The organism is Empedobacter stercoris, from assembly GCF_020281205.1.
In the GTDB taxonomy this organism is placed as follows: domain Bacteria; phylum Bacteroidota; class Bacteroidia; order Flavobacteriales; family Weeksellaceae; genus Empedobacter; species Empedobacter stercoris.
On sequence record NZ_JACXZC010000005.1, the window covers coordinates 1 to 57,671 of the forward strand.

Genomic DNA, 57,671 nt, shown 5'->3' on the forward strand with positions numbered 1-57,671 from the left:
ATGATGAAATTTTATTGGAAATTAATTCAAATAAAAAAAACCGCCTCAAATTTTAATATTGAGACGGCTTCTTTTTTATGAAACCTATTTCTTGTCGTATAATTTATTGTATAACTCTTGATATTTAGCTAAAACATTTTTTCGTTTTAATTTTAATGTTGGTGTTAACAATCCATCATCAATTATCCATTCTTCTGGTGTTAATTCGAACTTTTTGATTTGTTCCCAATGCCCTAAACCTTTGTTATTTTTATCGATTTCACGGCTAAGAATATCTAAAATTGCAGGTTCTTTTATTATTGCAGAATTAGAATCAGGTACAGCAATTCCTTTGATATTCAAATAATCTTTTAATACTTGGAAGTTAGGTTGAATAATTGCACAAGGCATTTTCTCTCCTTCTCCAACAACCATTACCTGTTCGATAAAACGAGATTGTTTTAATTTATTTTCAATGATTTGAGGAGCGATATATTTTCCTCCAGAAGTTTTAAACATCTCTTTTTTACGATCTGTAATTTTTAGTAAACCTCTTTCTAAAACACCTATATCACCAGTTTTAAAATAACCATCTGGGGTAAAAGCCTCAGCTGTTTTTTCGGGATCTTTGTAATAACCTTGCGTCACATTTGGTCCTTTTACTAAGATTTCACCATCTTCAGCAATTTTCACTTCAACACCTTTTAATGGCGCTCCAACAGTTCCAATTCCAAAACCTTCTTTTTTCATGCAGTTCACCGAAATTACAGGAGAGGTTTCCGTTAAGCCATAACCTTCTAAAATTGGAATTCCAGCACCCCAAAAAATATGATTTAGACGAGATGCTAAAGGCGCAGAACCAGAGACCATGCATACTAAATTACCTCCAACTCCTTCTTTCCATTTGCTAAACACTAAACTTTTGGCAATAGAATGTTTTAGGCCAAATAATCCTCCTTTTGGATTGTACGGATCATAATCTTCTACAAGACTTAAAGCCCACATAAAAATCTTTGTCTTAAGCCCTCCAGCAGATGCTCCAGTATTATAAATCTTATCGTAAACTTTCTCTACTAAACGAGGAACTACAGTCATGACATGAGGTTTTACCTCTTTCATATTCTCACCTAATTTATCAATGCTTTCAGCATACCAAATTCCTATACTCAAATGTTGGTACAAATAAATTAACATTCGTTCAAAAACATGATTAATCGGAAGAAAACTTAAAGCAATTGCTTGATTTGGAAATACTGGGATACGATCAACAGACATTAACACATTTGAAACAATATTTTCGTGTGTTAAGACCACTCCTTTTGGACGTCCTGTTGTTCCTGAAGTATAAATTAAGGTAGCAACTTCAGAAGGTTTAATGATTTCCTTGATACTATCGACTTCGTGTTGAGTAGAATTATCTTCGCCCAAATCTAAAATTTCTCTAAAATTGGGAACTCCATTAATTTCATCAAAACTATAAATCCCAACTAACGTTGAAACCTTCTCTTTTACCGCAGACACAGTATCGTATAAATTTTTGTCGGAAACAATGACGAACTTACATTCGGCATTATTTAATATATAATCAAAATCATCTTCTGAAAGTGTAGGATAAAGCGGAACAGAAATAGCACCAACTTGTTGTATACCGATGTCACAAATATTCCATTCGGTACGGTTAGTAGTAGTTACAATTGCTATTTTATCTTGTGGTTTTATTCCTAATTGTAATAATCCTCGACTAAATGCATTGGCTTTAGCAAGATATTCCTGCGTTGAGGTTTTCACCCAAGCTCCGTTTACTTTGGACACTAATGCATCTTCTCGAGGATTATTTTCTAATTGATTTTGCGGAAAATCAAATAATCGTTTTATTTCCATGGTTTTGAATAATTTTCTTAGTTGCAAAATATGAATAAAAAAAATAGTATGCAAGCATAAAAAAATATTTTAGTGTATTTCGTACACTAATAAAAACTATGGTTTTTTATTAAAAAAAGACTTATTCTTCTTCATCTAAAAAAGACATTTCTTGATCATAAAAATCTAAAGCGTCTTCAATAAGATTTGCAACTTCTGTGTTAAATTCTTCATTATCTTCTTCTTCAGAAATATCTTCAAACCACTCGATATCGTCTGTTTCAACATCTAATAAAAAGCGTGGATATTCTGTATGTAGAATAAAGATTTTCTCTGGCATTGTTGAATTATCTGCCAATAAAAATTTTGGTAATTCCATGTTATATATTATTTAATTTATCTTCTAAAATTAGTACAGAATTAGGATTTTCCCTAATCATTTTTTTGGTTTGACGATTATATCGAATCATTAAAAATATTGCTGATGCTGTTAGGCCTGTCCCCAAACCTATCCACATCCCGAAAGCTCTCATTTCGAATACAATTGCTAACACTACACCTATCGGAATTGCAATTAACCAATATGAAATAAAGGTCAATATTGAAGGGATTTTAACATCCGTCATTCCTCGCAAAGCTCCTAACAATACCAATTGTACTCCATCTGACATCTGGAAAAGAGAGGCTATAATTAATAACGAAGCAGCCATGTTTATGACTTCTGGATTATCTAAATAAATGGTTGGCAGTTGATAACGAAAAATAATAAATAAAATTCCACAGAATATCATAAAAGTTAACACCATCAAAATACAAGACCAGCCAGCTTCTCGTAAGGTTTTATAATCCTTTAATCCCAATTGATTTCCAATTCTAACAGTTGCCGCCACTCCAATTCCAGTACACATCATAAATGTCGTCGAAGCAAGGTTTATTGCAATTTGATGCGCAGCCAAATTTACTTTTGCCAGTTCTTGATCAGCAATAGAATTTGTAAACGTATATCCACAAACAAAAGCTGCCAAAGAGAACGCACTCATTTCAAAAAATGAAGTCAAGGCAGTTGGAATACCAATTCCTGCAATTTTTCGAAAAATAACTTTCTTAAAATTACTTGTTTTGAACTGAACTTCTTGTAGTACTGCTTTTGTTTTCTTAAAATTAAGTAATACAACAACCAAGAAAATCATCATCACCAAACGAGCAACAAATGTTCCCCAAGCTGCACCAGCAACTTCTAAACGAGGAAATCCCCAATTCCCATAAATCCATCCATAGTTTAACGCAATATTGATAACATTACTCAAAACAGTTGCAATAGTTACAGGGACAGTCAAAGATAAGCCTTCAGATAATTGACGAAACGTTTGGAAAACCATCAAAGGAATCATAGAAAACGTCATGATCGTTAAATATGGAATACATTTTTCGACTACATCTTCTGGTTGTCCCATGTGATACATTAATGGTTTTAAGAACGTAATCAATAAGAATAAGCCAATCGATAAAGTAACATTTAAAACAAAACTATGCGAAAAATAACTTGCTGCCATTTTTTTATCTCCTTTCGAATCTTCTGCGGCTATCAAAGGTGACAAAGCAAAACTAAATCCAAAGGCAAATACTAATACAGCAAAAAACAATGAATTTCCTAAGGATGCTGCAGCTAAAGCTGTTTTCCCTAAAACTTCATCCTCAATATTATCGTATTTTCCACCTAAACCTCCCACCATAATATTATCTATAATGTTGACAGAAATCTGCCCCATTTGAGTAATCATTACTGGAAATGCTAATTTTATATTACGTCTTAAATGTTCTTTTAACTCCAATGTATTATTTATTTTCGTTTGCAAAGATACATTAAAGGATTTGCTTCTACATTTAGAAATTGTGAAGGAATTTTTATTTTCCTAAAATTAATTTATACTTATATTGCAGATGTAACCACATTAGAAAATTTTAAAAATGACTTTACACGAATTTAAAAATAGTTTAGACCTACCCTTAATTACATCACCAATGTTCTTAGTTTCAAGAACAGAATTAGTTGTAGAAGCTTGTAAAAATGGTGTTTGTGGAACATTTCCTTCTCTCAATGGAAGGACTGCCGAAGATTTCGAGCAAATGTTAATTGATATCACTACTCAATTAAAACAATTTGAAGATGAAACGGGAAAAAAAACAGCTCCATTTGGCGTTAATTTAATCGTTAATAAAACGAATCCAAGATTAGAAACTGACTTATCTTTGTGTGCAAAATATAGAGTACCACTTATTATTACTTCGCTTGGTGCTGTAAAACAAGTTGTAGACGCTGTACATAGCTATGGTGGTTTGGTTTTTCATGATGTAATCAAAAAACGTCATGCAGAAAAAGCTGCTGAAGCGGGGGTTGATGGAATAATTGCAGTTGCTTCGGGTGCTGGCGGTCATGCAGGTACAGCTAATCCTTTTGCTTTGATTGATGATATTCGAACATTTTACGATGGTTGCTTGATTTTAGCAGGTGCTATGAACGATGGAAATGATATCTTAGCAGCTGAAAATATGGGAGCTGACTTTGCGTATATTGGAACTCGATTTATCGCTACAAAAGAAGCTTATGCTGAAGAAGATTATAAAAAAATGTTAGTCGATTCTACTTTTGAAGACGTGCTATATACGGATGGAATTTCTGGCGTAAATGCTAATTTTTTGAAACCAAGTATTATTCATTCTGGAATTGATTTAGACGAAAAGAAAGAAGAAGATTTTTCTAAACTAATCGGCGGTGACGGACACAAAGCATGGAAAGACATTTGGTCAGCTGGTCATGGTGTTTCAGGAATTCACGATGTTATTTCGACAGCAGAATTAATCACTCGAATGAAAAAAGAATATAAAACTGCATTGGAACAAAATATGCAGAAATTAAATAATTTGAAATTTTAAACTTTATAATGAAAACGACTCAAGAACTCATCGAATTGATTTCACTCAAAAAATTAGAAACAAATCTATTCGAAGGGAAAAGTTCTTTTATGGGAAGTCCAAACGTTTTTGGAGGTCAAGTCGTAAGCCAAGCGTTACATGCCGCTTATCAAACTGTACCTTCAGATCGTTTTTGTCATTCCCTTCACTCTTATTTTATTTTACCAGGAGATTTAGAAAAACTAATCTATTTTGAAGTTGCAAATCTTCGCGATGGAGGAAGCTTTAGTACACGTGTTGTCACAGCAAAACAAGACAATGTTCCGATTTTTGTCATGGCATGTTCTTTTCAATTAAAACAAGAAGGTTACGAACATCAAGATGAGATGCCTGTTGTCACACCACCTGAAGAATTGATGAGTTGGAATGATGTTGCAGAACAATTTGGATCAATTTTACCCAAATCAATTATGCGATTTGTTCTAGCTGAGCGACCATTAGATTTCAAACCAGTTGAATTAATGAATCCTTTCGAAAAGAAAGACTATCCGAATAAAAGTAATGTTTGGTTAACATTTAATGATGTGCCTGATAATTTACCTTTGCCGATTGTACACCAATTAATGGCATATAGTTCGGATTATAATTTACTTTCGACTGCCATAAAACCACATGCATCCAAAGCTCATTTCGGGAATACACAAATGGCAAGCTTAGATCATTCGATTTGGTTTCATCGCGAACCAAATTTACAAGATTGGATTTTAGTCAATGTAACTTCTCCGAGTGCTGTAGACACAAGAGGTTTTACGAGAGGAAATCTTTTCAATCGATCTGGAGAATTGATTTGTAGTGTTGCACAAGAAGGCTTGATGCGACCAATTATAAAAGATAAATAACAATAACATTATGATAATTAAAGCTTTTGCAGGAAGTAATAGTTCAACATCTATTAACAAACAATTGGTAACCTATGCTTCATCTTTGTTGAATGAACATGAAATTGAAATTTTAGATTTAGATGATTACAATATTCCAACTTTTGATATTGACATCGAAAAAAACGAAGGCTTCTCTGATGAAGTCAAAAGATTCTATTCAAAATTAGTCGATTCAGATATTCTTATCATTTCATTAGCAGAACACAACGCATGTTTTTCAGCTGTTTTTAAAAGTTATATGGATTGGTGTTCTCGTATCAATTACAAATTTCTCGAAGGTAAAAAACTATTTGTTATGAGCACTTCTCCAGGTGGATATGGAGGAAAAAATGCTTTGGAGGCAGGATCTAAATTGTTAACAAAACTTGGAGGAACCATCTTAATTGATTTTTCTTTACCAAAATTTGACGAAAATTTTTCGGACGGAAAAATCTCAAACGAAGAATTAAATAACGAGTTAATGAAAAAGGTAAATGAATTTAAAAATAAAATTTAAGTTATTTATCATTTCCTAACATAGGTCAATAAAAATTGCTTGGTGTTGCGATAAATTTGCTTCTTCAAAATAAAATAACGAAATAGAAATATGAAAATTTTAGCATTTGCCGGAAGTAACAGCAAAACATCAATCAATAAACAATTATTAAATTATACATTAAATCAAATCGAAAATGCAGAAATTGATTTAATCGATATTAATGATTTTGAAATGCCAATTTATTCCACTGATCGACAAGTAGAAAATGGATTTCCACAAGAAGCGCAAGATTTTTACAAAAAAGTACAAGATGCAGATGGCTTGGTCATTTCTTTAGCAGAGCATAATGGTAATTTTTCTGTTGCTTTAAAAAACATTTTAGATTGGGTTTCTCGTATTGATATGCCTTATTTAAAAGGAAAAAAATTATTGTTATTAAGTACTTCTCCAGGTGGATACGGTGGCGGTAACGTGATGGAAGTTGCAACAAAATATTTCGGAATGTTTGCAAGCGGAGATATTGTAGCAAGTACTACATTTCCTTCTTTTCACGATAATTTCCAAAACAATGAAATTGTAAATGAGGAATTAAAAAATAAAGTATTAGATCAAGTTAATATTTTTGTTGAAGCTTTAGCAGCTGTTGAAGCTTAATTGAAAAGTATGTACATAAAAAAGCTCATCAAAATTTGATGAGCTTTTTTTCGCGTATAGTTTTTTATAAATAAATCTTAGTTATTACCCTTCGCGTAATCAGCTAAAAATTGAGCTAAACCAGAATCTGTTAAAGGGTGTTTTAATAATCCTAAAATAGACGATAAAGGCCCAGTCATTACATCAGCACCAATTTTAGCACAGTTTACAATATGCATTGTATGACGAACTGAAGCTGCTAAAATTTGAGTTTCGTATAAGTAGTTATCATAAACCAAACGAATTTCTTCGATCAAGTTTAAACCATCTGTCGAAATATCATCTAAACGTCCGATAAAAGGAGAAACGTAAGTTGCACCAGCTTTTGCAGCCAATAAAGCTTGTCCTACTGAAAAAACTAACGTTACATTAGTTCTGATTCCTTTTGTAGAAAAGTATTTACATGCTTTAACACCATCTTTTGTCATTGGAATTTTAACCACAATTTGAGGATTTAAAGCAGCTAAAGCTTCACCCTCTTTTACCATTCCTTCAAAATCAGTAGAAATTACCTCTGCAGATACATCTCCATCTACCAATTCGCAAATTGCTTTGTAGTGATTGATAATATTTTCTTGACCAGTAATTCCTTCTTTCGCCATTAAAGATGGATTCGTTGTCACACCATCTAAAATCCCTAAATCTTGCGCTTCTTTAATATCAGCTAAGTTTGCTGTATCGATAAAAAATTTCATTGCTTGTTTGTATTTCGTTTAAGCAAAATTAAGGATTAAATGCTAATTATCCATTCAATCCTTTAAGATAAGATCAAAAATATTCTAAACAGCTGTGTATCCTCCATCTACAAGATAATAAGCTCCTGTCATAAAAGATGCTTTGTCCGAACTTAAGAATAAAACCAATTCGGCAACTTCTTCTGGTTGACCTAAACGACCCATTGGATGTTTTGTAACCAATACTTCTAAATGATCTGCACTCAAATTATTTGACAACAAAGGGGTCATAATATAACCAGGACCAACAGCGTTACAACGAATATTTTTTGGCCCATATTCTGCTCCAATATTTTTCGTCAATCCAACTACTCCATGTTTAGCAGAAGTATAAGCAGAACTCATTGGTGCTGCTACCTCTCCATGAATAGAAGCCATGTTCACAATAGCACCTCCTCCATTTTTTTCCATTGCTTGTAGTTGATATTTACACCCATAAAAAACACCATTAAAATTAATGTCAATTACTTTTTTCCAACCATCCAACGGATAATCTTCTGTTAATGCAGCAGGACCTCCAATTCCTGCATTATTACAAGCAATATCCAATTTTCCATACACCTCAACCGCTTTATTCACTAAGGCTTCGTTGTCTTCTGCCAAAGCAGTATCAGCTTTGAAAAAAAACGCTTCTCCTCCATTTTTTTTAATGATTTCGACAACTTCTTTTCCGCCTTCTTCATTAATATCAGAAACGACAACTTTTGCGCCTTCCTTTGCATACAATTCAGCAACAGCTTTTCCAATCCCAGAACCTGCACCAGTTACAATGGCAACTTTATCTTTTAATATTGACATAATTTTATGATTTTTTATTGATTAAATTTAAACAATTATTATTGAATTAATACAATATTATATAAATAGAATACTATTTTAATTAATTAAAAATTATCATAAAATAGTATTATCACCTAAGTTTGAATGCTTTTTTTTATATTTGATACAAATAACTTTTTACATGAAAAACTTAATAGCAACATTACTTTTATGCAGTATCTCAACTGTAAATGCACAAGAAGTAAATGATTATAAATATATTCATATTCCAGAAAAATTTTCGGGTTTTGAACAAGATCAGTATCAATTAAATAACCGATTGAGATATTTATTAACTCAAAAAAAATATGAAGTTTTACCTTCTGACAAGTCAACTTGGCCTCAAGAAGTCACTCAAACTCCATGCTCTGTATTAAATACTGATATTCTTAAAGTAAAGAGTTTTTTAAATAATAAATTAGAAGTCGTTTTTACGGATTGTTCTCAAAATAATATTGAAACTTTTGAAGGAACTTCAAAAATAAAAGAGTTTGATAAAGGATATCAAGAAGCATTAAAACTTGCTTTGATGAAACTAAAAACTCAAAATGCGAAAACTTCTATTCCAATGACTAAATTGGAACAATCGAAAAAAGAAGTAAACAAAGTCGCTACTCCCGAACCTAAAAGTGCGGACGTAACCATTTCAAATCTTTTAACAGATGGTTCAAAAAATTATCAAAAAATTGACTTACAAAATGGTGGTTTTATACTGATGTCAGAAAACGGAAATCAAGTTATTGCTAAATTTGAAACTACTTCAAAAACGGGTGTTTACAGAGTAGTTGTTACAAATGGTAATTCTAATTATTCGTCTGTTGGTTACAGCAATGAAAATTCTATTGCGTACGAAGTTTTAGAAAATAATGTTTGGAAAGAAGTTAAATTAACGGCTAAATAATCAGCGATGAAAAAAATACTTTCGGGGTTCTTCTTTCTTGCCTTAATTTCTGCGCAGGCACAAAGTGTTACGGATTATAAATATGTTATCGTTCCTGATAAATTTACTGATTTTGCAAAAGAAGATTATCAACTAAACACAGCATTAAAAATCGCTTTAAAAAAGAAAGAATTTGAAATTGTAAATGAAAAATCAATTCCATTAGATATTCAAATTAATCCATGTTTAGCTGCAAAAGCAAATATTGAAAACACTTCTGTTGCTTTTCGAAATAAACTAAAAGTTACTTTTTCTGATTGCAATAATACTGTTTTTGATTCTTATGAAGGTATATCGAAAGAAAAAGAATTTGCAAAAGGTTATCAAGAAGCGTTTAGCGTTGCTATGAGTCATGTTAAAAAACAGAATGCAAAAGCTTTACCTTTAACAAAAATTGAAAAAAGAACATCAATTACTACAGAAACTATCAAACCAAAGGAAGATGTAATTGCTGCTAAAAAAGATATAGCTGAAGCAGATATTTATAAACTTGATGGTAAAAATTATATCAAAACAGTTACTAAAAACAATGAATTTGTTTTAATTGATAAACATAATTCGAAAGTTATAGCTCAGTTTTATCCTGCTTCACAACAAAATGTTTATCATGTAACTGTTATTTCTGCAAATGGTAATTACGAAACTATTGGCTATACAAATGATCAGAATATTATCATCGAATATAAAACAGCTGACAAATCATGGTCAACAACAACTTATACAAAGTAGTTTTACACTAACTTTGTCCCTTAAAATTAAACGCAATGCAAGCACCTATTGCTAAAAAAATAGAACAAAAATTAGAAAAACACGGCGATATTCGCATCGATAATTATTATTGGTTAAATGACCGCGAAAATCAAGAAGTGATTGATTATTTAAATCAAGAAAACGAATATACTAAAGCTGTTTTAGCGCCAACAGAAGAATTACAAACTAACTTATTTGAGGAAATGAAAGCGAGAATCAAAGAAGATGACTCGTCTGTTCCTTATAAATTGAATGGTTATTGGTATTTGACTGAATTTCAGAAAGGCAAAGAATACCCTATTCACAAACGTCGTAAAGACACTTTAGATAACGCTGATGAAATACTTTTTGATGTCAATACAATGGCAGAAGGTCATTCGTATTATCAATTAGGAGGAATTTCGATGGCTCCAAATAATCAATTGGTTTCATTTGGAGTTGACAATGTTTCGCGCAGAATTTATACGATACAAATCAAGAATTTAGCAACTGGAGAAATACTTTCAGATAAAATTGAGAATACTACTGGTGGTTCTGTTTGGGCGGCAGATAATCTAACATTATTCTACACGCGAAAAGACGAAACGTTACGTGCTTATCAAATTTGGAAACATAAATTAGGGACAAAACAAGAAGAAGATACTTTGGTTTTTGAGGAAACAGATGACACCTTCAATGCGTATGTTTACAAATCAAAATCACGAGATTATATTGTCATTGGATCTTCGAGTACTGTTTCAGATGAATACAGATATATTCCTTCTAATCAACCAGATGCTGAATTTAAAATCTTTCAAGAAAGAAAACGAGATTTAGAATATTCGATCGAACATTTTGGAGATTCATTTTATATTCAAACCAATAAAGATGACGCATTTAACTTCAAATTAATGAAAACTTCTGTCGAAAAAACAGAACAAGAAAATTGGGTTGATGTAATTCCTCATCGTGATGAAACATTGATTGAAGGATTCGAAATTTTCAAAAATTATTTGGTTATCGAAGAACGTACAAATGGTTTGTTGCAAATGAATATCAAAGCATGGGACAAATCGACAGATTATTATTTACCATTCAACGAAGAAACCTATACAGCAAATGTTGGTACAAACCCAGATTTTGAAACAGACATTTTACGTTATGGATATACATCTCTAACAACGCCTTCCTCTGTGATTGATTTCAATATGAATGATAAAACATTCGAAGTAAAAAAAGAGCAAACAGTCTTGGGTGATTTTGATAAAGAAAACTATATTTCAGAACGTATTTGGGCTGAAGCACGCGATGGAGAAATGGTTCCAATTTCATTAGTTCGTAGAAAAGACACTCCTCTATCAGCCGAAACACCACTTTTACTTTACGCCTATGGATCGTATGGTTACACAATCGAACCTTATTTTAGTTCGATTCGTTTAAGTCTTTTAGATCGAGGATTTATCTATGCAATTGCACACATTCGTGGGGGACAATATCTTGGTCGTGAATGGTATGAAGATGGTAAAATGTTAGAAAAGAAAAATACGTTCTTTGATTATATTGATGCTGCTAAACATTTGATCCAACAAAATTACACGTCATCAAAACACTTATATGCAATGGGTGGTTCTGCTGGAGGATTGTTGATGGGGGCTGTGATTAATTACGAGCCATCTTTATTTAACGGTGTTATCGCACAAGTTCCTTTTGTAGATGTTGTGACGACTATGTTAGACGATACTATTCCATTAACTACAGGAGAATATGACGAATGGGGTAATCCAAATGAGAAAGAATATTATGACTACATTAAATCTTATTCGCCATACGATAATGTCGAAGCAAAAGATTATCCAAATTTATATGTTTCGACTGGTTTACACGATTCGCAAGTACAATATTGGGAACCTGCAAAATGGGTGGCTAAATTACGAGAATTAAAAACAGACCATAATATTTTACTTTTGGATACCAATATGGATACTGGTCATGGTGGAGCTTCTGGTCGATTTGAATCTTTAAAAGAAGATGCAAAAGAAGATGCTTTTTTATTTATGTTGGAAGGAATTAAAAATTAATTTTAAAAAATATTTTCTAAAACACCTCTAAAATAAATTCCTTTTTAGATGTGTTTTTTTGAAATGCAATTTATATTACGTCTATTTTCTCACCTAAAAATTTAGGTTGAATCCCTAAAAAACTATCCACAAAAACTTTTGTTCGTGCAAAATATTCACGGATATTTGTTTTCAATCCTGCTTGTTTATTCACATCTTTTGCATTATAACCATAAGCATTTATCCCGTTCTGTCTTGCAATGTAAACTGCTCGTTGATTATGAAACTCTTGCGAAACCACAATAAATTCATTTTGACTAAATATTTCTTTCGCACGAATCATCGAATCCAATGTTCTAAACCCAGCATAATCTAAATAAATTACGTGTTCTGGAATTCCATTTTTTATCAACGCTTGTTTCATCGCTTCAGGTTCATTATAATCTTTCTGACCGTGATCACCACTTAAAATAAAATGGGTTACTTTTCCTGATTGATATAATTTAGTCGCTGCTTCGATACGATAAGTAAAGTAATAATTTTGATAACCATTCATCAAATTTGGAGCAGTCCCTAATACAACTGCAACTTTTATTTTGGGTAATTTATCCGTATGATTTGTTACAAATTCTTCTGTAGATTTTTCGATTCTATAATTCGAAAAAGCCGTAAATAACAGACAAAAAACACAGAAAATTGCTCCGTAAATAAACATTTTTTTGAATATTTTTTTCATCTTCATAAGATTTGTTCAGTAAACTCTTAGCTAAAATACACGATTAACTTGATTTTACCCAATAAAAAAAGTAGCTATAAATAGCTACTTTTTGATATGATATGTACTTCAATTATTCTTTAATACGTTCAACGTAAGAACCGTCTTCTGTATTGATTTTCACTTTATCACCTTCATTGATAAATAAAGGAACACGGATTTCAGCACCAGTTTCCGTCGTTGCAGGTTTTGTAGCATTTGTTGCTGTATCGCCTTTAAGACCTGGCTCTGTATAGGTAATTTCCATAATTACTGTATTTGGTAACTCTGCTGCTAAAGCAGTTTCATCAGAAGCACGGAATAAGATTTTCACTTCGTCTCCAGCTTTCATAAATTGTGCATTTTCGATCAATTCTTTGTTTAAATAAACTTGAGAGAAATCATCATTATTCATAAAGTGGAAACCATTATCGTCTTCGTATAAATATTGATAGTTACGTGTTTCTACACGAACTTCGTCAATTTTATGACCTGCAGAAAATGTATTATCTAACACTTTTCCTGTTGTTAATGATTTTAATTTTGTACGAACGAAAGCAGGACCTTTTCCTGGTTTAACGTGTAAAAATTCGATAATTTTGTATGTATCATTATTAAAAACGATGCATAAACCTTTTCTAATATCAGCAGTTGTTGCCATTTATTCTATTTTATTATTTTTAATTAAACTCCCGAACTATATCCTTTCATAATTCCACGATCACTTGAATTAATAAAACTCAAGATCTCTTCACGATAATGTGAATCTGGGAATTTTTCTAAGATTTGTTCTACAGCTTGAGATACATTATTTTTTTGTTGATATAAAATTCTGTAGATTCCTTGAATTTCAAAAATTTCTTCTGAAGAGAAACCTTTTCTCCTTAATCCAATTGCATTAACACCAGCATAAGCGACAGGATTTTTTGCAGCTTTTACATATGGTGGCACATCTTTACGAATTTGTGTTGCTCCAGCCACAAAAGCGTGTTCTCCAATTTTTGTAAACTGATGTACAGCACTATACCCTCCTATAAAAGCGTAATCTCCAACTTCTATATGTCCTGCTAAACCAACGGCGTTAACAATCACAACATTGTTTCCAACAACACAATCATGTGCAATGTGAGCTGTTGCCATAATCAAGCAATTATCACCAATTTTGGTATATCCTAAAGCGTTTGTTCCTTTGTTTACTGTAACACATTCACGAATTGTGGTATTGTCACCGATATAAGTGAAAGTTTTTTCACCTCCATATTTTAAATCTTGGGGCTCACCAGAAATTACTGTACCTGGATAAATTTTACAATTTTTCCCAATACGAGCTCCTGACATAATTGTTACATTAGGACCAATCCATGTTCCTTCACCAATTTCCACATCTTCATAAACAGACGAAAAGGGGCTTATAGTAACATTTTCACCTATTATTGCAGTTGGATGAACATATGCCATCGGATAATTCATAACTTCCATTTCTTTAAATTATTCTTTTGTAATAACTGCCATCATTTCTGCTTCCACAGCGATTTGATTGTTTACATATCCAATTCCTTGCATATGAACGATTCCTCTTCTAATTGGTTCTACCAACTCTAACTTAAACACAATTGTATCTCCTGGGATAATTTTACGTTTAAACTTTGCTCCTTCAATTTTCATGAAGTAAGTAGAATATTCCTGGGGATTTTCTAGTTCACCTAAAATTAATAAACCTCCTAATTGTGCCATTGCTTCAATTTGTAATACACCTGGCATTACTGGTTCTTTTGGAAAATGGCCTACAAAAAATGGTTCGTTCATCGTTACATTTTTCACACCGATTAAACCAGTTGCTGTTTTAGAAATTACCTTGTCAATCAGTAAAAATGGTGGACGATGAGGCAATAGTTTCATGATATCATTGATATCATAAACTGGGTCAGCTGTTAAATCAAATTCAGGAACTTTGTTACGTTGTGCTAATTTGATTTGTTTGCTTAATTTTTTTGCAAAATTTGTATTGGTGTGATGTCCAGGTTTTGTGGCAATAATTTTAGCCTTTAACTTCTTTCCTACTAAAGCTAAATCTCCCACAACATCTAATAATTTGTGACGAGCAGCTTCGTTTGGATAGTGTAAAGTCAAGTGATCTAAAATTCCATTTGGACGTATAGAAACATTATCTCTATTAAAAGCTTTACATAGTTTTTCTTTCGTTTCTGGCGTAATTTCTTTGTCAACATAAACAATCGCATTGTCTAAATCTCCACCTTTTACTAAACCAGCTTCTAACAATTGTTCTAACTCATGTAAAAAACAGAACGTTCTTGCTTGAGAGATATCTTGTTTGAAATTTTTTATAGACGATAATGTCGCATTTTGAGTTCCTAAAACCTTAGTTCCAAAATCAACCATTGCCGTAACTTGATATTCATCTGCTGGAATTGCAGTGATTTCTGATCCTGTTTCTGGATCTACGTAAGTTACAATTTCTTTAATTCTATAATATTCTCTGTCTTTGTCTTGTTCAACAATTCCTGCAGATTCTATTGCTTCTACAAAAAAACGTGAAGAACCGTCCATAATTGGAGGTTCTGCATTGTCGATTTCAATGTAACAGTTATCAATATCCATACCTACCAAAGCCGCCAAAACGTGCTCAGTTGTATGTACTTTAACTCCCTTCTTTTCTAAAGTTGTTCCTCTCGCTGTACTCACAACATATTGTGCATCTGCTTCTACTTGAGGTTGACCTTCTAAATCTGTTCTAACAAATACAAATCCTGTATCCGGTTCAGCTGGTTTAAATGTTAAGGTAACAAATTTACCTGTATGTAAGCCAACACCTTTTAGAACGGCTTCATTCGCTAAAGTTTTTTGTTTATCAGACATTAACTTTTACTTTTGTTTGTTCTCTTTTTCTAATTTATCGATTCGTTTCACAATTTCTGGAAACTTTCTAAAATGTACGTATGCTTTTCTAAAGCTTGTCGCTTCTATTGCTGGTGAACCATACAATTGCGTTTTGCTTTCTACATCTCCGTTAATACCACTCTGAGCTTGCACTTGTACAAAATCTCCGATAGTCAAATGACCTGCGATACCAACTTGACCTCCAACCATACAATTGCGTCCAATTTTGGTAGAACCTGCCACTCCACTTTGCGAAGCTATAACAGTATTCTCTCCTATTTGAACATTATGAGCAATTTGAATTTGATTATCTAATTTTACTCCTTTACGAATAATTGTAGATCCCATTGTTGCTCTATCTATCGTTGATCCTGCTCCAATTTCGACATTATCTTCAATCAAAACATTTCCTATTTGAGGAATTTTTTCAAAAGATCCATCTGGATTTGGTGCAAAACCGAAGCCATCAGCTCCAATTACAACGTTAGAATGAATGATGCAATTCTGACCAATTTCACATTCCTCATACACTTGTACACCTGAATGTAAAACGGTATTATCTCCAATCGTTACGTAATCTCCAATCGTTACATTTGGATATATTTTCACATTATTCCCAATCGAAACGTTAGCTCCAATGTAAGAAAAACTTCCAACATATACATTATCTCCTAATTGGGCAGTAGAATTTACTTTTGTATATTCTTCTATTCCAACTTTATTATTTTTTATGGTATTGTAATAGTGTAATAATTGTGTAAACGCTTGATAAGCATCTTCCACAATAATTAAGGTAGAAGATATTGAATCTGTCGCTACAAAATCTTTACTCACAATTACAATAGAAGCATGAGTTGAATAGATAAAATGTTCGTATTTCGGATTTGCTAAAAACGAAATCGAACCTTCTTTTCCCTCCTCTATCTTTGATAGTGTGGAAACCTCTACATTTGCATTACCTTTTACGGTTCCTTGCAATAATTGTGCAATCTCTGCAGCTTTAAACTTCATAGTCTGCAAAACTAATAATTATTCTTAAATTTATAAAATGATTATATAAGATATTTAACTTTTTTGTCAAATTCTTTAAATCAATCCTTATACACTATGGTAGTGATATTTTGTAATTTCTTGTCCCAAAAATTGCGTTAACAAACTTTTTCCGGAACAAGATAATTCTTTAACATCACCATTCTTATATAAAACCTTAATTGGACTTTTTGATTTTTCGTACGGAACTATTTTAATTGTTGTCTGCTCCACAAAATAGCTTGCATCCTCAATTTCTAAAGCTTCTTTTACTCTATTCTTTTCAAGCAAAATTTCTTCATCAGTCAATTTATTATCCATTAAATAGGATTTTGGTAACGTTCTCTGAATGATATTTTTTGATAATTTACTTAAAATAAAATCATCGTGATATTGCCATTCTTTAATTGCTGATAACACATCCGAATCATCTAAATGCGTAAATATTTCTAAACCTTCTTTTGATAAACTTCCATCTTCATTATCTTCTAAAAAATACTTAAAAGCTGAAGTTGCAAACAAATTTTCACCTTTTCGTGTCATCTCTTTTGCTCTTCTTAATACATTAATCAAAAAATTTTCGGCTGTAAAAGATTTTTTGTGCATGTATACTTGCATATACATAAACATACGCGCCATCAAAAATTTTTCGACAGAAGGAATTCCTTTGGCTTCAATCACCAACTCATTATCCGAAACATTCATCATAGAGATAATTCGTTCTGGATTAATATTTCCTTCTACAACACCAGAATAAAAACTATCTCGTTTCAAATAATCCATACGATCGCAATCCAATTGACTCGAAACCAATTGCGTTAAAAACTTTTTTGGATATTGTCCTTTAAAAATTTGAATAGCTAACGTTAATTTTTGATCAAAAATTTGATTTAATTCTTCCATCAAACGAAGCGAAATTTCTTCGTGATGAGAACCATTAATAATCGAATGTTCAAGAGAATGTGAAAAAGGACCATGTCCCAAATCATGCAAAAGGATGGCTATCAACGCCGCATTCTCTTCTTCGGAAGTTATTTCAACGTTTTTTCTTTTAAGGATATTTAGGGCTTTTTGCATCAAATGCATACAACCTAAAGCGTGATGAAAACGAGAATGTCTTGCACCAGGATACACCATTTCAGTCAGTCCTGTTTGCGAAATTCTACGAAGTCGTTGAAAATATGGATGTTGAATAATCTGATAAATAAGCTCGTTTGGAATCGTTATAAATCCATGAACTGGATCATTTACTATTTTCAACTTATTATTGTTTAATGGATTCAAACGTACAATTTTGTTAACAAAGATATAAATTTTTACCCATTCTAAAGAGTACTTTGATCAGAAAGAAACGTTTTTATAAAATATTTTTCTTTAAAATCATTTTTGGAATTATTTATGCTAAAAAAACAACGCAAATTTTAGCAAAACTCCTGTTTTGTTTAACATACAATTTAGATGTTAACATTTCTGTTATCGCTATATTTGGAAGAATTCTGATAGTAGAAAAATCATAATAAAAAATATAAATTATTACAAATGGCTATAAAAATTTTATGGATTGACGATGAAATCGATTTATTGAAACCGCACCAACTTTTTTTAGAGAAAAAGGGATACGATACGACAATGATAAACAACGCAACGGATGCGTTAGAAGTGATTGAAAAAGAAAATTTTGTAGCGGTTTTAATCGATGAAAACATGCCAGGGTTAAGCGGCTTAGAAGCTTTGCCAAAAATCAAAGAAATCCGCCCAAATCTTCCCGTTATTATGGTCACAAAAAGTGAGGAAGAACATATTATGGAAGATGCAATTGGTGCACATATTTCAGATTATTTGATTAAACCTGTTAACCCAAATCAGATCTTATTAAGTTTGAAAAAGATTTTGGATGCTTCTAAAATTATTTCCGAAAAAACAGTTATCAATTACCAACAAGAATTCAGAAATATTACGATGGATATGATGAATGCGCGTGATTTTGAAGATTGGCAAGAGATTTATAAAAAATTGGTTTATTGGGAACTTGAATTAGAAAATATTGAAGATACTGCTTTAACGCAAATCATCGAAAATCAAAAAAGTGAAGCCAATGCAGCTTTCTTTAAATTCATTGAACGTAATTACGAAGATTGGTTACATGATGACGAAGATCGCCCTGTTTTATCGCACACAGTTTTTAATCAATTAGTTCGCCCACAATTAGGGAAAGACAAAAATGTATTATTGATAATGGTGGACAATTTACGCTATGATCAATGGAAAGTGATTGAACCTATTTTTAATCGTTATTATAATTCTGAAAACGAAAATCTATATTACAGTATTTTGCCGTCAGCAACACAATATGCAAGAAATGCATTCTTTTCGGGACTGATGCCACTTGAAATTGAGAAAAAATATCCTCAGTACTGGTTAAATGACACCGATGAAGGAAACAAAAATATGCACGAAAAAGAATTGTTAGGAGAACAATTAAAACGTCTTGGATTGGGAGATCTTACATACAATTATTTCAAAATTTTAAATTCTGATTTTGAGAAAAAAATTGCAGATGATTTTAACAATTACAAAAACAATAATCTGAATGTTATCGTCTATAACTTCATTGATATTTTATCGCATGCGAAAACTGATAATCGTATTGTAGGCGAAATGATTCGAGACGACAAAACCTATCGTTCAATTACAAAACATTGGTTTGAAAATTCGTATTTAATGGAAATTGTAAAAAAAGCGGCTCAAAACAAGATGAAAATTATTGTAACAACCGATCATGGAACAATTTACGTTAAAGAGCCAACAAAAGTCATTGGAGATAAAGAAGCAAGTACCAACCTACGTTACAAATTAGGGAAACAATTGCAATATGATCCAAAAGATGTTTTGGCAGTTGATCAACCAGAAAAATTCCTTTTACCTAAGGTTAATGTTACGTCAAAGTATATCTTTGCAAAAGAAAATTTATTTTTAACGTATCCAAAAAATTACAATCATTTCGTTAATTATTACAAGAATACTTACCAACATGGTGGAATTTCGTTAGAAGAAATAATTATACCAATGGTTGTTTTAACACCAAAAAATTAAATGGAATTTATCATTCATAATTTAGACGAATTACCCGAAGTTGCACATCAAATAATAGATCAGCTTCACTATAAATTAATCACTTTCGAAGGAGAAATGGGTGCTGGAAAAACAACTTTTATCAAAGAATTTGTAAAAGCTTTAGGCACAAATGATGAAGTATCAAGTCCAACTTTTTCGATCGTAAATGAATATGACACCAAAAAAGGAAAGGTCTTTCATTTTGATTTTTACCGTTTGAATCATGAAGATGAAGCATTAGATTTTGGTATTGAAGAATATTTATATTCTAATCATTATTGTTTGATGGAATGGCCAAATAAAATTGCTAACTTTATACCTGATGAGCACCACACAATTACACTAAAAAATGTAGATGGAATTCGTCATTTAAACTTTAGCTAATACATTATGGACGGAAAAAATATTTTCACGCCGTTTTCTCAAGAAGAACTTATTCCTCAACCCGAGCGTTTAGAGATTCCTCATAAGAAAGAGCGCTTCGATATTGGAATTCCAAAAGAAACAAATAATCAAGAAAAACGAATTTGTCTTTCTCCTGATGCAGTCGAAATTTTAGTCAATAACGGACATCAAGTAACGATTGAAACTGGAGCAGGAGAAGGGGCAAATTACTCAGATAAAGAATATTCGGAAGCTGGTGCGCAGATTTCTTACAATACGCAATCCGTTTTCGAAAAACCAATTATTCTAAAAGTAGGCCCACTTACATTAGAAGAAATTGATTGGGTAAAACCCCATGCATTAATCATTTCTTCTGTACCTACCAACACGTTGAAACGTGAATATTTTCAGAAACTTATCGCAAAACGTGTAGATGCTGTAGGTTTTGAGTTTATTCGTGATGAACAAAATCATTTACCAGTCGTTCGTTTATTAAGTGAAATTGCAGGAACTACGGCTATTTTGGTAGCGAGTGAATTGATGTCTTCAACAAATGTTGGGAATGGTATTTTAATGGGAGGCGTTACTGGAGTACGACCAACAGAAGTTGTTATTCTTGGAGCAGGAACTGTTGCTGAAAATGCAACAAGAACTGCTTTAGGTTTGGGCGCTTCGGTTCGAGTTTTTGACAATTCATTGACGAGATTAAGACGTTTACAACAAAATATTGGTCAACGCGTTTCCACTTCAACATTAGATCCTAAAGAATTAGGAAAAGCTTTAAGACGATGCGATTTAGCAATTGGAGCACTTCGTGGAGAAACTCGTACACCATGTGTCGTTACTGAAATGATGGTTCAAAATATGAAAGCTGGCGCTGTTATTATTGATGTTAGTATAGATCAAGGTGGATGCTTTGAAACTTCAGAGTTGACAACACATGATCATCCAATCATTGTAAAGAATGATATCATTCATTATGCCGTTTCTAATATCACTTCTCGCGTTGCACGTACGTCTACTAAAGCGTTGAGTAATTATTTTTTATCCTATTTATTTCAAATATCAGAAGAATCTGGTTTTGCAAATGTGGTACAAACGGATAAAACTATAAGAAATGGCGTATATTTGTACAAAGGAAGAATTGTAAAAAAGAACTTATGTGACTGGTTTGATTTACCATTTCACGACATTAATTTATTGATCATATGACGTTTACGCAAAGATTTATGAAGTATATGATGGGAGTAGGAATTGGGATGGTTTTCGTCGCAATGGCGTTTGGTCCACGCGCATTCTCATGTAATTACTTTCCAAATGCAAGAGTTTTGGATGAAGCTTATTCTAAAAGATTATCGATTTCACCAGAAGCACAAGCATTTATGAAAACTGAAAATTTAGATTCTACATTTTTGAAAAAAGAATTATTCAAAAGAAGTAAAGTTGATTTTGATAACTCTAAAAAAGATCAAGTTCCATGTAGAGAATATTTAGCAAATTACAAAAGCAAAGACAATTCTAAAGATTATGACTTCGTTCTTGAGATTTGTAAAGAAAATTCGAAATTAGTTTCTATTGAGAAAAAATAGATAAAAAAATCCCTTCAGATGAAGGGATTTTTTTATTAGATTATTTAATTTACAAATTTAAATATTGTTAAAACGATTACAAATATTAAAATTGCTACAATTATTACGTCTTTAAACTATACTTTTTTTGTGCCGAATTCCACATTACGATTCAGGCTACTTTTTCTTTTATTGGGTTGCATGGGTTGATATTGTTACTACAAATTTAAACAATTTATTTAAATATCATACCATTAAATCTTTGTAAAATAGTTTACTTAAATAAGATAGCTTATATCCCAATTTCTATTTGTAAACGGGCATACCAATTGTTTTTCTTTTCTAAATTATAAAACTTCTGTTGCTCATAGGACACTTCTGCTTGTAATTTGAAGGCATGTTCCCAGATATACTTCGTCAACCCTAAACTATATTGATTTGTGTTTGGAGTAAATTCAAAAATTTTATCATTTACTTTTTGCGTAGAATAGCGTCCAATTACTTCCCAATGTTTTGGAAAAGTGTATGAACCTTGAAAATCCATTCCATGACCATTGTAGATGTAATTAAAATCGGTTGCATCTTGCGGGTTATAGAATACAGTTTGATCAGAATTTCTATTCAAGTAAGCATACATAAAACTCCAACCACGATATTTGAACATTGCATCAAAAAATAAAGATTGAATATTTGCTGTTCCAAATAACTCATCTCCTTGCTGACCTTTGGTTTTATGCGCATTATTATTGTAACTGTACGCACCAGAAAGCATCAACTTTGGTGTTTGCTCATGAAATAAATCTCCTTCGTAACTACTTCCGTCATTTGTAAAAGCCCCGAACGGAAACAATTCTACTTTTCCTGTATAGGCTAAACCTGTATCATCAAACTTTGTCCAATTTCTCCCTTCTCCAGTAGAAACAGCTCCACGCAATGTATACGAAAAATGTTCTTTTGATTTTTTTGAATGTTGTACTTGAAATCCAAAATCACGGTCGATGTTAAAGTCCGCATTGTTAATAGAACGATCTGTTAATTGTAATGCACCCGAAGAATTATTTCGCTGTCTATTTCCCGGCAATTTGGTTTGACCAAATCCAAAACTCCAATGTTTATTTGGGTTATAAAAAATCATGGCATCTCGAATGATGTTAGTATTTTTTCCCTCCTCTGCCTTTCCTACATCGCCAGAAGCAAAAGAAAGTTGCAACGAATATTCGAACTTTGGATTACCAATATAACCGTCTAATCGAAGCCTTAAACGACGAATTTGCGCATCAATTTTATCTTCTTCATCTTGATTATCAATATAAGACACTCTATTTTGCATTCTGAATCGAATATTTACCTGATACAAACTATCGGGAGAAGTAATTCCCAAACCGTCTCCATAACTGTAATAAGGCGACATCAAGTTTTTATATTCTTCTGTTTGAATAGAATCTTTATTCTGTCCAAAAAGACTTACAGTTATTAATAATAACGGTAAAACTAAATAATGCTTCATAATTTGAGTGACTTAATTTTGATGCAAAAATGCATGGAATAAAATTAAATAATTGTAAAGAGTAAATTAAATTAACGTTAACAATGACTTGAAGTTATGAATACGATGATCATCATCAATTTCGATCATATCAATTTGATTTGGAAAAATATTGTCTTGCATTTCGAAGAATTTTTTTAACTTTTCAAAATCTAACACTTCATCATGAACGGATAAAAAAACTTTAGTATTTTCGAAACGATTCATATCTACTAAAAATTGGATAAGATTTTCTGGAAAATCAAGCTCTTTTATGACTGATACATCAACCAAAGGATTAAGTAAAATCAATTCACTCGATTTACCATTTTCTTTTAATTTCTGTTGCAATTGCCACGCAAAATTACCTCCAGTAGAACTCCCAATAATAGTTAAATCTTCCACGACTCCTTTTAAGTGATCGTAAGCCTCAAGCAAAATGGCCGATATAGTATCCTCTACTCTCCATTCTACACAAATTGCTGAAGGATATTTCTTTAAAATCGATTTGAATTTCGAAGAATTAGCCGAGCTATATAGTCCGTGGACATAAACAATTTGTTGGTTTTTCGTATTCATATTCAGTATAATTACAGGTTCAAACTAAACTTTTTCAGGAAGTTAATATACATTGAATTGTAAATTTAACAAAAAAAGATGTAACCTATAAGGCTACATCTTTTTGTTATCATGATTTTACGATTTAATCTTGTTTCAAAAACTTAAGATTATCTGATTTTAATTAATATTGAACCTGATTTTGTTTGTTCATCATTTAGTTTGATTACATACCAATAATTATCTGTAGGCACAGGTTTTCCTCGTATTCTTTCATCCCAAATAAACTGATCAGCTTGTGTAATTGTTTTCACATTTTTTTCAAATCGGTCATAAATTTCTATAACAGCATTTGGATAGGCAGTTAAGAATTTACTCAAATCCCATTCGTCATTTATTCCATCATTATTTGGTGTAATGTTTTGCTATAATTTAATTCACATTAATTTCGTACGTAATCTCGATACCTCCGTTTGCTAACATATCGTGTACGCTACAATATTTTTTCACTGCTAATTCAGCAGCTTTATTTGCTTTTTCCAAATCGATGTTTCCTTTTAAGAAAAATTTGATGTGAATGTTTGTGAAAATATTTGGAATTTCTTCGCGGCGTTGTCCTTCTACCTCAACTTTAAGATCTTCGATTTCTTGACGTTGTTTTTTTAAAATTTCTCCCAAATCAAAAACACTACAACTACCTAAAGCTATTAAAACTAGCTCCATCGGACGAACTCCTTTTCCCTCTCCTCCTATCGATTCTGGCCCATCTATATTCACCTTCACAGAAGAACTTGCAGCAGTTGCTTCGTAATGAGAAGCTTTGTTTACTCTATTTAATTCAATTTTCATCTCAACTATTTTATGGTCTAAAAATAGGCATTCTTAAAGTATTTATAAGAAAAAATAGGCGAATTTTTAGTTGGAATTGTATTTAACCAACATTTGTAAACATTGCATAAGCAAAAGTCAAAACTGATAATATAGTACCAATCATAAAAATGGTATACGTTATACTCAACAAGCGATATTTTCGCTCCAAAACTTTTCCTAAATAGTATAAATCTCGAGTTAAAGATGTATAAACATAATCTCTGTCTTTCATCAATTCTTCCATCGCCTCTTCGTAGGCATCAAGCGACATTTGATAAAAATTTCCAAAGAAAAGCAAATTAACTTTTCTATTTTTTACATCTTCTTCGTTAAAACTTTCGTAAGTAACTTTTGGTTTTGTGGCTAAAATTGCAAAAATAATCGAAATAACACTTGACAAAAGCATAACAATAGAAGGTAAAATCAAGTATTCATTTTTTGGACTTCCTAATTTCGGAACCAACGTAGAAAGCGCAATCGAAATTACAATTGCATTTACAGACAATAAAATATTGGCTTTACTATCTGCAATATCACTTAAACGCGTATGATTGTTTAACGTTACACGGAAAAGCGTATCTACACCTCGATCGGGTTGTTGAATTTTATCGTTTTTCTTTTTCTTTAATTCGTATTTGTTCGGTACATCGCCAATCAACTCAATTTCTTTGATTTTACTTTGTGTATAAATCAAATTTTCTTCTTTTCCTTTTTGCCAAAGTTTTTTTGCCGAATCGGTATAAAAATGATGCACATTCAAAAAGAAATTTCGGTTTTCTATATGCCATTCATAATCTGTAAAGTCTTTTTTACAAATTTTCGAAATCTCATCTCGTAATAATTCGGCTATTTTTGGATATTCAGTTTGACCCAAATGATAATTATCTGCATCTTTTACAATTGCTTCGCCAATCGTCTTCGGAACTTTATATAAAGTTGTAATCAAAATATAATCTTGAACTTCTTTAATATATTTTTCATCAAAATCAAGTTCACTTAAATACTCTTTTACAATATTTGCACTCTCAATTTCATGACCTTGCACGATTTTTGTGTAACCGGTATCGTGAAACCAACCTGCAATTATTAATTTTTCTTGTAGATCTGTAGGAATTTGTTCTTCAGCACTCAAGGTTTTTATGGCTTCTACAACTTTTACGGTATGCATAAAATTATGGTACGTAAAATCTAAAGAAAGTTTATCTTTGAACAGATTGAAAACATAGTTTTCTATATTTAATAACAATTGGTTCATCACAAGTTTTTAACGCTTAAATGTATGAAATTATTACCAACACTGAACAACAAAAAATTGAATTATCCTTTTTTGGCTTTAGTAGGTTCGTGTCTTTATATGACATCTTGCGCTACGCAACATCCTCAATACGGGAAAAATATTAAGACCGAGAAGACACAAAAAGTTGAAGGCAACAAAATCCAATCAATCTATTTAATTGGTGATGCTGGCGATTTGGATCAGCCAATAAATAAACAGAATTTGAAAATGCTAAAAAATGAATTAGCAAAAGCAGATTCTACTTCTTATCTTTTCTTTTTGGGTGATAATATTTACGAAAATGGAATTGTAGTTGATTCTACAAAGAAAAATTATACGACAAGCCGAGATAAACTTCAACTTCAGATTGATTTAGCAAAAGAATTCAAAGGAAAAACACTTTTTATTCCAGGAAATCATGATTGGAGAAATGGTGTAAAAGGGCTAAAAGAACAAGAAAAAATAGTTAAAAAGCAATTAGGAAATAAAAAAGCATTCTTACCAAAAGATGCTTGTCCAATTGATAAAATAAATGTCAACGATAGTATTGGGATAATTGCAATAGATTCTGAATGGTATTTACAAGATTGGGATAATCACCCAGGCCTTAACGAAAAGTGTGATATCAAATCGCGTGAAGCTTTTTTTGAAGAATTAGAATCACAATTAAATAAATATCAAAATCGCACAACTATAATCACTATGCATCATCCCTTGTTTTCGAATGGTACGCATGGTGGGCAATTTGATTTCAAAAAACAATTTTATCCATTTGGAGACGATTTCAAAGTTCCTTTACCTATCATTGGATCTTTTATTAATTTGTTGCGTAGCACGACTGGGTTGAGTCCGCAAGATGTCAATAATTTCAAATATAGAGAAATGGCATCTCGTATTGCGACAATTATCGAAAATAGGAATAATGTCATTGTTGTTTCTGGTCATGATCATAATTTACAATACATTCAACAGAACAATGTCAAACAAATTATAAGTGGATCTGGCTCTAAAAAAGAATCGGCAAAAGCGGTTGGTAAAAATGATTTCTCTTATGGTGACAATGGTTTTGTTGTTTTAGATTTATATGACAATGGCGCTTCTTTGGCAAATTTTTATGGGTTCAAAAATGATGAAATCGAATTGTTATTATCAAAACAAGTTACAGAAAAGAAAAAGCAATATTTGGCTCAGGTATATGACGATAAAAAAATGCCAAAAACAAAAGAAACAAGTGTATATGAGTTAGATGTAACAAAAAAATCTGATCCATATAAATTCTTTTTTGGTCGTCATTACCGCAAAACTTTCGGCCAAACAATAACAGCTAATACAGTTAATTTAAATCAACTGTATGGAGGTTTAACACCTATCAGAATGGGGGGCGGACATCAAACGAAAAGTTTGCGTTTAGTGAACAATAAAGGTGAAGAATACAATATGCGTTCGGTAAAAAAAAGTGCTACACAATTTATTCAACAAGTTGCCTTCAAAAATAAATATGTTGCAGATGAATTTGAAGATTCTTTTACTGAAAAATTTTTGATGGATTTTTATACAACCAATCACCCTTATTATCCGTTAGCAGTTGCAAATTTGATGAAGCCTATCCATATTATGCATGCTACGCCAAAATTATTTTATGTTCCCAAACAAGAAACGTTAAAAGAATACAACGAAAATTTTGGTGATGAGCTATATATGATTGAAGAACGTCCAATGGCTGGATATCAGGATGGTGTTTTCAGAAAGCCAACCGATATTGTAAGCACGGATGATATGCTGGTTGCGATTCAAAAAAATAAAGATGTAATTGTAGACAAACAAGCCTACATTCGTGCGCGACTTTTTGACATGTTGGTTGGCGATTGGGATCGACACTCGGATCAATGGCGTTGGGGTGCGTATGAAGAAAATGGAAAAACGATATATCGTGCAATTCCACGTGATCGCGATCAAGCATTTCCTCGTTACGATGGTCTTTTCTTTAACCTTATTATGCGGATTCCTCCACTTCGACATATGCAAGATTACAAAGATGATATCAAAAATGTAAAGTGGTTCAACCGTGAACCCTATCCATTAGACTTGGCTATTTTAGAATCATCTGATCTTAACCTTTGGAAACAAGAAGCACGCTATATTCAAGAAAATTTGAGCGATGAGTACATTAAACAATCGTTCGAATTAATTCCTACGGAAACAAAACAAGAATATGATCAAGACGTTATCAATCATATCATCTCTCGAAAATCTAAATTAGAAAAATTTGCAGAGGAATACAATAAAATACTTCGCAAACTAATCATTTTAAAAGGGACAGATGAAGATGACGAATTTATCATTACTCGTTTAGCAAAAGGTAAAACAGCTATCAAAATCTATTCAGGCAAAGAAAAAACATTAATTTTTGATGAAGAATTTGATAAAAAAGAAACCAAAGAAATTCGTTTGTATGGATTAAATGGAAAAGACAAATTCAGAGTCGAAGGTAAACCAAGTAATGCTATTTTAACACGTATTATTGGTGGAATTGATGATGATGATTACGAGGTGAAACGTGCAGCGAAAATAAAAGTATATGATTACGCCAATGGCAGTAACGCTTCTGAATCTACTTTTCTAACTTCTAAAAATTTTGTCAACGATTATGAGGTCAATACATACGATTATAAACAACCGATGTATAATTTCTTTACCATGTTACCCAACATTGGTTATAATCCCGACGATGGTTTAAAAATTGGACTTTCACCAACCTATACTATAAATGGATTTGACCGCAAACCATACTCTCAACGTCACAATTTACAAGTTAGTTATTATTTTGCGACAGGTGGTTGGGATGCGAAATACAAAGGTACTTTTACAAAAGCCTTAGGTAAGTGGAATTTAGACTTAAACGCTGCTTACACCAGCCCTACTTATAGTACAAATTTCTTCGGTTTTGGAAACGAAACAGTAAATAATCAAGAAGAAATAGGAATAGATTATAACCGTGTAAGATTAGAAAGTTATAGCATTGGTCCTTCTATTTTCAAAATTATGAACAACAATGGTCGATTAGATTTTTCTACCATTTATAGTTACAAAAAAATTGAAGAAAACCTTGATCGTATCGTTGGTGACTTACCAGATATCAACCGAGATGTCTTTAAAGGACAACATTTTGGAGAAATCGGTGCTAAATATCTTTTCAAAAATTACGATAACGAATCATTACCAAAATTAGGAATGACATTTTTAGCACATGCAAAATGGATTTCGAATTTAACGGATTTTGAACGTAATCACTTTTATACAGAGCTTAACTTAGGATTTACGCATAAAATTTCAGCAAATGGCCGATTGACAGTTGCTTCTATGCTTAAAGGAAAAGCTATTTGGGGTGATTTTATGGAGTTTTATCAAATGGCTAACTTAGGAGGAGATCAAGATTTACGTGGATACCGATTAGGACGTTTTGCCGGAGACAAAGTTTTCTTACAAACATCAGATTTACGTTTTGACGCATTACGTTTCAAAGCTATTGTTCCATTGAGATTAGGTGTTTTTGTTGGTGCAGACTACGGACGAGTTTGGTTAAATGGAGAAGATTCCGATAAATGGCATTCATCTATGGGTGGAGGATTATGGATCAATGGAGCGCAATCCATTACCGCAACCATCTCTTACTTCAAAGGTGAGGATCCAGGTCGAGTAGTTTTCGGATTAAATTTTGGATTTTAATAAATCTTTCAATAACGCTAAAGAAAAGAATGATAACTCGATTGTTTAATTGAGTTATATTTTCCTAATTTTACAACAAAGCTTTGTAATTTGACTGCAAAAGAAATTCTTTTCAAATATTGGAACTACCCTTCTTTCAAAACGCCGCAAGAAGAAATTATTTCTAATGTATTAGAAAGTAAAGATACTTTGGCTATTTTACCTACTGGTGGAGGAAAATCCTTGTGTTATCAAGTTCCTGCAATTATGTTTGATGGATTGACCTTGGTAATTTCTCCATTAATTGCTCTGATGAAAGATCAAGTACAGAATTTAACGTCCAAAGGTATTTCTACGGCGTATATTACGAATGAAATCGATCAAAATACAATCGGAAAAATTTTAGACGATTGTCAAAATAACAGAATAAAGTTGTTATATGTTTCGCCAGAACGTTTGCAAAGTAGAATTTTTATCGAACGTTTGAAGCAGATTAATATTAGTTTACTTGCGGTAGATGAAGCACATTGTGTTTCTGAATGGGGACATGATTTTCGCCCAGCCTATCATCGAATTGCTCGATTAAAAACCATTCTACCCAAAGTACCTATTTTAGCACTTACAGCGACAGCAACTGAAAAAATTCAACTTGAAATTATTGAAAAACTTGAGCTTAATCAACCTCAAATTTTCAAATCCTCTTTAAAACGAGAAAATCTTTCGTACAATGTTTTTCTATCCACCGACAAGAAAAAAGATTTAATTTATTACTTAAAAAAATATTCAGGTTCGAGTATCATATTTGTTCGAAATAGAAAATTAACGTACGAAATAGCTAATTTTTTGAGTCAAAATGGCTTTGATGCCGATTATTTTCATGCCAAATTAACCAAAGACGAAAAGGAAGAAAAACAACGCAATTGGATGTTGAGTAATTCGCGTATTATGGTTTCGACAAATGCATTTGGAATGGGAATCGATAAACCGAATGTACGCACAGTCTTTCATATCGATTTACCACAAGGTATAGAAGCATATTACCAAGAAGTCGGACGCGCTGGTCGTGACGAACAGGAGTCGCATGGAATTTACCTCTATCATCCCGATGATCGTATACAAGCCGAGAATATTTTCAAAGCTAATTTACCTTCGCAACAAGATTTTATCAAAATCTCGAATTGTTTATTTAGTCAATTACAACTTGCTGAAGGCGAATTAACCGAAATGAATTACCAGTTAGACATTCCGAAATTTGCCGAAAAATTTGGTTTAAATCTAAAAATGGTTCTTCAATTTTTAGATTTTCTAAATACAAAAGAAATTATTCAACAAAAGAATTATACACAAAATAGTACACTTCAAATTTTAGCTTCGCCACATTCAATTAATCAAGGTGAAAACCAAATTTTTGATTATTTACAACGTCATTATCCTGGAATTTACACTTACAGTAGAGAAATTTCGGAAAGTAAAATGGCGTTTGATTTGCACAGAAGTATTGGTGACATCAGAAACGCTTTGCATGATTATTATAAAAATGGAACAATCGATTATTCGGATCGATTTTTAGCGCGTTTTAGATTCCTTGTTCCAAGAGATTCCAATGCATTTAAAAACAAACTGTGGAAAGATTTCGAATCGATTCAAGTGAATAACTGGAAACGTTTGCAAGCAATGATATATTATGCTGAACAAAATACAATTTGTAGAGAACGTTTGTTGTTTGGTTATTTTAATCAAAAATCTGATGAAAATTGTGGAAAATGTGATGTTTGCCAATCAAAAAAACAAACTAAGAATTTTAATGCTAACGATTTGATTGAATATTTAAAAGAAGGTGAGAAAACGCAAGCCGAAATCCTCTCAAAATTCATAAATTTGCCAAAAGATATAATCGTTGAAGAATTGCAATATTTAATCGACGAAATGCGAGTTCAACCAATTGGATTCGATTCTTATAAACTAATAGAATAAAAATGCGAGTAGTCTTTATGGGTACGCCCGAATTTGCGGCGACATCATTGAATGAAATCAATACAAATAGTCATCACGAAGTAGTTGGAGTTGTTACTGTTCCTGATAAACCATCTGGAAGAGGACAGAAAATGAATATTTCAGATGTTAAAAAATATGCGTTAGAACATAATCTACCTTTGGCTCAACCAGAAAAATTACGTGACGATGCATTCATCGAAACGTTAAAAAGTTGGAACGCAGATGTTTTTGTTGTTGTTGCTTTTCGTATGTTACCACAAGTTGTATGGTCTATTCCTGCAAAAGGAACATTTAACCTACACGGATCGCTACTTCCTCAATACCGTGGAGCAGCTCCGATCAATTGGGCAGTAATGAATGGAGACAACGAAACTGGTGTAACCACTTTTCTGATTGATGAAAAAATTGATACAGGAAATATCTTAATTTCTGATAAAGTCACAATTGAAGAAAATGATAATGTCGGAAAAATTCATGACGAATTGATGCATATTGGTGCTAAATTAGTAGTAAAAACATTAGATGGTTTAGAAAACGAATCGTTGAAACCTCATCCACAAGAAGAAACAATCGAATTAAAACACGCTCCTAAAATTTTTAAAGAAGATTGTAAAATTGATTGGAATCAATCAATCAATACTATTCATAATAAAATTAGAGGACTTTCTCCTTATCCATGTGCTTGGACAACTTTTGGCAATGGAGAAAACTATAAATCTTTAAAATTATATGGTGGTTTAAAAACTGATTTGGTTTTAGAGGCTGAAAATTTTCAATTAGTTCTACAAAAAAATAATCTATATATAAAACTACCTCAGGGAGTTTACGAAATTTTAGAACTTCAACCCGAAGGAAAACGTCGAATGTCTGCCAAAGATTTTATCAACGGACATCAAAACGAAGACACCTTATTCGTAAAATAAGTACTTATTTACTGATTTTTGACACAAATTTGAAGAAAAGTGCAAAATTTATTGATTTTTTTAGCCTTGAAACTTGCACAAATAAAGGGAAAGAGTATATTTGTGTATAAATTAATTTAAAAAGTTACAACTATGAACAAATCAGAACTTATTGATGCAATTGCAGCTGACGCTGGAATTTCTAAAGAAGCCGCTAAAAAAGCCCTAAACTCATTTACAGAAAATGTAACTAAAGCTTTAGCAAGTGGAGATAAAGTTGCTTTAGTAGGATTCGGGACTTTCTCTACGTCGGAGAGAGCTGCAAGAACAGGTATCAACCCACAAACTAAAAAAGAAATCAAAATTGCTGCTAAAACTGTAGCTAAATTTAAAGCTGGATCTGAATTATCAGGAGCAGTTGATACAAAAAAGAAATAATAATTTTCTGATAAAAAAAATCCACTCATTGAGTGGATTTTTTTATTCTATTTTAATAAATATTAATGACTTGGTGTTTCTTTTGCTGCTTCGTAAATAATTGAATCTTTCTGTTCTTGAGTCAAATCATATTTATAATCAAAAATTGCAGATTCCCAATCTCCATAGCCAACATTAGGTAAAACAATAAATCTTTTACCAAATTCAGCTTTCAAAGTCTCAACTGCTGCAGCTCTTTCTTTTTCAGATTTATGATTATCAAACAAATTAGAAAAATCTGTTAAACTATCTCCTAATAATAGAACAATATCAAAATCTTTTGCAATATTTTGACGACGAGTTTCTTTACTACTCTCTTTGCTTCTCAAAATCAAATTTTGAGGACTTTGTAACGGATAGTTGTATTTCATCAAATTAGCTAAAGTTCCTGGACGTTCTTCTTCGTATCTATTCGTGATATAAAAAATCTGAACTCCCTTACTCGCTGCGTATTGAAAAAACTCTAAAGATCCTGCTAATGGAGTTGCAATCCCTTTTGAAGTCCAATTTGCCCACGTATCTTGCGACCAAGTTTTACCTTGTTTCGCCATTTCTACAGCGTAATATGAATTATCTAAAAATGTTTCATCAATATCTGATACAATAGCGATGGGTTTTTCGCCTTTCGCTGCAATCGCTTCATCTAAACGCAATTTCGCAACGTTATAAGCTTGTTGACTTAAAGCTTGATACTCAGCTGCTCTTTGTTGAAAAAAAGCGGCATATATTTTACCATCAACTTGTAAACTATGATTTGTTGTTGTTTTCTGTTGCTCTTGTATAGCTACTTTCGGTGTTTGACAAGCTGTTAAACCAAAAAGCATTACACTTCCCAACATCAATTGTAAATGTTTCATATAAACTTATTCTTGCTTGCAAAATTAAGCATATATCTAATTTTTTAACTATAATTAATGAACGAATTTAACTGAATCAAGATTTGACTCGTATAAATATTGTTTCAAATGAATAACTTGTTGATTGATTTCTAATGTAATCTCCACAAAATCCATTTCATTAAAATTTGAAAAATTGTGATCAAAAAAATAAATATTTCGAATGACATGCGCTTCAGGAAGAATCGTATTCTTAAGTAAAATATCATTTGTTCCCATGTTCAATTCTCCATAAAAAGTTACGTCTGCCTTTATTTTTTCTTGTAAAGTAGAAGAAAAATAAGTCGCTTCTTTCAAATTAATTCGAATTGTTTTATGGGTATGATTTTCTATAGAAATCAATAATTCTAACGTTTTCTCTTTTTTTGTAATCGAAGAAATTACAAAATTATAAGGCAACGCATTGTGTTCAAAATTCTCCTTCTTTTCGTTTGATTTATCAATTGCAATAAACGATACTTTTGGTTCTTCTATTTCAATATTTTTGACTACTGTTTTCTTAGAATTCATTTTTTTGTAAAGCACTAAAATGATTAAAATAAGAACAAATAAAATTAAATATTTCATTTTACAAAGTTAACTATTATTGCATTCTTTACAGAAATGTGTTCACAAAAAAAGTAAGTGATTAAACTTACTTTTTATCTGATAAATTATTGTGATATTAAACAGATTTGTACTGCATATGTTCATGATTTTCATTCATCAACATTTTTTCGCCAACGACAACAAAACCTTTTCTTTCATACAACTTTTTAGCATTCGGATTGGTAAAATCAACCAATAAGCCTAACGTTTGTTTTCGATGATGAACAATTTCTTCAATCAAATAATCTAATATTTTAGAACCAATTCCTTTCCCTCTAAAATCTTCAGAAACAGCAATTGTATCTATATAAATTTCTCCAGCTTGCGTTTCATCTTGAGGTTGTATAGTTTGATTATAATTAGTTTTTAAAAAATCTAAAACGGGTTTTCTTAAATCATTTAATTTTCCTCCATCATAAAAAGTTGTTGTACCAGCAAATTGATTTTCATATTCAATTACAACTGTATTTTGATAACTGTATTGATTATTCTCTTGTTCGATTAATTTTTTTAAGAATAAAATTCCTTCTTCGTAGTCAGTTTTTCCAATAAAATCAAACACAATTTTATCCATTGCTAACATCATCAATTTTGCGATAGATGCAGCATCTTCTTTTGTTGCTTCTCTAAAATTTAACATAAAAAATAGCCTTGAGATTTCTCAAGGCTAAGTTAACAATAATAATATTGATATTATTTTGCTTTCAATTTTTCTAAGGTATTGTTATACCCTTCTTTCGCTTTTTCTCCAGCTTCTTTTGCTTCTGCTTTTACATCTTTTGCCGCTGCATTAATGTCTGCTTTAGCATCTTTCGCTGCAGTATTAATATCTTCTTTTGCTTTAGTTGCTTTTTCATCAACTTTATCTACTGCATTATTTACACCAGCTTTTACGTCTTGTGCAGCGTCTTTCACTGCTTCTTTAGTATTTTTCCAAGCTGTATTAGCATCATCATACGCTTTCTGAGCTGCTTCCTCTGCCGCTTTATCACCTTTAGCTTTCGCTTCCTCTAATTTAGCTTTCGCCTCATCCAATCTAGCTTTCGCTTCCGTTTCAGAAACTGTTGTAGTCGTTGTAGTTGTTTCCGTAATAATTGCAGTCGAGTCGTTTGCTAAAGAATCTACCGTAACATTAGTTTCAGTCGTTTTAGCTGTTTCTTGTTTACAAGATGTAGCAAAAGATAATGATGCGACTGCTACTAATACAAATAATTTTTTCATAGTTGTTTATTTAATTGTTTTTTTAATAATGTAAAACCTAACAATTTTAATACCAATTTTATTTGAAATACAAGAGGTTTTACTATATAAACGAAAAAAATATTTTCATTATTGTGTTTTTGAAGCTTTTAACATGCGATCATTTCCTGAAATATCTTTATAAATAGTTACAAATTCATAATTTTTTTCAAAAAGTTGTTTTGTTTCTTGTCCTAAATATTGATTAATTTCACAATAAATTGTTCCATTTTGATTCAGATGATTCTCTGCAAAAACAAGCACACGTTCATAAAAAATAAGGGCATTTTCATTTTCGACAAAAAGAGCCAAATGAGGTTCGAAATTTAATACATTTTGATGCATTTCTTCTTTCTCTAAATTTCTGATATAAGGAGGATTAGAAACAATAACATCAAATTTTTGATTTAACTGAATATCTTCGAGAAGATTTTGTTGATAAAAACCAATTTTAACATTCAAATTTTGGGCATTCGATTGAGCTACTTCTAAAGCTTTTTCAGAAATATCAATAGCCGAAACATTTGAGTTCGGAAATAATTTGGCCAAAGAAATAGGTATACAACCACTTCCAGTTCCTAAATCAATCAGTGATAATTCAGTTTCAGGATTATAATCATTTCGAATCAATTCGATTAATTCTTCCGTCTCTGGACGCGGAATTAATGTATTTTCATTGACGATAAAAAAATCATTATAAAAGAAAGCTTTTCCTGTAATATGTTGTACGGGTTTTCCTTTTTTTAATTGCTTAATATCTGATGAAATTTCTGATGTATAATCGATTTCATTAGAGGGAATAAATTGAATATCAAATTTATCTTCTAAATAAATTAAAAAAACACCTTCAATTTCATCTTGATCATAAATAGATTCTAATTCTGAAATAAAAAGTTGCTTTAACTCAGCTAAAGTCATTCTATTAAATTTTTGTAAAGTTAAATTTTATTACGTGATAATGCACGATTGTTGTAAGACAAAACACAGCAATACAATGTATCTATTTAAAAATTAACAAATAAGTTGACAATAAAATCATACAACAGAAATCATTAAAAACTAAAAATGCTTCAAGAAATCTTGAAGCATTTTTAGTTGTAATCAATGAATTATAAAGAATTAATTATCTTCAGTCAAATCTGTTTTATATGTTTCTGGAATTGTGAAATAATTCACTAAAATCGCAATAAATATTAAAACTAAAGGATATACAAGACCAATATATGGTGACATTGCTGCCGAAACGATAATGGTACTTTTGATTAATTCCGTCACAAAGGTTGTTGCACCTCCAATAAATCCATTCCCCATATTTTGAGCAAATCCCATACTTGTATAGCGAATTTTAGTAGGGAAAATTTCTAACATAAATGCACCAAGTGGTCCGTATGTCGCTGCTCCAGCAATAGAAGTAATTAAACTTACTACAATAATCCCGACTACAGCTAAATTCGAAATATCATGAATTTCTTTTAATCCATCTGGATTTCCTAATTGCATGTATAAAAAGAATGACAATGGAATCAAAATAAAACTACTAATCATTCCTCCTAACATAACAGGCTTACGACCAATTTTATCACTCAACGCTCCGAACCATTGATAGAAAAATGAACTAAATAAAGTAGAACATAAAACTACGATTAGAACTGTTTCGTATGGTAAATTAACTGCTCTTTGTAAAAAGAATAATGTTACGAATAACGTTGTTTGCATAATTGTACTTTGTGCTGCATTTCCACCAAAAATAGCTTTTAGCATCAATTTTACGTTTCCTGGTGTTGTAAAAGCATCTTTAATTGGAGTCTTAGATGTTTTTCCTTCTTTTTTCAATTGCTCGAAAATTGGACTTTCATGTAAACGTTGACGAATAAAATAACTTAAAATAACTAATATTCCACTAAATAAAAATGGAATTCTCCATCCGAAGCTGCTAAATGCTTCTTCTGATAAAACAGACTGAGTTAAGAAAACAACTGTTAAACATAACAATAATCCGATAGGAACTGTTGCTTGAATAAACCCTGTGTAAAACCCTCTTTTCTCTGCTGGAGCATGCTCAGCCACATAAATTACCGCACCTGCATATTCTCCACTAATTGCAAGTCCTTGCATGATGCGGCAAACCAATAATAAAACTGGAGCTAACCAACCAACATCCTCAAAAGTTGGAATACAACCTATTAAAAATGTAGCTGCTCCCATCATAATTAAAGAAACTAGGAATGAATATTTTCTACCAATACGATCACCAATACTTCCAAAAATTAAAGATCCAATTGGTCTAAACATAAAAGACGAAACAACAACTGCAAGTGTTTCTAAGAAATGTGACGAACCGTCATTCGGAAATAATTGTGTCGAAAGTACACTTGCTAAGATGATTGCTAAGAACATATCGTACCATTCAATCAATGTTCCGACTGATGATGCTAAAATAATTTGGAAAATATTATCCTTCTTCGCTTCTGTTTGCGAAGTATTTAAAGTGCTTGTACTCATTTTTTGTGTGATTTTTAGAAGTTAAATAATGTCGTTAATTGAAATCTGTTGTTATTTGCTAAATATTTATTCTCAGTTCCTGTTCCTTTTATGGTCGCATCAGCCCATTGAGCCGTACTACGATCATACTCTAATCTAAATTTTAATGCTTTGCTTAATGTAAAATCTAAACGAGGAACTACTTTATACAAATAATTAACTGTTCGTGTTCCTGGAGTAGCAGAAATAGCTCCCCAATTGGTTGTTACACCATAAGAAGTTGCACTTGCATCTTCTACTGGATTTTTAACTCCATTATTTCTGACATATCCTGCAAATAATCCGAACGAAAACTTACCTGTGGAATTTTGTTGCAAATCAATCCACATACTGTGTGTATTCATCGGTTTATATGTTTCAACTTCTAAAGGACTTTTTTGATACCCTACAATTCCTCCTAATTGCACAAATGATGATGCGTCTTGCATCAAATATCCTGCAACAGTGACTTGAAGCGGTTTTGTATTTAATTTTGAGTAAGCCATGAACGAAACATTTTCTACTCGTTCACTTGATTTTATCGGTGGATTACCCGAAGATAGTTTTGGTTTTAAATTCTCATACTGAGCACCTACTCCTCCTGTAAAAACTGGAGATTTATACTGCAATTGTAAATGAGCAGCTGGCATTCCACTGTTTCTAAAAGGTTCTGTGTTGGGTGTAAAATCGCGTTGAGAATGTAAAGCAGCGATCACTTTAAATTTATCTGTTAACTTATGCGTTAATCGCACTTGTGGATTTCTATTCAATGCATAAACAGGAGCGCCAGTTCCATAATTAGCAACATTTGGCAAAGCTTCTAAAACAACAAACGGATGCCAATATTGACCAATCCCTAATTGCGTTTTCTCCCAATCTAACATCACGTAGGCGTGGCGTAAACGAAATTCATTAATTCCTCCTTCTGTTGCTCCAAAAAATTCTCCTTCTAAAATACCCGAAGTTTTAGCACCAAGTAGTTCTGGTCCTTTTAAATTAACACCCGCTCTCGAAACAATTGATAGCATATGAAATTTTGATGCATCATTGATATCAGCACCATTCACATCTAATAATCGATCTTTTGGATAAAGAGGAACCAAGACCTCTCCTGCTCCGATCATTTGACGTGTATCCATAAAAATATCATTCCTGATAAATCCATAAAATTGAACATCAACTTTATCTTTGTTTTCTTGGGGTTGTATTACCTCAACTTTTTCTACAACTATAGTGTCATTTATACGCTGTTGAGCAACGACATAGGAATAGCAGCAAAACAAGGCAATGGAAGCCAATTTTGTTAAATTTTTACTCATTTTTTTGTGATAATTTGAGCTACTAAAATAACAAAAAGAAAAAAACTAACAAATGTTCGTTATTCATTTTTGAATAAAAGTTATTAACATTATCAAATTGACGATTTTCAAATAGTTTTTTTGAGAATTAGGTATTTTTGAAAATAAATTAGAAAGAATTTTTACGAAAATCACATTTTAAATAGTGTATTAATTACACCTTTGCTGAAATTCTACTTCAAGATTTTTATAAAAATCGAGAGAAGAATAGGTATTTCAACAAATGAGGAGAAATTTTTCTTCTCTCGTAGTTTTAGTTTTAAAATGTATGCAAATTTATTAAATAGAGAATATTGTACACTAAAACCAATAATAAGCTTATGTTAAATCATAAACAAAAGTTTATTTGTTAATTTTATTCAAAGTAACTTAACTTAAACATAACTTTTTTGAATAAAATTTCATTCTGATTTATTAAATCATATAATTATTTATCAAATTCGGAATTAGAAGGTAAACGATTATTCGGTTGAGGTGAATTTTTTAAGATTTTTTTTAGAAATTTATTAAATGTTGGGGCTATTTTTGCTTTGCAAATTATGACTATGCAAACAAACATTAAAATACATTCATTAGCTCATGTAGATTTGGAAGAATTATCTGCTTTGTACAATCTTTCTTATCAAAATTACTACATTTCTATTCATCTTTCTTTAGATCAATTTAAAGGAAAGTTAAAAATGGAAGATATCAATCTTGATTATTCTATTGGTGCAAGTATTGATGGAAAATTAGTTGGGTTTTTACTTTATGGCATACGAAATAATGCCGGTATAAAAACAGCTTATATTGGAGGAACGGGAGTTTGCCCTACACACAGAGGCAAAAAAATCACCCAACAAATGCTTGATTTTAGTTTTCCGAAATTAAAAGAATCTCATGTTAAAAACATTTTTTTAGAAGTAAATACTAAAAATGATTTTGCAATAAACGCTTACGAAGCTTGTGGTTTTAAAAAAACAAGAACATTAAATAGTTACAAAGGAATTCCAATTCTTGTCGTAAATCCTTTACATGAAATTGTTGATTTTGAAGATTTAAATCTGATAACAGGAGAAAATTTTTGGGATATAAAACCAACATGGAAAAACGATATTCAAAGTGTAAAAAATATCATTGATAATTGCCAAATAAACGGAATTTACGAAGACGGGATTTTAGTTGCTTACAAAATCATCAATAAAAATAATACACGTATTTATCAATTTGGTGTACATCACGATTATAGAAATCGTTACTTGGCTTCTATTCTATTCAGCGATTTGAAAAATAAAGAAATCAAAATGATAAATGTTGACGAAAGAGAAACCTCAACAAACGATTTCATACAATCATTGGGATTAAAATTGTATGATAAACAATACGAAATGAAAAAAGAATTATAATATAAAAGCCTCTAAAATAGAGGCTTTTGTTATAAATGAAATTTATTTTAATTCGAAAAAATCTCGTTTTCCTATTTTGATTTTAGTTTCCTTTTCGACTAAAAAATCAGCCAAAGGATCTGTACTTTTTTCACCATTAATTTGCACCGCACCACTTTCTATCAAACGTCTAACAGCCGTTTTTGATAAATCATTTTTTAATTGATGACAAACCTCTAATACAGAAATTTTTTCAGTTGTGATTTGCAATGAATCTATTTCAACTGGTTCAAACACTCTATTGTCGTCATTCCTTTTTTGAAATTGATTGTTAAAAAATGCTTCAGCAGCTTCAGCATCTTTTTCTGAATGATATTGCGTAATGATATTTTTAGCAACTATTTTTTTGATTAACATAGGATTATCCGAGTTTAATCGTTCATTCAAATTTGCTTTTTCTTCAATTGAAAAATCTGTTGCTAATGCAATGTATTCTTCCAATAAATCGTCAGGAATAGACATTGTTTTTCCAAACATTTCGTTTGGTTCATCTGTCAATCCGATAATATTATTCAACGATTTACTCATTTTTTCTTTTCCATCTGTTCCTCTTAAAAGTGGCATACACAATACAATTTGTGCAGCATCGCCATTCGTTTCTTGTAACTGACGTCCCATCGTACAATTGAATAATTGATCTGTACCTCCCATTTCGATATCAGCATTTATTTGAACTGAGTCATAAGCTTGTAAAATAGGATAAACCAACTCGTGCATCGCAATTGGTGTATTCTCTGTAAATCGTTTGTTAAAATCATTTCGATGCATTAATTGTGCAACCGTTACTTTTGACAACAATTGAATTACGTCCGAAAAAGGTAAATGATCTAACCAATCCGAATTAAAGACAATTTCTGCTTTATCAACATTAATTATTTTTGATAATTGATTGATATAAGTTTCAGCATTTTTCTGAACTTGGTCTGCATTTAATGGTTGACGACTTTTGTTTTTTCCTGTTGGATCACCGATTTGAGCTGTAAAACTACCTACTAAAATAACAATTTGATGCCCTAAATCTTGAAACTCTTTTAATTTTTTTAAAACTACTGCATGACCCAAATGTAGATCTGGTGCAGTTGGATCAAATCCTAATTTAATTCGTAGAGAACGATTTTCTTTTTCAGCTAATTTTAATTTTTCTTCTAATCCATTCTCAGGTAAAAAAATGGCTACATTTTCTTTTAAACTTTTTAAACTTTCCATATGATTGAAAATAAAAAAGCCCGAGCAAAACTGCTCGGGCTTGTAGATTATGATTAAATTTTTGACGTACAAAATTAATACGAAGTATACACATAGCCTACCCGAGCAAATATTGTACGATAATAAGTGCTAAAGAAAGGTAAACGTAATATATGTTGTAAAAACTTCATAAGTGGTACAAAGGTAGCAATAGTTTTTTAGTTTAAGGATTTTCTTTCAAAATTTTGTCGTAATCTTCAATTCATAAATAGTCAAAAAATAGTTTTTCGTTTTAACTTTGTCTAAATTTAGTTAGAATGAGTAATAAATCTGCAAAAACAAATGCAGTCCGATTATTGGACACACAAAATGTTTCGTATACATTACGCGAATATGAAGTCGATGAAGAACATATAGATGCTTTGCATGTGGCAAAATCTTTGGGTGTAAATCCTGAAGGCATTTATAAAACGTTGGTTTTGAAAGGAAATATAGCACCTTATCTTGTTGCGGTAATACCCGCGAATACGCATCTTGATATGAAAAAGTTTGCCAAAGTTTCTGGAAATAAAAATTGCGAGATGCTTCCTTTGAAAGATTTATTAAAAGTTACAGGATATATTCGTGGTGGTTGTTCACCTATTGGAATGAAAAAACAATTTCCTACCTACATTGAGGAATTAGCACTTATACAAGATCAGATTTGTATTAGCTCAGGAAAAAAAGGGTTGCAAATTTTACTAAATGCAGAAGATTTAGGAAATATAATCGATGCTAAATTTGAAGATATTACTCAATTCGACATCTAATTTTCTCAGCTTATTATTTACTTTTCAAAATTATTTTTTCCAAAATTGTAGGAAATTTTGCTTCATCTTCGAATGTTAAATTTGGATTCGCATATACAATAGTTCCATTTTTATCAATTACATAAGTTGCTCTATTGTTGTATCCTAATCGATTGTACGAATTATACGCCAAAGAAATTCCATAATCCTCATCATTTAAATACGTGATGTTTGTTGTACGTAAAGCTGTCTTCCATAATGTTAACAAAGAATTTGTAGAACTGGAAATTGCATAACTTTTTACATTTTGTAACAATGGGTTATGATCTATTAATTGAATTTGAGCAGCACATGTCATTGGCGCTTTTGTGTCTATTGTATTAAAATTAGGTAATATTTGCCCACTAAAAGCTGCAGGATAAAATGTCAACACTTTGAAGTTTGATTGATCATCCAATAGTTTTTCTGTTGAATTCATAGCGTAATTAGGACCTTTCAAAATAAAATTAGGTGCTTTGTCTCCTACTTTTAAGGTAACATTTTTAGTGAAATCTACATTCAATTCTTCTATTTTAGAAGCTCTTTTAACTAATTTCTCTAAGGGTTTTAAATGCTCTCCTTGTGCTCGATAATCATTATCTCTCATCAAAATTTTATTATTTTGATCCACTAAAAAAAGTATCGAACTTTCGACTAAGAGAGAATTAGAATTAGAGTTTGGAATTATAGTTGAAATAGAATTCTGTTTAAAAGGTTTAAGCCCAATTGCAGTATAAATTTTACCAACTTCATCATAAATTACTTTCGCACCTTCTAACTTATTTTGATTCGATGAATCATTAAACGTTAATGATTGTTGCGCATCCTTCCTCCATTTATCTTCTTCGTTTACAACATAAACTACATTAATTTTAGGAGGATTTGTTGTAGCAAAAGCTAATCCTTTCACAAAATAATGATGCAGAGAAGTCGTTAACATACTTGCATAATTATTTGTTTTGTAAAGACTTGGCGTAAAAACAATTATTTTAAGATCTTGAGATTGACCTAAATTCTCAATTTTATGAACAGGAAATTGATCACCTACATTCAAATGTTGTCCTTTAACAAAGGATAAACTACAAATAAATAATACAATGGTATAGATTCGGAACATAAGTCGTTTATTTTAACTAAACTAATCATTTTAAACTTCCACAAGATAACTAAAATTATATTCTCACAAAAAAGTACATCTTTATTTCTCATTAAAAATAAGACATTAACTTTTGAAGTTGGCGATTCCTTATTACACTAAATCCGCTATCTTTGTAATGATTTTAACTTTAAAATTTATAGTCAAATGGAATTTAATGTAACCAATGCTTTGAAACAATTAAACACTGAGTATTCAGAAGAAAATGCATCAGAAATTATTGAAAACTTATTGTACAATCCAACTGATTTTTCTGACGAAGACCATACGATAATTGACTCTTTGGGAGATAAATTCTTACGAATTGCAGCACAGATTTTCGTTGAAGATTTGGCATACGATTTCAATACTTTAGTTAATTATTGGGAAGCTTTTATTGGACAATTAACAGAGGAGCAATCTCAAAATCTATTGAATTTTGCTATTGAACAAACAGAGGTAGATTTTGTTGAAGATTTTATTATCGGTTACAGAAAGTTCTATACAAATCCGAAAGAAAGTATTACATTTTTCAATAAACTAAATGAAGATGAATTTTACGAAATTAAATTTTTTAAAGCTCGTTGTTATGAAGTTTTAGAAGAAAATGAAAATGCTGTTAATGCTTACATCAATTATTTAAGTACTACACACTTTAAAGAAGAGGAAAATGCAGAACAAGCTGCGGTAAACGAATTTTACATTAGCCATAGCATTGCGCCATTGTTAGTAAAAATGAACAAATTTGACGAAGCTAAAATTTATTTTGACAAGGTTTTAAATAATTTGAGTTTAGAAGATTATTTAGCAAACTTCGAAAATTCTAATCATCAAGAAGTTAAATCATTTTTAGAAGATTACGCAACAACTTTAAAAGAAACTGGAGATAATACAACAGCAACAAAAGTCTCTAAAAAAATAATGGAAATTTTTTCTTAAAAATACAACACTCGTAAACGGTTTATTGATTACCAATAAACTACTCATATATAGGTAGGTTTAACATTTCATTACCAATTTCATAAATCTAATCTATTGTTAGATAAAAAAATAAATAAGATATTATTTATCAATTCAAGAAATAGATCTAAATTTGTCTTATAAATAATTTATTCATAGTTGTTAAGGATAATGGAGATTGATCTTTTGAAGAGGAATCCTTAATAAAAATAGAGTTTTTTTATAGTATTTTTAGGTTGGTTAATGGTTCAATGCAAATTGAACCATTTTTTATTTCTTAAAACCATATGCACAATGTCTACACCCATTTTGGCAACATTTACCTTTTTGATAATGAAAAAATTCTGTAAAAACCCAATTCCCGTTTTCGATGTAATAATGTATATGCGGAACAAATTCTGAAGGCATGGTTGGGTACTTATATTCTTTATCTAAAGTTTCGAAATAATTCAATTGCTCCAAGCAATTAGTGCATAAACACTTGTAATGCGTTTTTGTTAAAAACTCTTTCGTTTCTGGTTTCAATTCAATTTTAGAGCAACTGCAATTATTAATATCATTTACATTACACGTTATTTCTTTATTACAACGCGAGCAAGTTTCTTCCATTTTTATTTTATTGATTTTCTTTCAAGTTAATAAATAATCTTAAACTTATATTAAAATTAATGATTGAATACCTTTGTAATTATGATTAATAAATGAATACCTTTGTAATTATGATTAATAAATGAATATAAATTAATTCTATTCGGACATAATATTAATCTTTCGTAAATAAATTATTTATAATCATAACTTTAAGAACTTTGTAAAAGAATAAAAGATAGACATTATCATTATTCTTTTAGTGTTTTTATAGTAGTTTTGATTGGTTAAAATCCTCTGAAAGTTATTCAGAGGATTTTTTTATTTCTTTATTTTATCAATCAATAAACCAAATCCAAATCCAATAATTGAAGGAACTACCCAACCTAAATCATATTCGAAGAATGGTATTTTATTTAAACTTGAAACAGTCGATTCATCAAAATAACCTAATAATTTTAGTAAACCTAAAATTGCAATAATTGTAGATGCCAATAAAGCAAAAACAAATGGTGTTTTACTTTTTACTATTTTACCAAATAACACGATATAAATAACTAAAGTAATTGTAATTGGGTATACAAATGCCAAAGGCGGATATGCAAAATTGATTATCTCATCTACACCTTTTATGGATAAACCAAATGAAATTAAGGTACACAAAACGACTAAAACAGAGTAACTTAGTTTTCCGTTTGTTAATCGTCCAAAGAACGTTCCTACAGCAGAAGTTAGTGCAATAGAAGTAGTAAGACAAGCGAAAGCCATACACAAGGCAATTGCAATTAAACCATAATGTCCTAATGTATTTCTTGAAATTTCGATCAATAATTCTGCTCGTGTAATAGTTGGATTTGTTTCCCCTGAAGTTGCTCCTAAATAAATTAAACCACCATAAACAAATAACAAGCATGTTGTAGATAACACGCCCGAAATGATAACAATTTGAGATTTACTTTTCGTATCTGTATAGCCTTTATTACGCGCTGCTGCGATAATAATTCCTGCAAAAATAACCGATGCCAACACATCTAATGTCTGATAACCTTCGATAAAACCTTTGGAAAATGATTGCATCATTGTTAATTCAGAAGGCATAAAATCGGCTGTTGGATTCAAAATTCCCATCGTTATTAGCAAAAATAATAACACTAATAAAACAGGAGTAAGATAATTCCCTATAACATCTACAACTTTAGAAGGACGGATTGCCAGTAAAATTGTAATTGCAAAGAAAATCATTGAACCCCAAATAGGATCTAACGTCGGAAAAAATGGTTTGATTCCAACTTCAAAAGTAGTTGCAGCTGTACGTGGAATGGCAATTAAAGGTCCAATACAAATCATAATAATTGTTCCTAAAATAGCTGCTAATCGTTTGTCTACACGATTTCCTAAATCATTAAAATTATTTCCAGAAAAAACTACCGACAAAATTCCAGTAAATGGCAATAAAATTCCAGTTAAACCAAATGCAAGCATTGCAACAAAATAATTAGAGCCTACTTCTACTCCAATCATCGGAGGCAAAAGAAGATTTCCTGCTCCAAAAAACATTGCAAATAACGCAAATCCAAGTGTTAATACATTGTTTAACTTTCTATTTCTCATATATCTATTAATTCTTACTATTCAAAAAATTGGTCTGCAAATTACTACAATTGCATTTTCAAGCCTTAAACTTAGTCGATTTATTCGATAAATGCATAGCTAAATTATAAATTTGACAGATATGAATAATAATTTTTATATTTATCAAAATTTAAACTTTGTATATTAGGAATGTTCTAATCTTTCTTTGTTAACAAATCTTAAAACATATATTTAAAAAAAATTTAATACTAAACTTAGTTGGTATAACTTTCTTCTTTTGGGCTGAAAACATTTAATATATAACTTACTTTATTGTGAAGCGTTTTAATACAAAAAAATCCAATTTCAGTTTGAAATTGGATTTTAATTATGTTATAATATCAATTCTTAAGGATTTGTTGACCACAAAGAAGCTGATGCTAACATTGCACGTTTGTCTAATTTTAATAAATCGACAATTAATTGGGCAAAATCTTCTGGTTGAAGAACAGTCTCTGGGTTACCATCTGTAATTTTTAAAACATCTTTTGACATTTCAGATGCAATGGTACTTGGCGTTAAAGTTGTAACGCGAATATTTTTCTTTCTCAATTCAAACATCAACGACTCAGACAAACCAATTAATCCCGCTTTAGATGCTGAATAAGCAGAAGTTACAGCGTTTCCTTTTAAACCAGCAGTTGAAGAAACATTGATAATATCCCCACTTCCTAATTCGACCATTGAAGGAACTACTGTTTTGGAAACGTAATAAGGTCCAAATAGATTTGTACGAACAATCTCTTCCCAATCGTTTTCTTCCATCTCTAAAAAACTACCGAAAGCTGCAATTCCAGCATTATTGATCAAAATATCAAATGCACCAAATGATGTAATTAATTTTTCTAATTGTGTTTTTACTTCATTTTTTTCTGCAACATCAAAAATTGAATAATCAGATTTTACACCAAAATTTTTGATTTCAGTAACGGTTTCTTCTAATTTGTTTTTATTTCTTCCCGTAATTGCTATATCTACTCCTTCTTTCGCCAATGCCAAAGCAATTGCTTTTCCTAATCCTCTACTACCGCCAGTAACTAAGGCTTTTTTACCTTTTAAATCTTGCATAATAATTTTTAAATTTATGTTTTACAATTATTTGGAAGTTTTTTAATTATGATTTTGATATACAAAGATAAACAACAAAGTATTGCATTAAAAATTTTTATATTTTCTTAAGATTAATTAATTAATTTAGTTTTCAAATTACACACTAACAACATGAATACTTTTTTAATTATTGCTCTACTTACAATTAACGCCATAGCGTTTCTTCTATTCAAAATAGATAAAAGAAACTCAATTTTAGGAAAACGAAGAGTTTCCGAATGGACGCTTTGTTTAATTACATTAATTGGTGGAACCATAGGTTCATTAATGTCTATGCAAATTTATCGTCACAAAACAAGAAAAAAATCTTTTATTTTTAAAATAATCCTTATTGCAGTTCTACAATGTAGTGCTTTGATATTTCTAATGGATCGTATTTAATTTTAATACCTAAACCTGCGACTGTCTTTTTTCTCTGCGAGTTGTTTCTTTTGATTCAATCTTTTTTGTTGAGAAGCTTTCGTAGGTTTTGTTTTCCTTCTAAACTTCGGTATAATCAATGATTTTTCAACCAATTCCATCATATTCTTTGTCACTTTTTCTTTATTATCTAATTGCGATCGTGACTGTTGAGAACTTAGTTGTAAATAACCTTCAGCATTAATTTTATTTTTTAATTTTTCTGAAATCATCGCCTTCTCTTCATCTGAAAAAAATTGAGATTCGAAAACATGCCATTTAGCTAAAACCATTGTTTCAACTTTATTTACATGTTGTCCTCCAGCTCCACTACTCCTTGCAGTTTTATAATTAATTTCAGAAGTAAAATCTTTCATTTTATGAATTTAAAACAATTTAATTATTACTTGCCTCTGTTAAAAGTTTTACATCATCATGAGATAATTTCACATTAACAGCTTCAACAAAAGCATCAAGATGTTGCTCTTTTGTAGCACTTGCAATTGGCGCAACAACCGTTTTTTGTTCTAATAACCAAGCTAACGAAACTGCCGAATATGAGATATTGTATCGATTAGAAATTGTTTCTAACGCATCTAAAATTCGAAAACCTTTTTCATTTAGATACTTCTTTATTCCATCACCTCTCAAACTTTTTTGCAAATCCTCTTCGTTTCTATATTTTCCAGACAAGAACCCGCTTGCTAAACTATAATAAGGTATTACCGCTAAATTATATTTTTCAGCAATTGGTTGCAAAAACTCTTCGAAATGTTGACGATCATACAAATTGTATTCAGGCTGCAACGTCTTATAGTGAGGTAAATTATAAAGCTCTGATTTATCAAGAGATTCACCCAAACGTTCTGAAGAAAAATTTGACGCTCCAATGAAGCGAACCTTTCCTTCTTTTACTAATTGATTGTAGGCTGATAAAGTTTCCTCTACAGGTGTATTGACATCATCATAATGTGTTTGATACAAATCGATATAATCTGTTTGTAAACGAGTAAGTGACTCTTCAACTTCTTTTAGAATATGTGCTTTGGTTGTATTTGGTTTATCTTGAATCATATTTCGTCCACCAACTTTCGTTGCCAAAACAAGCTGATCCCTACCGCCTCTTGACTTTAACCAATTTCCAATTATTTTCTCTGATTCTGTTCCAACATTACCAGGGACCCAATAAGAATAATTATTTGCAGTATCTATGGCATTAAATCCTCTATCGATGAAAGCATCCAAAATTCGGAATGATTCTTCTTCATTCAATGTCCATCCAAAAACGTTTCCTCCAAAAAAAATTGGCTCGATCTCTAAGTCTGTATTTCCTAATTGTACCTTTTTCATAGGTATAAAGATAAAAAAAAGCTACTTTGCAGTAGCTTCCTGGTGTAAAATTTTTTGACTCACACGTCGAAAAAATGTAACTTTTAAGATACTTATGATGTCTTCATAGGTTTAGAAAACGAAGTATCTAAGTTTAATACTTAGTTTGAAATCGATACACAAATATAGATACTGAATATATTCTATCACAAAAAATGGAATCTAACTTCGTAAATTGTATTTTTAGCAAGGTGAAATTAGCAACCAATCGGGTGAAAATTTTAAATGATTTTTAAAATCAACCTTACTCTTGTCCCTTTTTCTTGAAAAGAAATAAAAATATTCTCATCTAAATTGTGATTTAACAGTTGTAATCGTTCGTTGATAATTTTCAACGCTTTTGATTCGTAATTTTTATTACCTTTTTCCTGGTTCAAAATTCCTTTTCCATTATCTTCTACCGTAATTTCTATAAAATTCTGTTGCAAAGCTAACTTCAAGTTAATAGTTGGTTGTAAACTGTATTGATCAAACGCATGAACAAACGCATTCTCGATAATGGGTTGAATCAACATTGGAGGGATTTTAATCCGATGAATATCTACATTTTCATCTTTTTCGATAGTAAATTGTATCTTATTATTCCATCTAAAATTTTCTACCTCAACATATAATTTTAAAAAATCAATTTCATCTTTCAAACTAATTTCATCTTTTGTTGATAGATTCAGCATTTGACGAATTAAATGAGAAAAACGACCAAGCGAATTCAATGCATTATCAATATCATTATCCAAAATATAAAACTGTATAGAATTCAGAACATTGAAAATAAAATGCGGATTCATCTGCGATTGTAACGCTGTTAATTTAGTTTCTGTCAATTGACGCTCCAACAACAATCGTTGATTTTCTTGTCGATTCTTTTCATTCAATTGATTAATTTTTAATTGGTTAAACTTATTTAAAGTTTTGATTTTATTTGTATTATATCGATAAATAATTAAACTAACAACAAGAATAGATGATAAAATAAAATAAATATTCAAATAAAAAGGTTCGTCAATATCAAGCGAAATAAGGTCAATAATTTGCTTTGTTCCATTATTGGTATCTGTAATTTCGAGCTGAACTTTATACTTTCCGTATTGTAAATTTCTTAAATGAATTGTCTCATCTCCAAAATATTCGTTCCAACTTTCATCTGGATTAATTCGATAACGATATTTAAAATTTTGAGCAAAATTTACATCAACAACAGAAAAATTAATGGTGATATTATTTTCATTATTTTTCAGTTTTAAGTTTTTATCAATCAAATCAAACCATGCAAATTTATCAATTCCATAATCTTCATCATTCACTTTAAAACTTGTAATGATAACTTTTTTCGGATGATTATTTTGTTTAAACAAATTTTCTAAATTCAATTTATAAAATCCGTTTTCAACTCCAAGTGTCACAATTTTTCCATCAAAATTTGATGAATGAATATCTTTATTGACAAAACCTTGTTCGTTACTAATCATATAAGTTTTTCCCTTATTAAAAACCAATAAATTACGATTCGTTCCGATTAAAATACTTTCATCAAAAATATCAATCGAACTGATATTTTCTCCTCCAATTTGACGAATATCAAACATTTTTTTAGTTTTCAATTCATCTCCTTTCACTTCTAAAATGTATACTTTCGCAAATTCTGTCGCAACCATCAAAAGGTTATCGCCAATACATTTTATCATTTTAATTTTTGATTCTGTAAACTAGTTATTTTCTAAATACGAAACAAATTTTCCATTTTCATATTTAAACAATCCATCCAAAGAAGAGCCAAAAAAAACAGCCTTTTTATTTTTACAAATCGATACCACATCTTTCGGTACGTTTCCTTGTTCTGGTGAATAGGCACGATAATTCAACGAATTAAAATCTTCAAAAATTAAAATTCCTCCGACAGGACTTGTTTGAATAAATTGATTGTTAAAAAACGTAAACTGACTTGTTCTGTTTGGTAAATATCTTTTGAAATTTCCTTCAAAATCCAATTCAAAAAGGCCCAAATTTGTAGCAATAACAAACGAATTTCCATGAATAATTAGTTTATAAAACCGAAGATTTTTTTCTTTTAAATTGAAATCGATTTCGTAAAAATCTTTGTTCGACTGATTAAGAAAATCTTTATATTTTGCTTTATTACGAAGCATATAATCATAAAACTCTTCTCTTTTTATCAATTTATTGACAACATCATTTTGTTTAAAATAAAGTCCTTCTGGTGTTAGAAAATAATGTGTATTGTTGATTTTAAAAGTTTCAATTATTCGCTTATTATCAATTGTCGAGAACTCTAAAAAATGATTAAAATGAACTTCAAAAAGTCCTTTATCAGCACTTCCTACATAAATCAAATCATCTGTTTTGCTACTAAAAATACGATATGGGAAATCTGAAGCAATTCTAAACTTGTCGGTTTGATTTAAAATTTGATTATTCCTTAGCTCCGCAATTATTCCGTTTCCTGCGCCAATATCATAACCTGCAAGTAAAATAGATTGTCGTTTTTCAGATTTATTATGGTTTCTAAAAACTGGTAAATCATAGGTTTCAAAATTCGTTTTATGATTTAAAAAATCGTTGATTGAAATTACTTTTAGACCTTTGTTTGAAGATAAATACAGTTTATTTTCATCCACAAAGCTATAATTAATACGATTATAGGAATTGGCTAATTTTAATTTATTCGGTTGAACTTCGTACACACCATGATCAATTGTGGTAACATACACTTTGTTTTGATACTCAAAAAAAGAGACAGCCTCGAATACAATATTATTGTTTTTCTCGAAAGCTGGATTATAAATTTTATTTGATTTTGTATCAATTATAGAAACTCCACCTTGAGTAGCAATATAGATTAAATCATTTAAATAAAACAAATTACGCACCCTATCCGAAACTAATCCTTTAGATGTATTAATAAGTTCGTATTGTTGACCAGTAAATTTCAATATTCCTTGTCCATAGCTTCCAAACCAAATATTATGATCTTTGTCTTCGATAATTTTCCAAATATTATTGTACTGAACTTTCTCAAAACTCTTCATAATTTTGAAATTATCCATATCCTTTACAAAAACACCAAAACGAGTACCAACCCAAACAATATTCCGTGAATCTTTGTAAATACTTAAAATTTCGTTAGCAGGTAAACCGTTCTCATAGGTATATTGTTTTGTAAGGACAAATTGCGCAGAAAGCCAATTTGAACAAAAAATAGTGATTAGTAGAATGAAGTTACGAAACCACATTTGATACTATTTTATAGCCAAGCGACGTGACAGGTAAATTTGATTCGCCTTCTTTTGGTTTACATGCAAGAATCAATACATTGTTTCGTTTATCGAATTTTTTAGCAAAATTTATATTGACCAAATATGAACGATTGACGCGAAAAAAGTTAGTTTGATCAATTAAATTCTCGACTTCTTTTAAGGTTTTTGTAACCATATATGCATCATCTTTTGTAAATATCGTACAATAACTATCGTCTGCTTTGCAATAAATGATATCGTCTATTTTAAGAACCAAGACTTCTGTTATAGATGGAATAAAAATAATTCCATGTTCATTTTTAAAGGTATCTTTTAAATTTTCTGTTTCAACTTCTTCTTCAAAATCGTCGTTGACATTAACTACTTCATTATTATGATTCAATTGACTTTGACGTTCTACAAAACGATTCAATAAAATTTTCAAATCTGAAATTGCGATTGGTTTCATCAAATATCCCAGACATCCCCATTGATTAACTGCTTGTAAAATATAGTCTGAATGAGCTGTAGTAAAGATCACATCAAAAGTAATGTCATCAAAATAATCAAATAATTTGAAGCCATATTCATCTGGCATTTGAATATCTAAAAAAACAATATCAGGTTGATTTTCTTTTATTTTTTCAACACCTTCTTTTACAGAACTTGCGGTATCAATCAACTTAAAAAAATTAGGTAAAGCATGCTGAATAATTTTCTTTAACCCTTGTTGAGCAAAGTGTTCATCATCAATGATAAGAGCTTTATAATTGTCCATTTTAGCGTATTTAATACAAATATAAACAAAAAAGGATGCTCTATAGAACATCCCTTTTTTAATCAAGTAATTCTTGATTTATATTTTTTTTGATTTTAATTGAAGAAATAGTGCTGCGATGATAGCTCCTACAGCTGCCATTATAAACCCGACCCATAATTGCGAATTAAAACCTAATCCCAATGCAATTGGAATTCCTCCTAAGAATGCACCTAACGCATTTCCAATATTAAAACTCGCTTGTCCAGCTGCTGCTGCTAAAGTTTCTGATCCTTTTCCATTATTGATTAGCATCATTTGAATTGGAGAACCAATTGTAAAAGCGATCAATCCTGTAATAAACGACATTATATATGCCATTGCTTGAATATGTGACGTAAAATAAACAATAACTAAGCAAACTGCCATTGACGCAAATGATATAATTGCTGCTTTATTTGGAGACATTGTATCGGCTAATTTTCCTCCAATAAAATTTCCAACAAACATTCCCAAACCAATTAATGTCATAATAATAGGAACCTGTGTTTTTGGCAAATCTGCGACATTTGTCATTAATGGCGAGATGTAACTAATCCAAGCAAATAAACCTGATGTACCGATTGAAATCATGACGATTAAAACCCAAGCTTCCCATTTTTTAAAAAAACTAAGTTGTTCTATCAAGCTTCCTTTGTTTGTATTTTTGATATTAGGCACCCATAACGATATGGCTAACATTGTGATTAATCCAAGGCTTGCTACAATTCCGAATGTTAAACGCCAAGAATACAACTGCCCTAATTTTGTCCCCAAAGGAACACCTACTAAATTGGCAAAAGTTAATCCTGCAAACATGATTGATATCGCTTGCGCTTCCTTTCCTTTAGTAGCTAATTGTGCTGCAACAACAGAGCCAACTCCAAAAAATGCACCATGAGGCAAACCAGACATAAAGCGAGCAATTAATAATGTGGTGTAACTTGGAGCTATGACAAAAAGTGAATTAAAAATAGTAAACAACAACATAAAAAATATCAATACTTTTTTAGGTGAATACTTACTTGTAGCCATGATTAATGTTGGAGCGCCAACCATTACACCCATCGCATACATTGATATAAAATTCCCTGCTTTTGGAATTGATATGTTCAAATCTTTTGCAAAATCCTCTAAAACTCCCATCATCGAAAATTCCGTCATTCCGATGGCTAAACCTCCCATTGCTAAAGCAAGTAAACTCTTTTGTACCATTTATTTTTTTATTCTTCGTATAATTCTATCGGTAAACCGTCAGGATCTTCAAAAAAAGTAAACTTTTTCTGCGTGTATTCATCCACACGAATTGGTTCTACCTTTATTTCTAACTGCTTTAGTTTTTCAACTTCATTTTCAATATTCCCAACAGCAAAAGCAATGTGTCTCAAGCCAGAGGCCTCTGGTCGAGAAATACGTTTTGGTGGTTTTGGAAAAGAGAATAATTCGATGCAGTAATAATTTTGCAAAGCTAAATCTAATTTATAAGAATCACGTTCTTTTCGATAAACTTCTTGTACAACTTCAAACCCTAAAATTTCAGTATAAAACTGTTTTGACTTTTGGTAATCGGAACAAATAATTGCTATGTGATGAATTTTATTTAATGTTAACATCTATTTATTTGTAATGATTATTTTTTGCTCTTTCATATTGTGGCAACCATTTAATGTCTTCTCCTAACTCTTTCGCTGCATGCAATGCGAAATAAGGATCTCTTAACAATTCTCTTCCTAAAAAGATTAAATCTGCTTCATCATTTTGTAAAATTTCTTCTGCTTGATTGGGTTCAAAAATTAATCCAACTGCTCCTGTTATAGCATTTACTTGATTTTTAATCTCTTTAGAAAATGGAACTTGATAATTTTTCTTCACTTCAATTTTTTGATGACTCACTCCACCTCCAGACGAAACATCAATTACTTCAACACCTCTATCTTTCAGAATTTTACACAATTCTATTGTTTCTACTAAATTCCATCCATTTTCAGCCCAATCAGAAGCGGATAAACGAATCCAAAGTGATTGAGTCGTCATGTATTTTTTTATTTCATCAACAATTTCCAAAACAAAACGAATTCTGTTTTCAAAACTTCCACCGTATTCATCTGTTCGATTATTAATCAATGGCGATAAAAATTGATGAGCCAAATAACCATGTGCACCATGAATTTCTATAATCTCAAAACCAGCTTTTATAGCACGTTCTGTAGCTTTTCCCCATTCTTTTGTTACTGCATTAATTTCATCAACTGATAATTGAATTGGAATTTCATCTGTTTCATTGAAAGGTAAATTTGAACTTGAAACCGTTTTCCAACCATTTTCTTCGTTTGATTTTATTTGATGATAACCCTTCCAAGGTATTTCAGTACTTGCTTTACGTCCTGCATGCGCTAATTGAATTCCAGGAACACAATTGTAACGTTTAATTTCTTTTGTAATTTTTTGATAAGCTTCGATGTGTTCATCTTTCCAAATCCCTAAATCTCCATATGAAATTCTACCTTCGGGAACAATTGCTGTAGCTTCTATAATAATCGCCGAAACATTTCCTACCGCACGAGAAACATAATGCTGAAAATGCCAATTATTAGGAAAGCCATCTTCGGAAGAATATTGACACATTGGCGACATGATTATTCTATTTTTTAATGAAATTGATTCATTTATTTTAATCGGTTCAAATAATTTACTCATAACCTGTATTTTTTAAATATAATTTTGACTAAAATTCGACAATTTGATTCAATTCTTAAAATGATTTACCTTAAAATAATTTCTATTTCATCTCATTTTTCAAGTTTAAAACGAGACGAAAATCGTTAAATCATAAATGTTTTTAACATTTTATCAAAAGCTGACAAAAAACATAAATTTTAAAAAATCTAATAATCAATCCGATATCATAGTAAATCTCTAAGGTTCAGAATAATTTTTAATAAATCTTGCATTGTTTCTTAGTTTGTTCGTAATTTTACAAAAAAGTGAATTTTGGAAAAGAAAAAGATTGTCATTTTAGGTGCTGGATTTGCCGGACTTAAATTAGCCCGTAAATTAAATAATAACCCACACTTTTCTGTTACACTTATTGACCGCTATAATTACCATCAATTTCAACCTCTTTTTTATCAGGTTGCAACAGCTGCTATCAACGCGAGTGATATTTCATTCCC

56 protein-coding genes (1 of these 56 running past the window's edge) are annotated in these 57,671 nt (G+C 31.0%); 20 read left to right on the top strand and 36 right to left on the bottom strand.

The genetic code is table 11. The annotated features are described in order from the left end of the window. Window positions 1–84: 84 nt before the first annotated feature. The 3 genes from IF125_RS03595 to IF125_RS03605 form a co-directional block, all read right to left on the bottom strand. On the bottom strand, window positions 85–1,860 hold the full coding sequence (locus tag IF125_RS03595; protein WP_225541553.1) for an AMP-dependent synthetase/ligase: 1,776 nt from the start codon (window positions 1,858–1,860) through the stop codon (window positions 85–87). A gap of 121 nt (window positions 1,861–1,981) precedes the next feature. Next, on the bottom strand, window positions 1,982–2,218 hold the full coding sequence (locus IF125_RS03600; RefSeq protein ID WP_171621734.1) for a hypothetical protein: 237 nt from the start codon (window positions 2,216–2,218) through the stop codon (window positions 1,982–1,984). 1 nt (window position 2,219) lies between these two features. Continuing rightward, window positions 2,220–3,671: an MATE family efflux transporter gene (locus tag IF125_RS03605; protein ID WP_188320131.1), complete on the bottom strand. Its 1,452-nt coding sequence runs from the start codon at window positions 3,669–3,671 to the stop codon at window positions 2,220–2,222. A gap of 136 nt (window positions 3,672–3,807) precedes the next feature. On the opposite strand from IF125_RS03605, the gene IF125_RS03610 reads away from it, so the two are divergent. The 4 genes from IF125_RS03610 (at window position 3,808) to IF125_RS03625 (ending at window position 6,825) form a co-directional block, all read left to right on the top strand. Beyond that, window positions 3,808–4,773 (top strand): NAD(P)H-dependent flavin oxidoreductase, encoded by a 966-nt coding sequence (locus IF125_RS03610; protein ID WP_171621732.1) that lies wholly within the window; start codon window positions 3,808–3,810, stop codon window positions 4,771–4,773. 8 nt (window positions 4,774–4,781) lie between these two features. After that, window positions 4,782–5,651, top strand: coding sequence for an acyl-CoA thioesterase (locus tag IF125_RS03615; RefSeq protein WP_171621731.1), 870 nt, complete (start codon window positions 4,782–4,784; stop codon window positions 5,649–5,651). A 10-nt stretch (window positions 5,652–5,661) separates the two neighbouring features. Beyond that, window positions 5,662–6,189 carry an NADPH-dependent FMN reductase gene (locus IF125_RS03620; RefSeq protein ID WP_171621730.1) on the top strand — a complete coding sequence of 176 codons (528 nt, stop codon included), beginning with the start codon at window positions 5,662–5,664 and terminating at the stop codon, window positions 6,187–6,189. 90 nt (window positions 6,190–6,279) lie between these two features. Beyond that, window positions 6,280–6,825 carry an NADPH-dependent FMN reductase gene (locus IF125_RS03625; protein WP_225541554.1) on the top strand — a complete coding sequence of 182 codons (546 nt, stop codon included), beginning with the start codon at window positions 6,280–6,282 and terminating at the stop codon, window positions 6,823–6,825. Window positions 6,826–6,902: 77 nt separating this feature from the next. On the opposite strand, the gene fsa is transcribed toward IF125_RS03625, so the two are convergent. After that, window positions 6,903–7,559: a fructose-6-phosphate aldolase gene (fsa, locus tag IF125_RS03630; protein WP_171621728.1), complete on the bottom strand. Its 657-nt coding sequence runs from the start codon at window positions 7,557–7,559 to the stop codon at window positions 6,903–6,905. A gap of 84 nt (window positions 7,560–7,643) precedes the next feature. Beyond that, window positions 7,644–8,396 carry an SDR family NAD(P)-dependent oxidoreductase gene (locus IF125_RS03635; RefSeq protein WP_171621727.1) on the bottom strand — a complete coding sequence of 251 codons (753 nt, stop codon included), beginning with the start codon at window positions 8,394–8,396 and terminating at the stop codon, window positions 7,644–7,646. A gap of 163 nt (window positions 8,397–8,559) precedes the next feature. Between IF125_RS03635 and IF125_RS03640 the strand changes: the two genes are divergently transcribed. The 3 genes from IF125_RS03640 to IF125_RS03650 are packed head-to-tail and all read left to right on the top strand — an operon-like array spanning window position 8,560 to window position 12,164. Then, on the top strand, window positions 8,560–9,318 hold the full coding sequence (locus IF125_RS03640; protein ID WP_225541555.1) for a hypothetical protein: 759 nt from the start codon (window positions 8,560–8,562) through the stop codon (window positions 9,316–9,318). Between the two features lie 6 nt (window positions 9,319–9,324). Continuing rightward, window positions 9,325–10,086 carry a hypothetical protein gene (locus tag IF125_RS03645; RefSeq protein ID WP_225541556.1) on the top strand — a complete coding sequence of 254 codons (762 nt, stop codon included), beginning with the start codon at window positions 9,325–9,327 and terminating at the stop codon, window positions 10,084–10,086. Window positions 10,087–10,121: 35 nt separating this feature from the next. Continuing rightward, the gene (locus IF125_RS03650) at window positions 10,122–12,164 is read left to right on the top strand and encodes a S9 family peptidase (RefSeq protein ID WP_225541557.1); all 2,043 of its coding nucleotides are present in this window, start codon (window positions 10,122–10,124) and stop codon (window positions 12,162–12,164) included. 70 nt (window positions 12,165–12,234) lie between these two features. Here IF125_RS03650 and IF125_RS03655 read toward each other — a convergent pair whose 3' ends face one another. From IF125_RS03655 to IF125_RS03680, 6 genes are all read right to left on the bottom strand, one after another. Beyond that, window positions 12,235–12,879, bottom strand: a complete 645-nt coding sequence (locus IF125_RS03655; protein WP_260393761.1) for a SanA/YdcF family protein — start codon at window positions 12,877–12,879, stop codon at window positions 12,235–12,237. 112 nt (window positions 12,880–12,991) lie between these two features. Continuing rightward, entirely contained in the window at window positions 12,992–13,558 is a 567-nt protein-coding gene (gene efp / locus IF125_RS03660) for an elongation factor P (protein ID WP_171621722.1), read from the bottom strand. A 23-nt stretch (window positions 13,559–13,581) separates the two neighbouring features. Then, window positions 13,582–14,367, bottom strand: coding sequence for an acyl-ACP--UDP-N-acetylglucosamine O-acyltransferase (gene lpxA / locus IF125_RS03665; protein ID WP_171621786.1), 786 nt, complete (start codon window positions 14,365–14,367; stop codon window positions 13,582–13,584). An 18-nt stretch (window positions 14,368–14,385) separates the two neighbouring features. Next, a complete protein-coding gene (locus tag IF125_RS03670; protein WP_188320134.1) occupies window positions 14,386–15,774 on the bottom strand; it encodes a bifunctional UDP-3-O-[3-hydroxymyristoyl] N-acetylglucosamine deacetylase/3-hydroxyacyl-ACP dehydratase in 1,389 nt (462 codons plus the stop codon). 6 nt (window positions 15,775–15,780) lie between these two features. Further along, window positions 15,781–16,806: a UDP-3-O-(3-hydroxymyristoyl)glucosamine N-acyltransferase gene (lpxD, locus tag IF125_RS03675; protein WP_225541558.1), complete on the bottom strand. Its 1,026-nt coding sequence runs from the start codon at window positions 16,804–16,806 to the stop codon at window positions 15,781–15,783. 87 nt (window positions 16,807–16,893) lie between these two features. After that, window positions 16,894–18,084, bottom strand: a complete 1,191-nt coding sequence (locus tag IF125_RS03680; RefSeq protein ID WP_225532365.1) for an HD domain-containing protein — start codon at window positions 18,082–18,084, stop codon at window positions 16,894–16,896. Window positions 18,085–18,363: 279 nt separating this feature from the next. Here IF125_RS03680 and porX point away from each other — a divergent pair, with 279 nt between their 5' ends. Genes porX through IF125_RS03700 form a run of 4 tightly spaced genes read left to right on the top strand, consistent with a single transcriptional unit; the run spans window position 18,364 to window position 21,911 of the window. Next, window positions 18,364–19,917 (top strand): T9SS response regulator signal transducer PorX, encoded by a 1,554-nt coding sequence (porX, locus tag IF125_RS03685; RefSeq protein ID WP_171621719.1) that lies wholly within the window; start codon window positions 18,364–18,366, stop codon window positions 19,915–19,917. Then, complete coding sequence (gene tsaE / locus IF125_RS03690) at window positions 19,918–20,322, top strand: tRNA (adenosine(37)-N6)-threonylcarbamoyltransferase complex ATPase subunit type 1 TsaE (protein WP_188320135.1); 405 nt, start codon at window positions 19,918–19,920, stop codon at window positions 20,320–20,322. A gap of 6 nt (window positions 20,323–20,328) precedes the next feature. After that, window positions 20,329–21,534: an alanine dehydrogenase gene (locus IF125_RS03695; protein ID WP_225541559.1), complete on the top strand. Its 1,206-nt coding sequence runs from the start codon at window positions 20,329–20,331 to the stop codon at window positions 21,532–21,534. A gap of 17 nt (window positions 21,535–21,551) precedes the next feature. After that, complete coding sequence (locus IF125_RS03700; RefSeq protein WP_225541560.1) at window positions 21,552–21,911, top strand: hypothetical protein; 360 nt, start codon at window positions 21,552–21,554, stop codon at window positions 21,909–21,911. Window positions 21,912–22,182: 271 nt separating this feature from the next. Here the strand turns inward: IF125_RS03700 and IF125_RS03705 are convergent, their stop codons facing one another. The 5 genes from IF125_RS03705 to IF125_RS03725 form a co-directional block, all read right to left on the bottom strand. After that, window positions 22,183–23,397: a porin gene (locus tag IF125_RS03705; RefSeq protein ID WP_225541561.1), complete on the bottom strand. Its 1,215-nt coding sequence runs from the start codon at window positions 23,395–23,397 to the stop codon at window positions 22,183–22,185. Between the two features lie 66 nt (window positions 23,398–23,463). Continuing rightward, window positions 23,464–23,994 carry a hypothetical protein gene (locus IF125_RS03710; RefSeq protein WP_225541562.1) on the bottom strand — a complete coding sequence of 177 codons (531 nt, stop codon included), beginning with the start codon at window positions 23,992–23,994 and terminating at the stop codon, window positions 23,464–23,466. A 149-nt stretch (window positions 23,995–24,143) separates the two neighbouring features. Next, complete coding sequence (locus IF125_RS03715; protein ID WP_225541631.1) at window positions 24,144–24,392, bottom strand: T9SS type B sorting domain-containing protein; 249 nt, start codon at window positions 24,390–24,392, stop codon at window positions 24,144–24,146. A gap of 13 nt (window positions 24,393–24,405) precedes the next feature. After that, window positions 24,406–24,822 (bottom strand): OsmC family protein, encoded by a 417-nt coding sequence (locus IF125_RS03720; RefSeq protein ID WP_225541563.1) that lies wholly within the window; start codon window positions 24,820–24,822, stop codon window positions 24,406–24,408. Between the two features lie 82 nt (window positions 24,823–24,904). Beyond that, complete coding sequence (locus IF125_RS03725; protein ID WP_188320137.1) at window positions 24,905–26,098, bottom strand: Pycsar system effector family protein; 1,194 nt, start codon at window positions 26,096–26,098, stop codon at window positions 24,905–24,907. A gap of 24 nt (window positions 26,099–26,122) precedes the next feature. Between IF125_RS03725 and IF125_RS03730 the strand changes: the two genes are divergently transcribed. The 4 genes from IF125_RS03730 to IF125_RS03745 all read left to right on the top strand — a co-directional run bounded on the left by IF125_RS03730 (window position 26,123) and on the right by IF125_RS03745 (window position 33,159). Further along, entirely contained in the window at window positions 26,123–29,845 is a 3,723-nt protein-coding gene (locus tag IF125_RS03730; protein WP_225541564.1) for a metallophosphoesterase, read from the top strand. A 90-nt stretch (window positions 29,846–29,935) separates the two neighbouring features. Further along, on the top strand, window positions 29,936–31,798 hold the full coding sequence (locus IF125_RS03735; RefSeq protein ID WP_225541565.1) for a RecQ family ATP-dependent DNA helicase: 1,863 nt from the start codon (window positions 29,936–29,938) through the stop codon (window positions 31,796–31,798). Between the two features lie 2 nt (window positions 31,799–31,800). After that, the gene (gene fmt / locus IF125_RS03740) at window positions 31,801–32,742 is read left to right on the top strand and encodes a methionyl-tRNA formyltransferase (RefSeq protein ID WP_225541566.1); all 942 of its coding nucleotides are present in this window, start codon (window positions 31,801–31,803) and stop codon (window positions 32,740–32,742) included. 132 nt (window positions 32,743–32,874) lie between these two features. Beyond that, window positions 32,875–33,159: an HU family DNA-binding protein gene (locus tag IF125_RS03745; protein WP_225538989.1), complete on the top strand. Its 285-nt coding sequence runs from the start codon at window positions 32,875–32,877 to the stop codon at window positions 33,157–33,159. Between the two features lie 62 nt (window positions 33,160–33,221). On the opposite strand, the gene IF125_RS03750 is transcribed toward IF125_RS03745, so the two are convergent. The 7 genes from IF125_RS03750 to IF125_RS03780 all read right to left on the bottom strand — a co-directional run bounded on the left by IF125_RS03750 (window position 33,222) and on the right by IF125_RS03780 (window position 39,760). After that, window positions 33,222–34,055, bottom strand: a complete 834-nt coding sequence (locus IF125_RS03750) for a 5'-nucleotidase, lipoprotein e(P4) family (RefSeq protein ID WP_171621707.1) — start codon at window positions 34,053–34,055, stop codon at window positions 33,222–33,224. Window positions 34,056–34,109: 54 nt separating this feature from the next. Next, window positions 34,110–34,604, bottom strand: a complete 495-nt coding sequence (locus IF125_RS03755) for a hypothetical protein (RefSeq protein ID WP_171621706.1) — start codon at window positions 34,602–34,604, stop codon at window positions 34,110–34,112. 154 nt (window positions 34,605–34,758) lie between these two features. Continuing rightward, window positions 34,759–35,322, bottom strand: a complete 564-nt coding sequence (locus tag IF125_RS03760) for a GNAT family N-acetyltransferase (RefSeq protein ID WP_171621705.1) — start codon at window positions 35,320–35,322, stop codon at window positions 34,759–34,761. A 53-nt stretch (window positions 35,323–35,375) separates the two neighbouring features. Further along, window positions 35,376–35,903, bottom strand: coding sequence for a hypothetical protein (locus tag IF125_RS03765; protein ID WP_171621704.1), 528 nt, complete (start codon window positions 35,901–35,903; stop codon window positions 35,376–35,378). A gap of 108 nt (window positions 35,904–36,011) precedes the next feature. After that, window positions 36,012–36,839, bottom strand: coding sequence for a peptide chain release factor N(5)-glutamine methyltransferase (gene prmC, locus IF125_RS03770; RefSeq protein ID WP_225541567.1), 828 nt, complete (start codon window positions 36,837–36,839; stop codon window positions 36,012–36,014). Window positions 36,840–37,040: 201 nt separating this feature from the next. Next, entirely contained in the window at window positions 37,041–38,423 is a 1,383-nt protein-coding gene (locus IF125_RS03775; RefSeq protein WP_188320144.1) for an MFS transporter, read from the bottom strand. A 14-nt stretch (window positions 38,424–38,437) separates the two neighbouring features. Further along, a complete protein-coding gene (locus tag IF125_RS03780; protein WP_171621701.1) occupies window positions 38,438–39,760 on the bottom strand; it encodes a DcaP family trimeric outer membrane transporter in 1,323 nt (440 codons plus the stop codon). A gap of 584 nt (window positions 39,761–40,344) precedes the next feature. Between IF125_RS03780 and IF125_RS03785 the strand changes: the two genes are divergently transcribed. Beyond that, complete coding sequence (locus IF125_RS03785) at window positions 40,345–41,184, top strand: GNAT family N-acetyltransferase (protein ID WP_188320145.1); 840 nt, start codon at window positions 40,345–40,347, stop codon at window positions 41,182–41,184. 42 nt (window positions 41,185–41,226) lie between these two features. Here IF125_RS03785 and tyrS read toward each other — a convergent pair whose 3' ends face one another. Further along, the gene (gene tyrS, locus IF125_RS03790; RefSeq protein WP_225541568.1) at window positions 41,227–42,429 is read right to left on the bottom strand and encodes a tyrosine--tRNA ligase; all 1,203 of its coding nucleotides are present in this window, start codon (window positions 42,427–42,429) and stop codon (window positions 41,227–41,229) included. A 296-nt stretch (window positions 42,430–42,725) separates the two neighbouring features. On the opposite strand from tyrS, the gene ybaK reads away from it, so the two are divergent. Then, window positions 42,726–43,217 (top strand): Cys-tRNA(Pro) deacylase, encoded by a 492-nt coding sequence (gene ybaK, locus IF125_RS03795; RefSeq protein ID WP_225541569.1) that lies wholly within the window; start codon window positions 42,726–42,728, stop codon window positions 43,215–43,217. Window positions 43,218–43,230: 13 nt separating this feature from the next. Here the strand turns inward: ybaK and IF125_RS03800 are convergent, their stop codons facing one another. After that, entirely contained in the window at window positions 43,231–44,352 is a 1,122-nt protein-coding gene (locus IF125_RS03800) for a redoxin domain-containing protein (protein ID WP_225541570.1), read from the bottom strand. Window positions 44,353–44,538: 186 nt separating this feature from the next. Here IF125_RS03800 and IF125_RS03805 point away from each other — a divergent pair, with 186 nt between their 5' ends. Further along, complete coding sequence (locus tag IF125_RS03805) at window positions 44,539–45,309, top strand: hypothetical protein (protein WP_225541571.1); 771 nt, start codon at window positions 44,539–44,541, stop codon at window positions 45,307–45,309. A 291-nt stretch (window positions 45,310–45,600) separates the two neighbouring features. Here IF125_RS03805 and IF125_RS03810 read toward each other — a convergent pair whose 3' ends face one another. From IF125_RS03810 to IF125_RS03820, 3 genes are all read right to left on the bottom strand, one after another. Next, window positions 45,601–45,939, bottom strand: a complete 339-nt coding sequence (locus IF125_RS03810; protein ID WP_171621695.1) for a cysteine-rich CWC family protein — start codon at window positions 45,937–45,939, stop codon at window positions 45,601–45,603. A gap of 300 nt (window positions 45,940–46,239) precedes the next feature. Continuing rightward, on the bottom strand, window positions 46,240–47,529 hold the full coding sequence (gene brnQ / locus IF125_RS03815; RefSeq protein WP_225541572.1) for a branched-chain amino acid transport system II carrier protein: 1,290 nt from the start codon (window positions 47,527–47,529) through the stop codon (window positions 46,240–46,242). 369 nt (window positions 47,530–47,898) lie between these two features. Continuing rightward, window positions 47,899–48,618 (bottom strand): 3-ketoacyl-ACP reductase, encoded by a 720-nt coding sequence (locus tag IF125_RS03820; protein ID WP_225541573.1) that lies wholly within the window; start codon window positions 48,616–48,618, stop codon window positions 47,899–47,901. A 153-nt stretch (window positions 48,619–48,771) separates the two neighbouring features. Here IF125_RS03820 and IF125_RS14310 point away from each other — a divergent pair, with 153 nt between their 5' ends. Then, on the top strand, window positions 48,772–49,041 hold the full coding sequence (locus tag IF125_RS14310; protein ID WP_225541574.1) for a DUF1294 domain-containing protein: 270 nt from the start codon (window positions 48,772–48,774) through the stop codon (window positions 49,039–49,041). 2 nt (window positions 49,042–49,043) lie between these two features. Here IF125_RS14310 and arfB read toward each other — a convergent pair whose 3' ends face one another. From arfB to IF125_RS03865, 8 genes are all read right to left on the bottom strand, one after another. Further along, the gene (arfB, locus tag IF125_RS03830; RefSeq protein WP_225541575.1) at window positions 49,044–49,436 is read right to left on the bottom strand and encodes an alternative ribosome rescue aminoacyl-tRNA hydrolase ArfB; all 393 of its coding nucleotides are present in this window, start codon (window positions 49,434–49,436) and stop codon (window positions 49,044–49,046) included. A gap of 19 nt (window positions 49,437–49,455) precedes the next feature. Continuing rightward, window positions 49,456–50,409: an aldo/keto reductase gene (locus IF125_RS03835; protein ID WP_225541576.1), complete on the bottom strand. Its 954-nt coding sequence runs from the start codon at window positions 50,407–50,409 to the stop codon at window positions 49,456–49,458. Window positions 50,410–50,669: 260 nt separating this feature from the next. After that, window positions 50,670–52,133: a sensor histidine kinase gene (locus IF125_RS03840; RefSeq protein WP_225541577.1), complete on the bottom strand. Its 1,464-nt coding sequence runs from the start codon at window positions 52,131–52,133 to the stop codon at window positions 50,670–50,672. A gap of 21 nt (window positions 52,134–52,154) precedes the next feature. Further along, window positions 52,155–53,699 (bottom strand): two-component regulator propeller domain-containing protein, encoded by a 1,545-nt coding sequence (locus IF125_RS03845; RefSeq protein ID WP_225541578.1) that lies wholly within the window; start codon window positions 53,697–53,699, stop codon window positions 52,155–52,157. Beyond that, window positions 53,686–54,480, bottom strand: a complete 795-nt coding sequence (locus IF125_RS03850; protein ID WP_171621688.1) for a LytR/AlgR family response regulator transcription factor — start codon at window positions 54,478–54,480, stop codon at window positions 53,686–53,688. The genes IF125_RS03845 and IF125_RS03850 overlap by 14 nt, the downstream gene beginning before the upstream one ends. Before the next feature lie 78 nt (window positions 54,481–54,558). Next, window positions 54,559–55,713 carry an MFS transporter gene (locus IF125_RS03855; RefSeq protein WP_225541579.1) on the bottom strand — a complete coding sequence of 385 codons (1,155 nt, stop codon included), beginning with the start codon at window positions 55,711–55,713 and terminating at the stop codon, window positions 54,559–54,561. 8 nt (window positions 55,714–55,721) lie between these two features. Beyond that, entirely contained in the window at window positions 55,722–56,111 is a 390-nt protein-coding gene (gene gloA2 / locus IF125_RS03860; protein ID WP_171621686.1) for an SMU1112c/YaeR family gloxylase I-like metalloprotein, read from the bottom strand. Between the two features lie 4 nt (window positions 56,112–56,115). Beyond that, the gene (locus IF125_RS03865; protein WP_225541580.1) at window positions 56,116–57,195 is read right to left on the bottom strand and encodes an NADH:flavin oxidoreductase/NADH oxidase; all 1,080 of its coding nucleotides are present in this window, start codon (window positions 57,193–57,195) and stop codon (window positions 56,116–56,118) included. 294 nt (window positions 57,196–57,489) lie between these two features. Between IF125_RS03865 and IF125_RS03870 the strand changes: the two genes are divergently transcribed. Beyond that, window positions 57,490–57,671 carry the beginning of an NAD(P)/FAD-dependent oxidoreductase gene (locus IF125_RS03870; protein ID WP_225541581.1) on the top strand. Its footprint extends 1,153 nt past the window's final position, so only the first 182 of its 1,335 coding nucleotides appear in the window; the start codon lies at window positions 57,490–57,492; the stop codon falls past the right edge of the window.

What these genes read in the sequence shown, in the direction of transcription:
- IF125_RS03800 (WP_225541570.1), bottom strand. Translation starts at nt 44,352, where the DNA reads ATGTTCCGAATCTATACCATTGTATTATTTATTTGTAGTTTATCCTTT.
- IF125_RS03755 (WP_171621706.1), bottom strand. Translation starts at nt 34,604, where the DNA reads ATGAATTCTAAGAAAACAGTAGTCAAAAATATTGAAATAGAAGAACCA.
- IF125_RS03710 (WP_225541562.1), bottom strand. Translation starts at nt 23,994, where the DNA reads ATGAATACGAAAAACCAACAAATTGTTTATGTCCACGGACTATATAGC.
- IF125_RS03845 (WP_225541578.1), bottom strand. Translation starts at nt 53,699, where the DNA reads ATGTGGTTTCGTAACTTCATTCTACTAATCACTATTTTTTGTTCAAAT.
- fmt (WP_225541566.1), top strand. Translation starts at nt 31,801, where the DNA reads ATGCGAGTAGTCTTTATGGGTACGCCCGAATTTGCGGCGACATCATTG.
- lpxA (WP_171621786.1), bottom strand. Translation starts at nt 14,367, where the DNA reads ATGAATTATCCGATGGCATATGTTCATCCAACTGCAATAATAGGTGAA.
- IF125_RS03850 (WP_171621688.1), bottom strand. Translation starts at nt 54,480, where the DNA reads ATGGACAATTATAAAGCTCTTATCATTGATGATGAACACTTTGCTCAA.
- tyrS (WP_225541568.1), bottom strand. Translation starts at nt 42,429, where the DNA reads ATGGAAAGTTTAAAAAGTTTAAAAGAAAATGTAGCCATTTTTTTACCT.
- IF125_RS03670 (WP_188320134.1), bottom strand. Translation starts at nt 15,774, where the DNA reads ATGTCTGATAAACAAAAAACTTTAGCGAATGAAGCCGTTCTAAAAGGT.
- IF125_RS03600 (WP_171621734.1), bottom strand. Translation starts at nt 2,218, where the DNA reads ATGGAATTACCAAAATTTTTATTGGCAGATAATTCAACAATGCCAGAG.
- tsaE (WP_188320135.1), top strand. Translation starts at nt 19,918, where the DNA reads ATGGAATTTATCATTCATAATTTAGACGAATTACCCGAAGTTGCACAT.
- IF125_RS03700 (WP_225541560.1), top strand. Translation starts at nt 21,552, where the DNA reads ATGAAGTATATGATGGGAGTAGGAATTGGGATGGTTTTCGTCGCAATG.
- efp (WP_171621722.1), bottom strand. Translation starts at nt 13,558, where the DNA reads ATGGCAACAACTGCTGATATTAGAAAAGGTTTATGCATCGTTTTTAAT.
- lpxD (WP_225541558.1), bottom strand. Translation starts at nt 16,806, where the DNA reads ATGAAGTTTAAAGCTGCAGAGATTGCACAATTATTGCAAGGAACCGTA.
- IF125_RS03765 (WP_171621704.1), bottom strand. Translation starts at nt 35,903, where the DNA reads ATGAAAAAATTATTTGTATTAGTAGCAGTCGCATCATTATCTTTTGCT.
- IF125_RS03810 (WP_171621695.1), bottom strand. Translation starts at nt 45,939, where the DNA reads ATGGAAGAAACTTGCTCGCGTTGTAATAAAGAAATAACGTGTAATGTA.
- IF125_RS03645 (WP_225541556.1), top strand. Translation starts at nt 9,325, where the DNA reads ATGAAAAAAATACTTTCGGGGTTCTTCTTTCTTGCCTTAATTTCTGCG.
- prmC (WP_225541567.1), bottom strand. Translation starts at nt 36,839, where the DNA reads ATGACTTTAGCTGAGTTAAAGCAACTTTTTATTTCAGAATTAGAATCT.
- IF125_RS03775 (WP_188320144.1), bottom strand. Translation starts at nt 38,423, where the DNA reads ATGAGTACAAGCACTTTAAATACTTCGCAAACAGAAGCGAAGAAGGAT.
- IF125_RS03720 (WP_225541563.1), bottom strand. Translation starts at nt 24,822, where the DNA reads ATGAAAATTGAATTAAATAGAGTAAACAAAGCTTCTCATTACGAAGCA.
- IF125_RS03640 (WP_225541555.1), top strand. Translation starts at nt 8,560, where the DNA reads ATGAAAAACTTAATAGCAACATTACTTTTATGCAGTATCTCAACTGTA.
- IF125_RS03835 (WP_225541576.1), bottom strand. Translation starts at nt 50,409, where the DNA reads ATGAAAAAGGTACAATTAGGAAATACAGACTTAGAGATCGAGCCAATT.
- IF125_RS03635 (WP_171621727.1), bottom strand. Translation starts at nt 8,396, where the DNA reads ATGTCAATATTAAAAGATAAAGTTGCCATTGTAACTGGTGCAGGTTCT.
- IF125_RS03760 (WP_171621705.1), bottom strand. Translation starts at nt 35,322, where the DNA reads ATGTTAAATTTTAGAGAAGCAACAAAAGAAGATGCTGCATCTATCGCA.
- IF125_RS03855 (WP_225541579.1), bottom strand. Translation starts at nt 55,713, where the DNA reads ATGGTACAAAAGAGTTTACTTGCTTTAGCAATGGGAGGTTTAGCCATC.
- IF125_RS03655 (WP_260393761.1), bottom strand. Translation starts at nt 12,879, where the DNA reads ATGAAAAAAATATTCAAAAAAATGTTTATTTACGGAGCAATTTTCTGT.
- IF125_RS14310 (WP_225541574.1), top strand. Translation starts at nt 48,772, where the DNA reads ATGAATACTTTTTTAATTATTGCTCTACTTACAATTAACGCCATAGCG.
- IF125_RS03695 (WP_225541559.1), top strand. Translation starts at nt 20,329, where the DNA reads ATGGACGGAAAAAATATTTTCACGCCGTTTTCTCAAGAAGAACTTATT.
- IF125_RS03625 (WP_225541554.1), top strand. Translation starts at nt 6,280, where the DNA reads ATGAAAATTTTAGCATTTGCCGGAAGTAACAGCAAAACATCAATCAAT.
- IF125_RS03610 (WP_171621732.1), top strand. Translation starts at nt 3,808, where the DNA reads ATGACTTTACACGAATTTAAAAATAGTTTAGACCTACCCTTAATTACA.
- ybaK (WP_225541569.1), top strand. Translation starts at nt 42,726, where the DNA reads ATGAGTAATAAATCTGCAAAAACAAATGCAGTCCGATTATTGGACACA.
- IF125_RS03725 (WP_188320137.1), bottom strand. Translation starts at nt 26,098, where the DNA reads ATGAACCAATTGTTATTAAATATAGAAAACTATGTTTTCAATCTGTTC.
- gloA2 (WP_171621686.1), bottom strand. Translation starts at nt 56,111, where the DNA reads ATGTTAACATTAAATAAAATTCATCACATAGCAATTATTTGTTCCGAT.
- IF125_RS03865 (WP_225541580.1), bottom strand. Translation starts at nt 57,195, where the DNA reads ATGAGTAAATTATTTGAACCGATTAAAATAAATGAATCAATTTCATTA.
- IF125_RS03705 (WP_225541561.1), bottom strand. Translation starts at nt 23,397, where the DNA reads ATGAAGCATTATTTAGTTTTACCGTTATTATTAATAACTGTAAGTCTT.
- IF125_RS03730 (WP_225541564.1), top strand. Translation starts at nt 26,123, where the DNA reads ATGAAATTATTACCAACACTGAACAACAAAAAATTGAATTATCCTTTT.
- IF125_RS03785 (WP_188320145.1), top strand. Translation starts at nt 40,345, where the DNA reads ATGCAAACAAACATTAAAATACATTCATTAGCTCATGTAGATTTGGAA.
- fsa (WP_171621728.1), bottom strand. Translation starts at nt 7,559, where the DNA reads ATGAAATTTTTTATCGATACAGCAAACTTAGCTGATATTAAAGAAGCG.
- IF125_RS03595 (WP_225541553.1), bottom strand. Translation starts at nt 1,860, where the DNA reads ATGGAAATAAAACGATTATTTGATTTTCCGCAAAATCAATTAGAAAAT.
- arfB (WP_225541575.1), bottom strand. Translation starts at nt 49,436, where the DNA reads ATGAAAGATTTTACTTCTGAAATTAATTATAAAACTGCAAGGAGTAGT.
- IF125_RS03650 (WP_225541557.1), top strand. Translation starts at nt 10,122, where the DNA reads ATGCAAGCACCTATTGCTAAAAAAATAGAACAAAAATTAGAAAAACAC.
- IF125_RS03615 (WP_171621731.1), top strand. Translation starts at nt 4,782, where the DNA reads ATGAAAACGACTCAAGAACTCATCGAATTGATTTCACTCAAAAAATTA.
- IF125_RS03745 (WP_225538989.1), top strand. Translation starts at nt 32,875, where the DNA reads ATGAACAAATCAGAACTTATTGATGCAATTGCAGCTGACGCTGGAATT.
- IF125_RS03750 (WP_171621707.1), bottom strand. Translation starts at nt 34,055, where the DNA reads ATGAAACATTTACAATTGATGTTGGGAAGTGTAATGCTTTTTGGTTTA.
- IF125_RS03820 (WP_225541573.1), bottom strand. Translation starts at nt 48,618, where the DNA reads ATGCAAGATTTAAAAGGTAAAAAAGCCTTAGTTACTGGCGGTAGTAGA.
- IF125_RS03840 (WP_225541577.1), bottom strand. Translation starts at nt 52,133, where the DNA reads ATGATAAAATGTATTGGCGATAACCTTTTGATGGTTGCGACAGAATTT.
- IF125_RS03620 (WP_171621730.1), top strand. Translation starts at nt 5,662, where the DNA reads ATGATAATTAAAGCTTTTGCAGGAAGTAATAGTTCAACATCTATTAAC.
- brnQ (WP_225541572.1), bottom strand. Translation starts at nt 47,529, where the DNA reads ATGAGAAATAGAAAGTTAAACAATGTATTAACACTTGGATTTGCGTTA.
- IF125_RS03805 (WP_225541571.1), top strand. Translation starts at nt 44,539, where the DNA reads ATGGAATTTAATGTAACCAATGCTTTGAAACAATTAAACACTGAGTAT.
- IF125_RS03780 (WP_171621701.1), bottom strand. Translation starts at nt 39,760, where the DNA reads ATGAGTAAAAATTTAACAAAATTGGCTTCCATTGCCTTGTTTTGCTGC.
- porX (WP_171621719.1), top strand. Translation starts at nt 18,364, where the DNA reads ATGGCTATAAAAATTTTATGGATTGACGATGAAATCGATTTATTGAAA.